The sequence below is a fragment of the Plantimonas leprariae genome (assembly GCF_008802405.1).
GTDB lineage: Bacteria > Pseudomonadota > Alphaproteobacteria > Rhizobiales > Rhizobiaceae > Plantimonas > Plantimonas leprariae.
Genome location: NZ_VZDO01000008.1, coordinates 55,549 through 110,571, shown reverse-complemented (window position 1 = coordinate 110,571; position 55,023 = coordinate 55,549). Strand labels below are relative to the sequence as shown.

Below are 55,023 nucleotides of genomic sequence, written 5' to 3'. Positions count from 1 at the left end.
ATCGACTCGAAGCTCGGTGGCGTGCTGGTGATGTTCGGCTCGATCATCGTCCTGTTCTTCCTGCCCTGGCTCGACACCAGCCGCGTGCGCTCGACCGCCTACCGGCCGCTCTACAAGATCTTCTTCTGGATCTTCGCGGCCGACGCGGTCGTCCTCGGCTGGCTGGGTTCGCGTCCGGCGGAGGGCATCTATCCGACGCTCGCGCTGATCGGCACGATCTACTACTTCGCGCACTTCCTGATCGTCCTGCCGGTGCTCGGGCTGATCGAGACACCGCGCAAGCTGCCGGCCTCGATTACCGAGGCGGTGCTCGGGCGGCATGCGGGACATGCCATGCCGAGCGCCGCGGCGGCTTCGCCGGAAACCAAGGGCTGATGGGGCGGCCGAGGGGAACCATGACCATGAAGACGCTTCTGGCCGCCGCCTGCGCGGCGGCCTTCCTGGCAGCGCCCGCCCTGGCGCAGGACGCGCCGAAGCCGGCGGTGCCGACCTCCGAGAAGGTTTCGCCCGCGACGACGCCGGGCGATACGCAGGCGCGCAATCCGGGCGCGGCGACATCCGGCGAGGGCACCGGCTTCGGCAACGGCCCGTCGCACGACACGCCGGAGGCCGAGGCGCATTCCGATACGCCGCACTACCCGCTGGAGCATCCGCCAACGCTGAACTGGTCCTTCGCGGGGCCGTTCGGCCACTGGGACGTCGCCCAGCTCCAGCGCGGCCTGAAGATCTACAAGGAGGTCTGCTCGGCCTGCCATTCGCTGGAGCTCGTGGCGTTCCGCGATCTCCGCGCGCTCGGCTACAACGAAGGCCAGGTGAAGGCCTTCGCCGCCGAATACGACATCCAGGACCCGACGCCGAACGCGGACGGCGAGATGGTAACGCGCAAGGGCATCCCGTCCGACTACTTCCCGTCGCCCTATCCGAATTCGGAAGCCGCGGCCGCCGCGAACAACGGCGCGGCGCCGCCGGACCTGTCGCTGATGGCGAAGGCGAGGGCGGTGGAGCGCGGCTTCCCGACCTTCCTTCTCGATATCTTCCCCTGGTCGCAGTACCAGGAAGGCGGACCGGACTACATCCACGGGCTGCTGACCGGCTACGGCCGCACCCCGCCGGAAGGTGTCGTGGTGCAGCCGGGTACCCACTACAACCCGCATTTCATCGCCGGACCGGCGCTGGCCATGCCGCAGCCGATCCAGGACGATCAGGTCACCTACGACGACGGCACGCCGCAGAAGCTCGATCAGTACGCCCGCGATGTCGCGGCCTTCCTGATGTGGACCGCCGAGCCGCATCTCGTCGAGCGCAAGGCGACCGGCATGGTCGTGATCGTGTTCCTCATCTCCTTCTCGGTGCTGCTGGCGCTGGTGAAGCGCCGCGTCTGGTCCGACACGCCGCACTGAACGGGTTGGCGCGCCGGAACGGGATGGGATGGAGGGGCCGAAAGGCCCCTTCGTCGTTTCCGGCCCCGTGCGCGCCGCTCCCGGATCGGTGTCACGATCGCTCTCGCGCTGCCGCCGGCCGCAGCCTCAGACGAAGAACTGCTTGATCTTTTCGGCCACGCCGGGGGTTGCGACCGCCATCAGTCGATACCCGGTCCAGCGGCTCAGCCACGGTGCGCCGTAGTATCTGGATCCCATGATGCGCAGCGCTTCCATGCGCCTACCGGCCATGGCGGCGTCGAGCGCCGCTCCCACCGCTATGCGCCGCAGGAGGTCGTCGCGGGCGTCGTCCTCGCGCTCGAGCTCCTGATCGGCCAGGACGGAGTCGAAGAAAAGGTCCTCGCGCGTGTTGATGGCTCTGGATCGCGCGATCGAGTTCCGGGTGAGCCGGTACTTCGAGACGTATTCCGGAACGAAGACGAAACTGCCGGCTTCCGCCTTCTTCGCGATGCCGATGATGAAATCCGCATCGACGGCGTGTCCGACGAGTTCCTCGCTGCGGAGGGGCGAGGCCTTCGCGGCCTGCGCGTCGAGAAGGTAGCCGTTGTTCGGCACCTGATGCCAGAGTGCCGCCCGCAGCGGCGACGCCTGAACGCCCGCCCAAGGCGGGACCCGCCGGTCGCGCTGGTTCCAGCTGCTAGTCGACTCGGCGACGATCGTCCCGTCCTCTTCCACGATGTACTGCAGGCCGTAGAGGCATGTCGCGTTCGGGTGGGCCTCGAGTTGGCTCGCCAGAATATCCACGCCGCCGTCGCACAGCAGGTCGTCGTCGTGCAGGAGCATCAGGTGCGACCCGGTTGCCTGCTCGATCAGGCTGTTGACGTTGCGCGATTGGCCGAGCGTTTCGGGGTTGCGGCGATAATGCAGCTCCACTCCGGGGGGCGGCTGCATGGAGACCGCGACACGTTCCACTTCGTCGGAAACGGAGTCGTCGCCCACGATGATCTCGATTGGCCGGAAGCGTTGCCGGAAGCAGCTCTCGATCGCCTCGCCGATGAGGTGCGGCCGCTCGAAGGCCGGCATGCAGATCGTCAGCTTGCGCATTCTGAGACGTTCGGCGAACCGAGCCTCAATGGCCCGCCACTCCCGGTACGGGCGAGGCGGACGCATCCGGCGTGAAGGAGACGATCGCACGCGCCGATACACCGGTACGGCCCAGATTCGGTCGAGATCAGACGCTTTTCCCCCCGTCCCTCGCGGTTTCGCGGGCTCAGCGCCGAAGCAATGCGCCTCTCAGGAAGGCGACATTCTCTCCCATCGGCCCCCGAGCCAGAGATGTCACAACGATAAGATGAACGCCGGCGAACACTGCTGTCTTACACCCGCCGTCCAGCCACATTCCGTCACGGAATGTAACGTATGTATCCACAGAGCGCAACGCGGCGAACGCTGCAACCCCGGCGAGCATCGGTCCGCCGACGGGCCGGGCCAGCGCCATCCAGGGCAGGCTAAGCGTTCGCAGCGTGGCGTGGATGGTGAACGGCGCTTCGGCGATGAGCCCGGCCGCGTAGACGACGGCCAGCGTATCCGGCTGCGCGGGCCGGATAAGGAGGATGGGCAGCAGGACGAGACCTGCCTTCAGTAGCATCAGGCGCAGCAGCAGATCGGGGCGCCCCGCGGCGTTCAGGTAGGAGCCGGCGCCGAACAGGATGCTGTGGACGCCGCCGACGAGCAGGAGCGGCGTCATGACGGCCTCGGCTCCGGTCCAGCGGGGCCCGAAGGCCAGTTCCCGCAGTTCCGGCGCGAGTCCGGCGAGCAGGAAGAACGGAGGGGCTCCCAGCATGGCCGAGATCGAGGTCGTGCGAACGAAAAGACGGCGTATGCGGTCGCGATCGTCGGACACTTCCGAGAGCACGGTAAGGCCGACGCTCGAGACGCTGTTCTGAAAGAGCTGCATCAGGAACTGGTAGAGCCGGTTCGACAGCGCGAAGACCCCGTAGGACGCGGTTCCGAGTTGCGTCACGATGAGGAAATCGACCGTCCGCTGCGCAGCGAAATCCACGAGGCGCGACGCGATGAGGTTGGACCCGAACGTGCCGATCGTGCGCAGGGCGACGAGGTTGATCCGCAAGTTCGGCCGCCAGACCGGACGCGCCCATAGCCAGACGAAGCCGAGGAGGATTTGCGCCACGAACTGACCGACGAGCGCCCATCCGCCGAAGCCGGCGAACGCCATGCCGATGCCGACGAAGCCGGCCGCGACGCCGCAGGCGAGGGTGCGCAGCGCGAGCCGCCGGAATTCCAGCGCGCGCTTCAGCATCGCTTCCTGAAAACCCGTCGCGACCGCGAACGGGACGGCGGCGCACGTGACCATCAGCAGCGGCGCGAGCTGCGGGTTTCCCATCAGCGCCGCGATGCGATCGGCCAGGAGCGCGGCGACCAGCGAGAGGAGGGCCGACAGTCCGAGGGCGAGGAAGAACGGCGCGTTCGCGTCTTCCGGCTCCAGCTTCTTGTTTTGGATCACGGCGTCGCCGAAGCCGAGTTCGGAGACGAGCGATACGACGCTGAAGACCAGGATCGCCGAGGCGGCAAGGCCGAACTCGCCCGGCGACAGCAGGCGGCCGAGAACCAGGAAGACCAGCATCGCAACGGCGCGGCCGCCCCAGTTCTGCACCAGCGACCAAAGGAAGGCACGAACGGCGGTGCGGCGCAGATCGCCGGCGCCGCCGCTCATGCGGGCGCGTCGCGCGCGTCTCCGGCGCTATCGAAGGGCAGTCCCGATGGCATCGCCATCGCTCCGCGCGAGGGGTCGAATCAGTTGTTGAACTTGAACATCATCACGTCGCCGTCGGAAACGACGTATTCCTTGCCTTCGTCGCGCGCCTTGCCGGCTTCCTTCGCCGCGACCTCGCCGCCGAGGCCGACGAAATCGGCATAGGCGATGGTCTGGGCCCGGATGAAGCCCTTCTCGAAGTCGGTGTGGATGACGCCCGCCGCCTGGGGCGCCTTCGAGCCGCGCCGCACCGTCCAGGCGCGCGTCTCCTTCGGGCCGACGGTGAAATAGGTGATGAGGCCGAGCAGGCCGTAGCCGGCGCGGATCAGCCGGTCGAGGCCGGGCTCGGCGAGGCCGAGCGCCTCCAGATAGTCCGGCACCTCCTCGTCCGGTAGCTGCGCGACCTCGGCCTCGATCGCGGCGGAGATGACGACGCTGGCCGCGCCCTGGCGCTCCGCCATCGCCTCGACCGCCTTCGAATAGTCGTTTCCGCTCGCGGCGTCGGTTTCCGCGACGTTGCAGACGTAGAGGACCGGCTTCGAGGTCAGGAGGTTCAGCCCCTTCAGGACAGCGGTCTCTTCCGCCGCCATGCCCTTCAGCAGCACCCGCGCCGGCTCGCCGTTCTGCAGCTTCGCCAGCACCGCCTCCATGACGGGCAGGAGCGTCAGCGCCTCCTTCTCCTTGCCCTGCGCGCGCTTCCGCACCTGCACGATGCGCCGCTCGGTGGATTCGAGGTCGCTCAGCATCAGTTCGGTTTCGACCGTCTCGGCGTCGGAAACCGGATCGATGCGGCCCTCGACATGCGTGATGTCGTCGTTCTCGAAACAGCGCAGCACGTGCGCCACCGCGTCTACCTCGCGGATGTTGGCGAGGAACTGGTTGCCGAGCCCTTCGCCCTTCGACGCGCCGCGGACAAGGCCCGCGATGTCGACGAAGGTGATGCGCGTCGGGATGACCTGCGCCGACTTGCCGATGGTGGCGAGCCTCGTCAGCCGCTCGTCCGGCACGGCGACGTCGCCGGTGTTCGGCTCGATCGTGCAGAACGGATAGTTCGCGGCCTGCGCGGCGGCCGTCTTGGTCAACGCGTTGAAGAGCGTCGACTTGCCGACGTTCGGCAGGCCGACGATGCCGCATCTGAAACCCATCGGGTTCTCGTCCTTCGGTATGTTCTCGCCCGTTCAGGGCTGTTTCGTACGCGATCGCCGCCGGGTCAACGGCACGGGGCGTGTCAATCCTTGCGGCCGAACATCCGTTTCAGCATGTCGGCCATCGGTCCGGTGACCGGAAGCGCGGGCTTGCCGCCGGACCGCGCCTGCCGGATATGGCTCTGTCCCTTGGCCTTTGCCGGCGCGGCCGAGCCCTTGGCCGACACCGGCTCGTCGCCGCCGCTCGTCGCCACGTGGACGCGGTTCATGAACTGCGCATCCTCGCCCCGGACAAGCGCTTCCGCGTTGCGCCCGACCGCTTCCAGCAGCGGCTCCAGCCAGTCGCGATCCGTCTTGTGGAAGTCCGACAGCACGTGGCCGTTCACCCGTTCCTTCGAGCCAGGATGCCCGATGCCGAGCCGGACCCGGCGGTAGTCCTTGCCGAGATGCGCGTCGATGGATTTCAGGCCGTTATGGCCGCCGTTGCCGCCGCCGGTCTTCACCCGCACCTTGCCGGGGGCGAGGTCGAGCTCGTCGTGGATCACGACGATCCGGTCGGGCTCCAGCTTGTAGAACCGCGCTGCATCGCCGACCGACTCGCCGGAAACGTTCATGAACGTCAGCGGCTTGAGGAGCAGCACCTTTTCGCCGCCGATCTGGCCCTCGGAAATCTCGCCCTTGAACTTGCGGCTCCAGGGCGAGAAGCCGGGATGGCGCTGGATCTCGTCCAGCGCCATGAAGCCAATGTTGTGGCGGTGTCCGGCATATTGCGGGCCCGGATTGCCGAGCCCAACCAAGAGGAGCATGCCGGACTCCCTGCCTGACGACTACTTGTCGTCGGTCTCGCCTTCGGAACCCTCGCCGGGGATCGGCTCCTGTTCCGAAACCTCGGTGACCGGCGCCTCGGCGTCGAGCTCGTCCACCTCTTCCGCCATCGGCGGCACGATGGTGGCGATCACCATTTCCGCGCCCTCGGTCAGCTTGACGTTCGCCGGCAGCGTGAGGTCGCTCGCATGGATCGCGTCGCCGATCTTCTTGCCGGTCAGGTCGATGGTGAAGCCGTCCGGAATCGACTGCGCCGGGCACTCCACCTCGACGGTGTGATGCGCGATGTTCAGCGTGCCGTTGTCGGCCTTGATGCCGGGCGCGTCGTCCTCGTTCTCGAAATGCACCGCGACGGCGACCGTCACGATCGTGCGGTCCGAAACGCGCAGGAAGTCGACGTGGATGAGGGTGTCCCTGACCGGATCGAGCTGGAAGTCCTTCGGCAGGACCTTGATGGTCTGTCCGCCGACCTCGATGTTCGCGACGGTCGTCTTGAAGCCGCCGGCATGAAGCTTCAGGAACGTCTCCTTGTAGGGGACCGCGATCGGAAGGGGTTCCTGTTTGTCGCCGTAGATGACGGCGGGCACTAGTCCTTTGAGACGAAGCGCTCGGGCGGCCCCCTTGCCGACCTTTTCGCGCGCTTCGGCCTTGACCGTGTAGGTCTCGCTCATGGCTGAAGTCCTTTTCGTTTTCGGAGCTGCCGCCGGTATCCGGCGAGGCCGGACCGAAACGACGAAAAGCGGCCTCGCGGCCGCTTCACGCCCGCGCTGCCTCCAAGGGTGTCCGCGCGGGCAAGCGGGCTATACCGGCAAGCGGAAATTCGCGCAAGGCGGCCGGCGGTCAGGCGCTGGATCCGGGCGGCGGCGCGGCCTGCGCCGCACGGGCGAGAAGCCGCCGGTCCTGCCAGCGCCCGGCCAGCATGCCGAGCGCGAGGCCGCCGATGACGAGAGCCGCCGCGGCGAGCTTCCAGGCCGGCAGCGGTTCGCCGAGCCAGAAGGTCGAGGCCGCCATGCCGAAGATCGGCACGAGCAGCGCCATCGGGGTGACGGACGCCGCCGGGTAGCGCGACAGGAGGAAGCCCCAGGCGGCGTAGCCGAAGAGCGTGTTGCCGACCGTCTGCCAGACGACCGTCGCCCAGGTGCCGACGTCGGCATTCGCGATGCCGGCGCGGATCGCGTCCCAGCCTTCGAACGCGAAGCTGAGCGCGAAGAGCGGCGGCGCGGAGAACAGGCTCGCCCAGATCACGAAGGGCAGCATCGAGCGCACCCCGCTTTGCTTGGCGACGATGTTGCCGCAGGCCCAGCTGAGGGCAGCCGTCAGCGCGAGAAACAGGCCGAAGGGCGTAGTCGAGCCGCCGGTGTGGAGCGCGATCGTCGCGATGCCGAGCGCCGCGAGCACTAGGCCGGCCACCTGGTAGGACCTGACCCGCTCCTTGGCGATGAGGAGCGCGAGGCCGATGGTGAAGAACACCTGCGTCTGCAGCACGAGCGAGGCGAGACCGGGCGAAATGTCAGCGCGCATCGCGTAGTAGAGCAGGCCGAACTGACCGGAACCGATCAGCAGCCCATAGGCGGCGAGGCTGCGCCAGCGGACCTCCGGCTTACGGACAAGAAAGATGCCCGGCAGGCAGGCGAGGGTGAAGCGCAGCGCGCCGAACAGGAACGGCGGCAGGTGATCCAGCGCGACGCGGATTACCACGAAGTTCGTGCCCCACACCGCGACGACCGCGACGGCAAGGAGGATGTGGCGAAGGGGGAGGGTGGAATTCATGCCGGCGCTTGTTTCAGATTGGGAGACACTCGAGAAGCGATCTCAGAGCCAGCCGGCCTTGCGGAACCGCCAGAACAGGATGCCGCCGATCCCGACGATCAGGCTCACCGCGAACGGGTAGCCGTATCGCCAATGCAGTTCCGGCATGACGTCGAAGTTCATGCCGTAGATGCCGGCGATCGCGGTCGGCACGGCGAGGATCGCGGCCCACGCCGCGAGCTGGCGGGTGATCTCGCCCTGCCGCTGCTGTTCGAGGAGGCTCGAGGCTTCCAGCACCGAGGAGATGACTTCGCGCGCGCCGTCGACGCGGCTCGCGGCCCGCTGCACCTGGTCGTAGACGTCGCGGTAGTAGGGCCGCGCCTCGGCGTCGAGGAAGTCGAGCTCGAGATGCCCGAGCTTCGACATCACGTCCTCCATCGGCCCCATGATGCGGCGGAAGCGGATCAATTCGCGGCGGATGGTGAAGATGCGGTTGATCTCGGCGCGCGACAGGAAGGCGTCGAGCGCGCGCCGCTCGGTGTCGAGAATCTCTTCCTCGAAGGACTCGACGATCGGCAGGTAGCAGTCGACCACGAAGTCGAGGATGCCCCAGAGCACGTAATCGACGCCGTATTTCAGGAGGTGCGGCGACTCCTCCAGATGCGCGCGCAGCTTGGTATGGTCGCGCAAGGAACCGGTGCGCACCGTGATGATGTGCCGGTCGCCGACGAAGATGGCGGTCTTGCCGTAGGCGATCTCGCCTTCCTCCAGCCGTGCCGTGCGGGCGACGATGAACAGCTCGTCGCCGTAGACGTCGAGCTTCGGCCGGAGGTGATCCTGCGCCGCGTCCTCCAGCGCCAGCGGGTGCAGGTCGAAGCAGGTCTTGAGCTGGTCCAGCTCGTCGTCGGTCGGATCGACGATGCCGATCCATACGAATTCCTTGTCGCCGATCCTGACGTCCTCGGGCCGCGCGATCGAGACCTCGCGGGCGCGCTTGCCGTTCGCGTAGGCGTAGGCGGCGACCACGGTCATCGCAGCGGTCTCAGTCGAACAGGCTGGAGACGGATTGTTCCGTCGTGGTGCGGGCGATCGCTTCGCCGAGGAGGTTGGCAGTGGTGACGACGCGGATGTTCGGCGCGTTCAGGATCGCGCTCGTCGGCTGGATCGAGTCGGAGATCACCAGTTCCTGCAGCTTCGAGGCGGCGATGCGGGATACGGCCCCGCCGGACAGGACGCCGTGGGTGATGTAGGCCTTGACGCTCTTCGCCCCGATGGCGAGCAGCGCGTCGGCGGCGTTGCACAATGTGCCGCCGGAATCGATGATGTCGTCGACGAGCAGACAATCGCGGCCGCGCACATCGCCGATGACGTTCATCACTTCGGACTCGCCCGGCCGCTCGCGCCGCTTGTCGACGATGGCGAGCTGCGCGTCGATGCGCTTGGCGAGCGCCCGGGCCCGCACCACGCCGCCGACATCCGGCGAGACGACCATGGTGTTCGACAGGTCCTGATGTTCCTTGATGTCGCGCGCCATCAGCGGCACGGAGAACAGGTTGTCGGTCGGGATGTCGAAGAAGCCCTGGATCTGACCGGCATGGAGATCGAGCGTCATCACGCGGTCGGCCCCAGCCTCGGTGATGAGGTTCGCCACGAGCTTGGCCGAGATCGGGGTGCGGCCGCCCGCCTTCCGGTCCTGCCGGGCGTAGCCGAAATAGGGCAGGACGGCGGTGATGCGCTTCGCGGAAGACCGGCGCAGCGCATCGATCATGATGAGGAGTTCCATCAGGTGATCGTTGGCAGGGTACGACGTCGACTGGATGACGAAGCAGTCCTCGCCGCGCACGTTTTCCTGGATCTCGACGAAAATCTCCTGATCGGCGAAGCGCCGGACGGTCGCGAGACCGAGCGGCTTCTCCAGGTATTTCGCGATCGCCTCGGCGAGCTGCCGGTTGGAATTGCCGACGAATAGTTTCATCGTTGCGCCCGCCGTCTCAAGCGTCCCGGCGCAGTTTGGAACCGCACCAGGTTTCGTTTCGGCGGGCTGATATCAACAAAGCCGGCGGAAGCAAATCACGTCCGCCCCGCGTAAGCCGCTCGCGCCGCGAATTATTTTGCGGTGCGGTAAAGCGGAGACTTCTCAATCCGCCACGGGCAGGTCGAGCGTCAGCCGCGACAGGGGGTCGGGCGCGCCGTCGGTGGTGAGATAGGTGCGCCCCAGCGTCATCGCGGTCCCGCTGTCGGAATCCATGATGATCATGTGCGCGAAAAGCGTCATCGCCGGCTGGATCGGGTCGGCATTGCCCGAATAGAACATCTGCGGCTCCATCCAGGACGGCGCGTAGCGGGCGCCGAGCGAATAGCCGCAGGCGCCGAGGCGATGTCGCACGAGGTCGTGCGCCTCCATCACGCCCGCATGGGCGTCGAACACCTCACCGAAGGTGCGGCCGGGGCGCATCGCCTCCTCCACCGCCGCGAGCGCTTCCCGTGCCGCCGCGTGAAGCTCCAGATGGCGCGGCGTCGGTTGGCCGACGACGACGGTGCGCATTACGGCGGCATGGTACTGCGCCTTGACGCCGGCCCATTCGACGGTGAGCTGGTCCTGCGCGTCGAGCTTTCTGCGACCGGATTTGTAGCGGCAGAGCAGCGCATCCTCGCCGGAGCCGAGGATGAAGGAGTTGCCGGGATAGTCGCCGCCCGCCCGGAGGATCGAGCCTTGCAGCGCGTAAAGCAGTTCGGCCTCGTCCGCCCCCGACTTCACCAGCGGCAGCATCTCGTCGAACGCGTCGTCGGCAAGCCGCGCCGCCTCGCGCACGTAGTCGATCTCCGCCGGGCTCTTGATCACGCGTAAGGCCGGCACGAGGTCGGAGGCCTCCTTCAGCGAGGCGAAGGAACCGAGCCGTGCTTCCAAGAGCCGCCCGTTCGCCGCGGTCAGGCCATGCGTCGCCCATTCGACGCCGATCCGCGCGCCGAGCAGGCCCATCTCGTCCAGCATGTCTCGGAGATCGATCGTCGGATCGGCCTGCCCGCGGTCACGCCAGACGGTCACGGTCTCCAGCACCGAGGTGTGCCGCGCCTGCCGGAGGTCCGCCGAGCGGGTGAGGAGGCGCATCTCGCCGTCCGCCTTCACCGCGAGGCACTGGAAGAAGCAGAAGCCGAACGTGTCGTAGCCGGTGAGCCAATACATCGACTCCTGCGCGAAGAGCAGCATCGCGTCGAGCTTGCGCTCCGCCATCTCGGCAAGGAGGCGATTCTTGCGGGAGTCGAACTCCTCGCGCGTGAAGTGCAGCATCGTCCCTCGAGCCTCCGCTATTCGAGCACGATCGCGGATAGCTGCCGGCCGTAGTCCGGCTCGCCCCGGTGCGTCGTGCGCCGGTAGGAGAAGAAGTCGGCCTCCGCGCCATAGGTGCAGCGCCCGACGAAGCCCGCGGATGCGACCCCCGCCCGCTCCAGACGGCGCACGATCAGGCCTGGCAGGTCGAACTGCCGCTTGTCGGCCGAGCGGCCGGCCGCGAAGAACCGCTCCGCCTCGAGGTCGCCCTCGACGATGCCTTCGGCCATCGCGGCGTCCACCTCGTAGTTCGCTTGCATGATCGTCGGGCCGAGCACGGCGACGATGCGCGGCCGCTTCGCGCCGCAGCGCTCCATCGCCTCGATCGTCGCCTCCAGCACCCCGCCGGTCGCGCCGCGCCAGCCGGCATGCGCCGCGCCGACGACGCCGTTTTCCGCGTCCGCGAAGAGCACGGGGCCGCAGTCCGCCGTGACGACGCCGACCGCGAGGCCGCGCCGCGCGGTCGCGATGCCGTCGACCCGCGGTCGCTCGCCGTCGAACGGTGCTTCGACCACGACGGCCTCGGCGGAATGCACCTGCCACGGCGTCGCGATGTCGGCATCGGCGATGCCGAGCCAAGCGGTCATCCGCCGCCGGTTCTCGGCCACGGCGTCCGAATCGTCCTTCGAGCCGATGCCGGCGTTCAGGCTCTCGTAGATGCCGCCGGACGCGCCGCCGCTGCGCGTGAAGAAGGCGTGCCGGATGCCGGAAAGGCGCGAAAGGGTTTCGTCCCGCACGACATCCGCATCGCGGATGCCGGAGGTTTCTATCATGCGATGGTCCGACATGCGCCGGAGGGTGGTTCAGGCGGCAGTTGAAGTCAATCGGAACTCTGCCGGCAGCGGCCGGCTCAGACCGGGAACGGCGGTAGCGGCAGGGGTTGCGAGGCCGCGACGAGGACCTTGAACAGTTCCCCCATCTCGCCGTCCCCGCTTCCGGCGAGGCGGCGGGCCGCCGCGACGATTGTCTCGCGCTCGGCCTTGCTCGCGGCCCGCCCCAGCGCCGCGGCGCGTTCGCGGAGCCCCAGCGCGAGGAGGAAATCGCCCTGCGTCGCGATCGGCGCGACCGACGCCCCGGCATGCCGGAAGCGCGCGGCAAGCGCGGCGAAATCGACATGGCTGGTGATGTCGGCCAAGCCCGGCTCGGCGAGCGGATCGGAATAGGCATGGGCGCGCACCGCCTGCAGCGTGTCGCCGAAGCCGGGCTCGGCATGGCCGTAGTCGATCATCAGCGCCGCGCCGCCGTGGCGCACGATCCGCTCCGCGATCGTGCCCGCGATCCGCACGCGAAGCGGCGAGGCTTCGAACACGCTGCCGTCCGGTGGCGATCCGAGCCGGGCGAGGAAGGGCAGCGCCTCCGGTTCCGGCGCGGCATCGACGAATGCGAGGCGTTCGTCGCGAACGGCCACGCGGCGCTCCCGCCACCCGTCCGCGCCGGCGACGAACTGGCGGATGGCGACAGCGTCGAAGAGCTCGTTGGCGACAAGGAGCAGCGGCAGGGCCTCGACGTCTTCGATCCGCTTCGTATGCCGGATCGGCAGGTCGAAGGGTGCCAGACGTTCGGATTGCAGCATCGCCAGTCGATCACTGGTTTCGACCAGCGCGATCCGCGCCGCGCCGAGGCAGCCGGTGTCCAGCCGGCGAAGGGTACGGAGGATATCGACCATCAGGGTAGCGCGCCCGGGCCCGATCTCGGCAAGGACGAAGGGGCGCGGGGTGCCGAGTGCCCGCCATGCCGCCAGCAGCCATGCCGCGACCAGCTCGCCGAACATCTGGCTGATCTCCGGTGCGGTGGTGAAGTCGCCGCCGCGTCCGAACGGGTCGCGCGTCGCGTAGTAGCCGTGGTCGGGGTCGAACAGCGCCATCTTCCAGTAGCGCTCGACCGTGATCGGTCCTTCGCGGCTTATGAGAGCCGCGATGCGCTCGCCGAGCGGCGTCATGGCCGCGCGGGTACCTCGCCGACATTCGCGACCGCAGGCGGTGCGTAGCTGCGCGGCTTCGCCGTCGCGATGCCCCACGCGGCCACGAGCAGCATCGGGATCGAGAGTTCCATGCCGCGCGTGAACCAGTCCGTGCCGTAGAGATAGCCGAGCTGCGCGTCCGGCATGCGGAAGAACTCGACGAAGATCCGCATGCAGCCGTAGAGGCCGATGAAGACGCTGCCGACGAGGCGCGGTCGCCCGAGCGCCCCGAGACGATGGGTCAGCACCCGCAGGACGAGCCAGAGCATGACGCCTTCCAGCGCCGCCTCGTAGAGCTGGCTCGGATGGCGCGGAACGTCGCCGCCGGTCGGGAACACCATCGCCCAGGGCACGTCGGTCGGCGCGCCCCAGAGTTCGCCGTTCACGAAGTTGGCGATGCGGCCGAAGAACAGGCCGAAGGGCACGGCGGCCGCGACCACGTCGATCAGCGAGAAGACCGGCACCCGGTTCTTCCAGGTGAAGCCGACGATCGCGAGGACGACGCCGATCAACCCGCCGTGGAAGGCCATGCCGCCGTCCCAGACGGCGAAGACGGCGAACGGGTTCGCGATGTAGCGGTCGAGATCGTAGAAGAAGACCGAGCCGAGCCTTCCGCCGAGGATGATGCCGAGCGTGATCCAGAGGATGAAGTCGTCGATCTGCTCCTTCGTGATCGGCGAGACGCCGCCCGGCCAAAGCCTCGGATTGCCGACGAGGTGGCGGCCGTAGAGCCAGCCGCAGACGATGCCGGCGACATAGGCGACGCCGTACCAGTGGAGGGCGATCGGACCGATATGGAGGATCACCGGATCGATACGCGGATAGGCGAGCAGGCCGGCTGCGGGAAGCGAAAGCATGCGCGCCTTTTGCTGCCAAAGCGCGGCATTGCCAAGGGCAACGGCCATGCCTAGTTCAAAAGCAGGCTTTTCATTCCCGAACCGGAGCTCCGTCCATGGTATCCCCCCGAGGCCCGAACCGCGTCCTGGACGATTTCGCCCGCATGATGACCGACGCCGCCGGCGCCGCGCAGGGCATGCGGCGCGAGATGGAGACCTTCTTCCGCGCGCAGGGCGAGCGCCTCGTCGGCCAGATGGACCTCGTACAGCGCGAGGAGTTCGAGGCGGTACGCGACATGGCGGCGAAGGCCCGCACCGAGAACGAGGCGCTGAAGCGTCGCCTCGCCGAGCTGGAAGCGCGATTCGGCGGTGTCCATCCGAACCCCGGGCCGACGATGTCGGCGTCCTCGATGCCGTCCGCCGGAACGGAGCCGATGTCGGGGCAGGAGCCGCCCGTCGCGCCCGGACCGTAAGGCGTTCGTTAGCGGCAAACCGGTTATCCACAGGTTGCCCACAGAAATGCGCGCCGTTTTCCACCGGCGCGCCGACCCGCGAAACCGGAGTCGCTTGAGTCGCTTAGGCGTTCGGCCGGAAGCGCTCCGCGAGGCCGCTTCGCGACGAATCTCTTAATATCTCGATTGCCCCCTTCGGTCGAAGAATCCGCATCTGTAGACTGATTCCTATGGATGATTCGCGACCGCGCTCCGCGTCGGCGGCGACCATCCGCCCATCTTGCGGAGAAGGCCTCGCCTTGCGGACGATCGAGGACACGGACATCGAGCAGCGGCGCGACAACCCCGTCGACATGGTGGAGTTCGTCGCGTCGTCGCGCGAATGGGCGTTCGAACGGGCGGGGGACGACGAACTCGCGCTCTCGGTCGCCGGACGCTGGACGCAGTATTCGGTGTCGTTCGCCTGGATCGAGGCGTGCGAGGCACTGCATCTCGGCTGCGCTTTCGACCTCGCCGTTCCGACCCACCGCGAGACGGAAGTCCTGAAGCTGCTGTCGCGGATCAACGAGCAGCTCATCTTCGGCCACTTCGACCTCTGGGCGAAGGAAGGGGCGATCATGTTCCGCCACGCCCTGCTGCTGGCCGGCGGGGCGGACGCGACCTCGCAGCAGGCCGAGCGGCTGCTGGCCTCGGCGGTCGAGAATTGCGAGCGCTTCCATCAGGCGTTCCAGTTCGTCGCCTGGAGCGGCAAGTCGGCCGCCGACGCGCTGGCCTGCTCGCTGTTCGAGACCGTCGGCAACGCATGAGCGACAAGCCTCGAACTGCCGGCCGCGTCCTCCTGCTCGGCGGCGGCAACATGGGCGGCGCCATGGCGCGCGGCTGGGCGGAGCAGGGCAGCGCCGGCGCCATCCACGTGGTCGATCCGCAGCCGGGCGAAGCGCTTCGCGCATCGATCGAGGCCGGCCGCCTGACCCATTCGACCGCCGTGCCGGACGAGCGCTTCGACGTAGTCGTCCTCGCGGTGAAGCCGCAGACGATGGCCACGGCGCTGCCGCCGGTTCGCGCCGCCGTCGGCCCGCAGACGATCGTCATCTCCGTCGCGGCCGGAACCACCACGAAGACCATCGCCGACCATCTCGGCGACGGGGTCGCCATCGTGCGCGCCATGCCGAACACGCCCGCCCTGATAGGCCGCGGCATCACCGGATGCTTCGCGGGCGAGAACGTGTCGCAGCAGGTGCGCGACCTCGCGGAATCGTTGCTGTCCGCCTGCGGACCGGTCGTCTGGGTCGCGAAGGAAGCCGACATCGACGTGGTGACGGCCGTCTCCGGCAGCGGTCCCGCCTACGTGTTCCTCCTCGCCGAGACGCTGGCGGCCGCCGGCGAGGCGGCGGGCCTCACACCGGAACTCGCGATGACGCTGGCGCGCCATACGGTGGCCGGCGCTGGCGAGTTGATGGTCCGATCCGAAGACGCGCCGGCCGTGCTTCGGCGCAATGTCACGTCGCCGAACGGCACGACGCAGGCGGCCCTCGATGTGCTGATGGGCGAGGGCGGTCTCGCGCCGCTGATGCGAAGGGCCGTGGAAGCTGCGAAGCGTCGCGCCGCCGAACTCTCCGAAGGCTGATCGATGACCGCGGGAACCGCGCCCGAACCGCAGATCGCGTTCGACGACTTCATGCGCGTCGACATCCGCGTCGGCACCATCGTCTCCGCCGAGCCCTTCCCGGAAGCGCGCAAGCCGGCGATCAGGCTGATGATCGATTTCGGCGAGGCGATCGGCGTGAAGAAGTCCTCCGCGCAGATTACCGTCCACTACGAGCCGGACGAACTGGTCGGGCGGCAGGTGATCGCGGTCGTCAACTTCCCGCCGCGGCAGATCGGGCCGATGCGCTCCGAAGTTCTGACGCTGGGCGTGCCCGACGAGGCGGGCGAGGTCGTTCTGCTCGGCCCCGGCCACGCCGTGCCGAACGGCGGCCGGCTGTTCTAGGCCGGAATCCGCACCAACGCCCTCAATCCCCCCATCGACGAGTCCGACAGGAGGATGTCTCCGCCGTGGCTGCGGGCGATGTCGCGCGCGATCGACAGGCCGAGACCGGTGCCGCCCGCGTCGATATTGCGCGCCGTGTCGAGCCGCACGAACGGCTTGAACACTTCGTCGCGCTTCTCGGCCGGGATGCCTGGGCCGTCGTCCTCGACGGCGACGGTGAGCCAGCGCCCTTCGTGCCGGGCCCGCACGCTGATCCGGTTCGCGTGCCGCACCGCGTTCGCGACGAGGTTCGTGACGAGGCGCGTGAAGCTGTCCGGCCGCACCGTGATCAGCGGGTCGCCGTCGACATCCGTCTCGACGGACTTGCCCTTGCGGTCAGCGTCGGACTGCAGGCGCTGCATCATCTGCTCGAGGTCGAGCTCGCCGACATCCTCGCCCTGCTCGTCCTTGGCGAAGGCGAGATAGCCTTCCAGCATCCGCTGCATCTCCTCGACGTCCCGCTGCAGCTCGCGCTTGTCCTCGGACTCGTCCATGAACTCGAGTTGCAGCCGGAACCGCGTCAGGATCGTCCGGAGATCGTGGCTGACGCCGTTCAGCATCTGCGTGCGCTGCTCGATCTGCCGCTCGATGCGGTCGCGCATCTGGATGAAGGCGAGCGAGGCGCGTCGCACCTCCGAGGCGCCGGCCGGCCGGAAGTCGGCGGGCGTCTGCTGGCCGCGCCCGAAGTTGTCGGCGGCTTCCGCGAGCGCCTGGATCGGCCGGATCTGGTTGCGCAGGAACAGGATCGCGATCACGATCAAGACGAGCGACGTGCCGACCATCCAGATCCAGAAGATGTAGGTCTTCGAGGCGTAGACCGACTTGCGCTTGGCGACGATCTTCAGGACGTGGTCGGGGATTTGGACGCGGATCTCGACCGAGTTCGGATTGCTGGTGGTGTCGAGCCAAAACGGCCGTTTCACCTCGTCGGCCATCTCGCTGCCGAGGATGCCGTTCAGGATGTCGAAGATCGGGCTGCGCACCGGCGCCGGCAGGGCAGAAGGCGGCAGTACCGTCAGGTCAAGGTCCATGTCCTGGTCGGCGATGCGGATCACCTGCGACATCCGCGCATCCTGCGGAAAGGTCTCGATCATGTCGATGATCGACGCGACGTCGCGCACGACGGCCGCCGACAGGCGCTGCGTCACCATCTGCCAGTGCCGTTCCATGAACACGAAGGCCAGCACCGACTGGAGCAGCACCATCGGCGCGATGATAATGATCAGCGAGCGGGGGAAGATGCCCTTCGGCATGCTGCGCGCGAAGAACCGCGGGATCGGGCGGAGCGGTCCGCGCCGCCACGGCATGACGAGGGCGCCGTAGATCAGGCTGCCGATCCGGCTCCAGCCGCCGGCCTCGGGCTTGCCCTGGGTGTCGATCACCGTCATCGCGCCGTCAATCCACGTTGAGCCGGTAGCCGATGCCGCGCACGGTCTGCAGCCAGAGCGGGTTGGCGGGATCGCTCTCGATCTTGCGCCGCAGCCGGTTGATCTGGACGTCGACCGTGCGCTCGCCGACCTCGGTTTCGTCGCCGAGCAGTTCCTGGCGCTGGATCGTCTCGCCCGCCTTGCCGGCGAACTGCGTCATGATCTCCTGCTCGCGTTCCGTCAGGCGGATCACGTCCGCGCCGCGCTTCAACTCGCGCCGCGCCAGCGAGAAGGTGAAGGGGCCGAAGCGGACGTTGTCGACCTTCAGCACCGGCGTCGGCGTGCCGCGCTTCAGGATGTTGTTGATGCGCAGCACGAGTTCCCGCGGGTCGAAGGGCTTCGCCAGGTAGTCGTCGGCGCCGGCCTCCAGCCCCTCGATGCGGTTCTCCGTTTCGGAGCGGGCCGTCAGCATCAGGATCGGCGTGTCGCGCTCGGCCGAGAAACTGCGCACCAGATCGAGGCCGCTCTCGCCGGGCATCATCACGTCCACCACCAGAAGGTCGAAGTCGAGGCCGGACAGGATCGTGCGCGCCTCCGCCGCGTCGGCGGCGCTCGACACGCGAAAACCCCGCTCGGACAGGAAGCGCGAAAGGAGGCCACGGATGCGCCGGTCGTCGTCCACCACCATGATATGGGGAGCGTCGTCCTGCGGCGTCGCCTTCCGGGCGCTTTCCGCGCTTTCAGCCGTGGTGCTCATCGCTTCAGCTCGCAATCCTCGCCGATGCCCTGCCGGTCGAACCACGCCATCGTCGCCTCCCGTTCGCCGGCCATGCCGAGGAGGAAGCGCGTGATCGACCGCGGGTCGCCCGTATCCGCCGCTCCGAGCGCGGCCTCGATGCGCATCGCCTGCGCGCGGGACAGTTCGAGCGTCAGCTCCCGCCCGCGCTTCGTCGGGTAGAGCCGGCGCTGGCGGCGATCCTCCTCGCCGGGCACCTGCTCCAGGAAGCCGCCGTCGAGCAGTTGCCGCAACACGCGCGACAGCGACTGCTTGGTTATCTGCAGCAGCTCGAGGATGTCGGCAACCGTCATGCCCGGCGCGCGGTTGACGAAATGCAGGACGCGGTGATGCGCCCGGCCGAAACCGTACTGCTCCAGCACCACGTCGGCATCCGCCGTGAACTGCCGATAGGCGAAGAAGAACAGTTCGATGATGCGGAAATCGACCTCGCCGCGCGTCGCGAGCCCGTCCGTCACGACGTTGCGCGCGGCGGACTTTCCCTTCGCTGGCTGCAAAACGGCGGTGTCCATCAAATTAGGTCAGCACTATTGACGTATCTGCATCGCATTGTTACATATCCATCGTCCTCGGAGAACCGCCGTCGCCCGTTCGATAGGCGGTTCGAAGCGGAGGTTCTCGGCAGGCGGTCGTGGCGGCGATAGTCGTATGCCCGGCCCCCGGCCCATTTCGGCAACCAGCTTCGAGGAGATGCCGTCCGGCATTCGACCGATCATGAGCGCAATTCCTTTCGACCAGCGTGATGGCGAAATCTGGTTCAACGGCGAGTTCGTCGCCTGGCAGGACGCGAAGGTGCATGTGCTGACGCACGGCCTGCACTACGCGAGCGCGGTATTCGAGGGCGAGCGTGCCTATGGCGGCGAGATCTTCAAGCTGCGCGAGCACACCGAACGGCTCATCGAATCCGGGCGCATCCTCGGCTTCGCGGTTCCTTATTCGGCCGACGAGATCGACGATGCCTGCACGGCGCTGCTGCACCGGCAAGGCCTCGGCGACGCCTATGTGCGACCGATCGCGTGGCGCGGCAGCGAGATGCTGGGCGTCGCGGCCCAGAACACCCGCATCAACGTCGCGGTCGCGATCTGGCAGTGGCCGAGCTATTTCGATCCGGCCCAGCGCATGCGGGGCATCCGGCTCGACATGGCGGAATACCGCCGGCCCGATCCGCGCACCGCGCCCTCGCGCGCCAAGGCGAGCGGCCTTTACATGATCTGCACCATCTCGAAGCACATCGCCGAGGCCAAGGGTTACGCGGACGCGCTGATGCTGGACTGGCGCGGGCAGGTGGCGGAGGCGACGGGCGCGAACGTGTTCTTCGCCAGGGACGGCGCGCTGCACACGCCGCTCGCCGACTGCTTCCTCGACGGGATCACGCGCCGCACGATCATCGATCTGGCGCGCCGGCGCGGTATCGCGGTGCACGAGCGTGCGATCATGCCGGAGGAGATGGCAACCTTCTCCGAATGTTTCCTGTGCGGCACGGCCGCGGAAGTGGCGCCGGTGACCGAGATCGGCCCGTATCGCTTCACGCCCGGCGAGCTCTGCCGCCGCCTCGTCGAGGACTACGCCGCCGAGGTGACGCCGAAGCGGCTCGCGGCGGAATGAGTTCGTCCCGCCCGTCGGAAGCGATCCGGCCGCGTGTCGAGATCGTGCCGGTCACGCCGTTCGCCCAGAACTGCGCCATCCTCTACGACGGCGATTCGATGGAGGGCGCGGTCGTCGACCCCGGCGGCGACGTCGAGCGCATCGTCGCCGCCGTCGCTCGGCTCGGCGTGACCGTCGCCGCCATCTGGCTGACGCATGGACATATCGATCATGCCGGCGGCGCGATGGAGCTGAAGGACAAGCTTCGCGTGCCGCTGGTCGGACCGCACGAAGCCGACAGGCCGTTGCTGGAAGCCATCCAGAATCAGGCGCGCATGTTCGGCGTGCCAGGGGCCTTCCGCGACGTCGTGCCGGACCGCTTTCTCGTCGAGGGCGAGGTGCTGAGCCTCGGGCGGCACCGGTTCGAAGTGCTGCATTGTCCCGGTCACGCGCCGGGCCATGTCGTTTTTTTCGAGCGGAAGGCCCGCTTCCTCCACGCGGGCGACGTGCTCTTCCGCGGTTCGGTCGGGCGGACCGATCTCTGGGGCGGCGACCATGCCGCCCTGATCCGGTCGATCAAGACCAAGCTTCTTCCGCTCGGTGACGACGTGGACTTCATCTGCGGGCACGGCCCAGGCGGCACGCTCGGGCAGGAACGGCTGACGAACCCGTTCCTGAACTGACAGCCAGGCTGCCCACGTCTTTGAATCGGTCCGGCCGGACGCCCGAAGACGCCCGGCCGGCCCTTTCTCCGGCCACTCGATACGCAAGGCCGGAAGAGGTCGCGCCGACGGCTCAGTCGCCGGTGCAGAAGCGGGTCGAGCCGTCCTCGGCCGTGTAGGTTCCCCGCTCGGGATCGAAGTTCAGGAAGGCGCGGCTGCAATAGCGCTGCCAGGAGTCCGACCACGGGGCGAGGGCGGGTTTTGCCGCCGGCCGCTCCGGCTCGCCGAAGCCGGAGCCGATCCGCATGATCTTGGTGTTGCCGACATAGGTGATGCTGACGCTGCCCTTCGGCGCGCGGTAGCGGTCGAGCCGTTCCGAAGCGACATCGATGATCTTCGCGCCGGTCGGATATGCCCGCTCCGTGTCGGCATCGCGGTCGGCGTCCTCGTCGCCGAAGTCGATGAAGCTGTTCGATCCGTAGCCCGGGTAGACGCCGGCCCTCGATCCGCCTTCGGAATCGTCGGGATATTCGCCATCGATGTCGTAGGGGCTATCGTCGAACTCGATCACCGATCCGTGCGAGCGGTAACGATCCCGCCCGTGGCCGCGGTGTCGATCCGCCGACGAGCGCAGGTTGGATGCGCCGTAATATTCGCGCTCGGATCCATAACCCGGACGCTCCGCGCCGTAGCCACGCGAGCCGCTGCCGACGACGCCGCCGACCGCCGGGTGCCGGTCCAGCGCCGCCGCCTCGCCGACATGTCCCAAGATGCATCCGGACACGGCGACAAGGGCCGCCAGACCGAATGTCCTGAAGCTGAAAATTCGCATCGCATGCTTCCCGTACCGGCCGGATGGCCTCTTGGGAAACTTCGAGCATGCGGCGTGCCAGCCGATTCCGTTTCAGAATGGCACGATCAGCGTCGGGAGCAGTGAGGCCGGAGCAGGCGAGGGCGAAAACGGGTCCAGCCCGTCCCGTTGCGGGACAGGCAGGTCACTTCCTTTCAAGGCGACGGCTGGAAGCGGCGTCGCGATCGATCGGTGCTGCGGCTCAGCCCGACGTCATCAGGTTGACGGCCTTCGGACCCTTGCCGCGCTTGTCCGGCTCGGTGTCGTAGGAGACCTTCTGATTCTCGGTCAGGCCCGGCAGGCCGGAGGCCTGGACGGCGGAGATGTGGACGAAGATGTCCGGTCCGCCGTTATCCGGCTTGATGAAGCCGAACCCCTTCTCGGTGTTGAAGAACTTTACGGTACCAGTCTGCGCCATCTCGATTTCCTGTTCCTGGCTGTTCGGTTCGCCTTGTCGGCATTCGCAGGCAAGTCTCGAACTTCAAGAATAGGAAGCGATACATCGCAGAGCCTGTGTCCCCCCAGGTCCCGCTCGGAGTAAGCGTCTCCGATACGCATTCCGCCCAGTCCCATTGTGTTCACGAAATTGCCCGAACATCGGAATTAATGCAGTCGACGGGTAGGATTTGCAAGCAGCTTTTCGCCGACGTTTCTTTCGAACGCCTCCAGCTCAGTGTAATTGCAGGAAAACTAAGTGGAAATCGTGAGGAATGACCGTCCTTTGAAGTTGCTGCTCGCAGGCTTTTCCGCCTTTCCCGGCGCGCCGGAGAACCCGTCGGAACGCCTCGTCAGAGAATTCGACGCCGTCGCCTTTGCGGAAGGCGCATGTATCGAACGCCTCGTCCTGCCCGTCGAGTGGAAGCGGAGCTGGCGCGTGCTCGAGGCGGCGATCCGGCGGACGGCGCCGGTGGCCGTGCTCCTCGTCGGCCTGCATGCCAGGGCGAAACGCTTTCGCATCGAGACGCTGGCCTTCAACGAGCGTGCCCTTGATCGGCCGGATGCGGCAGGGCGTCTCGCCCCGGCGCCGGACATCGGCGCGGGACCCGCAAGCATCGAGGTCAGGTTACCGTTCGACGCACTGGAACGCGACCTCGCGGCGGTGGGCATCGACTTCGAACGTTCGAGCGATCCCGGTCGATACCTGTGCAACGAGACGCTGTTCCATCTCTGCCTCAACGGCGACGAACTGGGCGTGCGCTACTACGGCTTCATCCATACGCCGCTGACCGACGAATGCGTCACCGATGCCGAGCGGAGCGGTCGGCCGAAGGAAGTACGGCGAACGGTCCGATCCTCCGAGTTGCGCTCGATGACCGAGACGGTGCTGAACTGTCTGGCGTGGGCGCTGGCACAAGAAGCCGAACGATCGCCGATGCCGACGGCGTAGCGAATAGGCATCTGTCCGCGTTTCTTTTCGACGACGGGCAGGAACGTAGGGACGCCGCAAGCGTTAACATGGCAGAAATGAGACTGGAATCGGGCGACCGATTCGTCTTCGAAGGGATTTCCGTCATGATCCGCGTTCTTCTCGCCGCCGCCCTGTCCTGCGCCGTGGTCCTGCCGGCTGCGGCGCAGAGCGGTCATCGCCGTGTCGTTGCCGAATCGGAGCGGGTCGCGTCGAACTATGGACCGATCGGCGATCAGATCTACGCGCCGGGTCTGCCGGGCGTCGCGCTCGACGCCACGCAGACTACCGAGCGGCCGAGCGGCCCTGGCGGCCTTTCGAACGGCGTCGGCGGCTACGGCACGATGATGCCGAACTCGTCGAGCTCGAACGGCCAGATCCTCAACGATCAGGGCAACGGCATCGGCTTCCCGCTGTCGTCGCCCCGCCGCGACATCGACTGACGGCGACGAAACCGCAGCTTTCCGGCCCGGTTCGGCATCCGCCGGGCCGGGCTTTTCGTTTGGGCTGACGGCGGAAAACGAAAGACCTCGCGTCCCTGATGGGAGCGAGGTCATCGCGGCTCGACCCGGCTGTCTCTCGGGCGAAGGCACGGAAGCATCGAACCGCCAGTCCATCCGTGGTCGGCTCGACGGCTCCCGTACGAGCCATCCTTAACGCCACTCTGTGACAGCACGCTGACGCGAAGCTTGCGCTTTGTGGCGAGAGCGGTCGGCTTCAAATGATGGCGGGCGGCAGCTATGAGGTTACAGATGCCAACTTCGACCGGATCAGCCCTCGCATGAAACGCACCGCCCTCGTTCTCCTCGTCGCGACGCTTGCGCTGACCGCCTGCTTGTCGAAGGTGCCGCCGGAGCAGCGCGCCAACGACGCGCACTGGCGGCAGACCAGCGAACAGCTCAGCCGGCCGACGACGCTGAACTGAGATCATGGCGCAGCGTCCGCGCATCGTCGCCCTCGACATCATCGATACGGTCTTCCGCATCGACGCGCTGGGTCCGGCGGTCGCCGCGCACGGACTGGCGGCGAGCGACGCCGAGACGCTTTACGCCGGCATGCTGCGCGACGCGATGGCCTTGAGCCTCGCCGGTTCCTATGCGCCGCTGCCGGAGGTGATGGCCGGCGCGCTGGGTCAGCTTCGAGCGAAACGCGGCCTGCCGCCGAGCGATCCGGCCCGCGAGGCGGTGGCCGAGGCGATGAAGCAGCTGCCGCCGCACGACGATGCCGGTGCCTGTTTCCGGACGCTGAAGGATGCGGGCTTTCGGGTGCATGCGCTGTCGAACGGCGCGGCGAGCGCGACGGAGGGGTTGATCGAGCGGGCTGGCTTCGCGGGCTTCTTCGACGGCGTGCATTCGGTGGAACTGGCACGGCGCTATAAGCCGCAGCGTTCGGCCTACATGTCCGCCGTCGAGCAGATGCGGACGGAGCCCGGCGACGTGATGCTCGTCGCGACGCATGCCTGGGACTGCCACGGCGCGAAGCAGATCGGCATGCCGACCGGCTTCGTCCGGCGCGGGCAGCCTTGGCCGGCGCATTTCGACGCGCCGGACGTCGCTGGCGAGACGCTGCGCGATGTCGCCGAGGCAATCGCCGCGCTCTGACTACTCCGCCGCGTCCATGAAGCCGCCGGTCTGCCGCGCCCAGAGGCGGGCGTAAAGGCCGCGCTTGTTGACGAGCTCGGCATGCGTGCCGGTCTCGACGAGGCGGCCGCGGTCCATCACCACCAGCCGGTCGAGGCGGGCGATGGTGGAGAGGCGGTGCGCGATGGCGATCACCGTCTTGCCGGCCATCAGTTCGGTCAGGCTCTCCTGGATGGCGGCTTCGGCTTCGGAGTCCAGCGCCGAGGTCGCCTCGTCGAGGATCAGGATCGGCGCGTCCTTCAGGAGCACGCGGGCGATGGCGATGCGCTGGCGCTGGCCGCCGGAGAGCTTCACGCCCCGCTCGCCGGCATGCGCGTCGTAACCGCGCCGGCCGCGATAGTCGACCAGCGTGTCCACGAACCCTTCCGCGCGGGCGCGGCGCACGGCGTCGTACATCTCCTCGTCGGTGGCGCCGGGGCGGCCGTATTTGAGGTTGTCGCGGATCGAGCGGTGCAACAACGAGGTGTCCTGCGTGACGACGCCGACTGCGGCGCGGAGCGAGTCCTGCGTGACGCCGGCGATGTCCTGGCCGTCGATGGTGATGCGGCCGCCTTCGAGGTCGTAGAGGCGCAGGAACGTGTTGACCAGCGTCGACTTGCCCGCGCCGGACGGGCCGACGAGGCCGATCTTCTCGCCCGGGCGGATCGTCAGGTTCAGGTGGTCGAGCGCGCCGCCGCGCTTGCCGTAGTGGAACGACACGTCCTCGAAGCGGATCTCGCCGCCGGAGACGGCGAGGGCGGGGGCGGCCTCGCGGTCCTTGATCGTGTGGCCGACGGAGATGGTGGTGATGCCGTCCTGCACGGTGCCGACGTTGTCGAAGATGGCGGTCAGCTCCTGCATGATCCAGCCGCTCATGTTGATGATGCGCACGACGAGGCCGCTGGTCAGCGCGATCGCGCCGACGGTGACGGAGCCGAGCGTCCACAGCCAGACGGCGAGCGCGCCGGTGGCGAGGATCAGCGCGCTGTTGGCGGAGCTGACCATCAGCGTCATGCCGGTGATGAAGCGCTGCTGCGTGTAGAACTTGGCGGTATGGTCGGTGAGGGCGTGGTGGGCGTAGTCGTCCTCGCGCTCGGCGTGGGCGAAGAGCTTCACCGTCTGCATGTTGGTGTAGCTGTCGGTGACGCGGCCGGTCAGCGTCGAGCGCGCCTCGCTCATGATCTGCGCGGCCCGGGCGATGCGTGGCACGTAGTGGCGCATCACCAGCGTATAGACGACGAGCCAGACGAGGAGCGGCAGGGTCAGCCGCCAGTCGGACTCGACGAAGAGCAGCAGCGCGCTCACCACGTAGACGGCGACGAACCAGAGCGCATCCACCACCTTCACGGCGGAATCGCGCAAGGCCGGGCCGGTCTGGATGACCTTGGCGGCGACGCGGCCGGCGAAGTCGTTGTTGAAGAACGAGATCGACTGGCGCAGCACGTGCCGGTGGTTCTGCCAGCGGATCATGTTGGTGACACCCGGCGCGATGGTCTGGTTCTTGACGAGGTCGTGGGCGGCGTTGACCAGCGGCCGGGCGATGCCGATGACGAAGGCCATCCAGAGGAAGGTGCCACCGTGCTCGGCCCAGAGCCGGGCGGGCGTCGTCGTGTTCAGGATGTCGACGACCTCGCCGATGTAGCGGAAGATCGAAACTTCCACGATGGCGACCAGGAAGGCGAAGACGACCAGCGCGCCGAAGCTCGGCCAGACCTGGCGGAGGTGGTGCCAGAAGAAGCGCCCGAGCCCGCGCGGCGGCTCGATGGCATCGTAATGCCGGAACGGATCGACGAAGGATTCGAACAAACGGAACACGGGTCTGCTCCGGGCAGCAAGATGCAGGCGACCCGAAGGAACCGAATCGCGGGCGAGGGGATAGCGGCGGAGCTAGGCCCGCTTTGGGGCGGGAACAGGGCCGGGCGCGAAGTTTTCCGCCGGATGGAAAGCGGCCAGACGCCGCGTGCCGGACGCGCTTGCGCGATCCCGCGCCGCGAAGCGGCCGGGGTGTGCCGGTGGTCCGTTCGTGGCCGTCCCGGTCAGGAGAGCGGCGGGCGCCGAGGGCAGAGCCCTCCGACGTATGCTACTCGTCAATGCGGCCTGCCTTCGGCGCCCGCGCGAGCTTCTTCCGACGCTTCTCCCGCCGGTGCGTCACCCGGCGGTCCCCCATGCCTTCGGCCGGATAGCGTCTCCGGCCTCAAGGGCGTGATCCGAACATTGTCCTCGGCTACACAGCCGTTCGGGTTCCTCGGCTTGCTCCCGGCCGCTGTCGCCAACGGCCGGCACGGGTTGCGCGTCGACCGGGCTTCCGACCCTTCCGGAAAGGATCAGCAACCCGGACCCGCCCGCCACCCCACCGAACGATCCCGGTGATCATTCGCGCTCCCTCGATAAGAGCGGCGGTGACGAACAGGGTAAGGGAAGATTGAGAAGAGGGGATAAGTTTTTCCATAACGAGAGTACGAGCATTCGATTCTATCAACGTCAGTAACGAGCGCGGACTCCGTCACGGTGTTACGATGAACTAGGTGCGAGACTCTCGCACTTTTGTATATTCCTTCAAGCCAGGATGAACTTTAAAGCGGGTTGCCACGCTATCCCATCCCGCTGCGGGATCAGTATAGGCGAACGCCCATGACGAACCGCCATAGCCACTTCTTCGTTCGTATCCTAGAACTGAAAATCTATATAACTGAGCTAAAGCTTCTTGGGATGACAACAGATTAGACTTTGAACGGCGCGCATTAAATTCACGTTCGAATTCGGCTTTTTCAAAATTCTGCGAACCTATAGCTGTAATTGCCTGCAAAGCTTCTTCCCATTCCGGCCAATGAGGTCGCACCTCATCATCAAGTTCACTTTTCAAATAGGATGAATAAGTGTCTCTTGCAGCGATAATATCCGGATTTTCGAATGCTACAGTATCGTCATCCCTTTGTCTTGCTTCCACGAGTAACTGGTTCAAAAACTTGATAACATCGCGCGGTCGCAAAAAGGTTCGCGAAACTATATGGTTCCATTTTGTCTGCGAACCCCTCATTAAGTCCGTTGTTGCTATTTCATCCCAATTAGTAGTTTTACCCAGTTTAACTCGCAGGCGCGTCTCCACCAATTGCTTGAGTTCCTCTCCGTCCCAGTTCAACCGAATTGCAAGGGTCTCTGAGATCTTGTTTTTATCTGAAAATTGTATTTCATCCCATATGTCTGTCCGCAGATAAACGATAGGGTCAATCGCTAACACATCAGTAGTGTATTGGCGCTTCAAATCACGCGCGGCAATTACGAGGCCTATAAGCATATGCTTTCGTTTATCATCTAAGCGAGAGAGGCCTTGGTCTAACTCGTCAAAGTGTAGACCAAGACTGTCAACGCCTATTGCATGTGCCACTTCGCACACCGCATCCATGAGCGCGGAACTCAATGCATTCAACTCTAAGCCAAAATCGTAATCGCCACTTTTACGCTCGAATTCGAAGCCGCCGAGTTGATTGCCCATGACGGAGGGCGTAATTGAAACTTTGCTGAAACGTATTTTTTGCGGCCGGAGGACTTTCGCAAGCTCCGGCTGCGGGTCCCCATAGTTGTCCACGAGAAAATTATGCAGATTTTCAGATTTATATGAACGAGAACTATTCGGATGAGCTAATATTAGACTGCAAAGTTGTACTGCGATAAGATATCTCCAAGATGAAACGTAGGCTTCAATCTCTGATGCTCCTCGATCTATGCGAGTGGAATGTACGTTCCACGGATAGCCGCGTAGATTTAGCGAACGCGCCGTGCTGTTATCCTCAGATTCAGTAAAATATCTAACAATTGCAGTCTTGCCTGTGCCCTTGCGGCCAAGGACAAGCATTGCGCTATGGTCACTAATTTTCCCGACAACGTTAGTCGATAGAAAATAGTCCAATACAGCATCATCTTCTGCCGCCACATCGCCAAACGATCCAATTTCCCGTAAGTGAACAGTCATCTATATATCCTCGTCCAAACTCTTTTTATGCGGGGGGCGCTCGTCCCAAAGCTTGTATTGTTCGATTTAGGAATATTACAAAATACTTATCCTATGTCGTAAGTGAAGGCAGCGCGCAGGTAGCCTACCCGTTTCCATTTTCTGCGCGAGCGGTTTCTTCCCAAAACTCTTATATGCTTTTGCTTGCGCAATTCCGGGCGAATGGGTGTGTTGCACCTTCGAGATTGATCCACTCAGATGCCGACTGAGTTATGGAGGTGTAGAATGCGGTTCGTGATATCGCATAGTATTGCTACTCAAAACCAAGACGCACGACCCGCTCGGAACCGGACGAGGGCGGCGTCAGCAATTTCGTCCAGCTTGCCTGCGGCGAGGCCCGCTCTGACTTGCCGCTCCCACCGCCGCGCGTCATAGGCTTCAATCCAATCGCGGAGACCAGCGATCTCTACGTCCGATAGCCCCGCGATAGCGCGTTTGATGGGTTTGAGGTTTGTCATTCGTGTTGGCCTCCGAGGACAGGATCCTTGGCGTGGGGTCGAGGATGACAGAGGGTAGCAGGATAAGGGGCGGCGGGGATTACCGGCCGGGGCGACCGGTTTTGGAGGGGCGGCGTTTGCGGCGCTTTTCGTCGCCGGCGTCCTCGTAGGAGCCGAGGCCGGCGCGCTCGCGGCGGATCGGCTTTGGGTCGTCCGAAGCGGACGGCTTCTCCGTGCGGCGCACCGTCATCTCGTCCAGCGTGTTCTTGCGGAACAGGGACGGGCGGTTCGGTTGCGGCAGGTCGGTGCCGGGGCCCATGTCGTCCAGCGAGAGTTTGCTGAACAGCGATTTCCCCCCGTCCGGCTGGAGGCGGGCGGCGAGGGGTTCGCCGTTGGGGCCGAAGCGGGGGTTCTGGCGGTTGGGGCCGCCGGAGGAGCGGGCGCGGGGGGCCTTGCCGCCGCTGGTGCGGACCGGACGGCCGGCGGTGCCGGTCTGGTCGTCGACGAACATCGCGACGTCGCGCTCGCGCGCCATCGGGTCGGCGCCGATGGCAAGCTCCGTCGCCTGCAGGCGCTTGATCTCGTCGCGCAGCCGCGCGGCGCGCTCGAAATCGAGATCGGCGGCGGCGTTGCGCATCTCCTTCTCCAGATGTTCGAGGTGGGAGCGCATGTTGTTGCCGACGAGTGCGCCTTCGTCGGCGAAGCCCTTGGTGTCGACCCGGACGTGGTCCTTCTCGTAGTAGCTGTCGAGGATGTCGGCGATCTTCGCCTTGACGCTCTGCGGCGTGATGCCGTGCTGGAGGTTGTAGGCCTCCTGCTTGTCGCGGCGGCGGTCGGTCTCCGCCATCGCGCGCTCCATCGAGCCGGTGCGGTTGTCGGCGTAGAGGATCACCTTGCCGTCGACGTTGCGCGCGGCGCGGCCGATGGTCTGGATCAGCGAGGTCTCGGAGCGGAGGAACCCTTCCTTGTCGGCGTCGAGAATGGCGACGAGCCCGCATTCCGGGATGTCGAGGCCCTCACGCAGGAGGTTGATGCCGACCAGCACGTCGAAGGCGCCGAGGCGGAGATCGCGGATGATCTCGATCCGCTCCAGCGTGTCGATGTCGCTATGCATGTAGCGGACGCGGATGCCCTGCTCGTGCAGGTATTCGGTGAGGTCCTCGGCCATGCGCTTCGTCAAGACCGTGCAGAGGACGCGGTAGCCCTTGGCCGTGGTCTCGCGGATCTCGCCGAGGAGGTCGTCGACCTGCGAGCGGGCGGGGCGCACCTCGACCGGCGGATCGGTGAGGCCGGTCGGGCGGATCACCTGCTCGGCGAAGACGCCGCCGCTCTGCCCGAGCTCCCACGGGCCGGGGGTGGCGGAAACGGCCACCGTCTGCGGGCGCATGGCGTTCCACTCCTCGAAGCGAAGCGGGCGGTTGTCCATGCAGGAGGGGAGGCGGAAGCCGTATTCCGCCAGCGTCGCCTTACGGCGGAAGTCGCCGCGATACATCGCGCCGATCTGCGGGATGGTGACGTGACTCTCGTCGATGAAGACGAGGGCGTTGTCGGGCAGGTACTCGAACAGCGTCGGCGGCGGGTGGCCGGGCTGGCGGCCGGTGAGGTAGCGCGAATAGTTCTCGATGCCGTTGCAGGAGCCCGTCGCCTCGATCATCTCGACATCGAAGGTGACGCGCTGTTCGAGCCGCTGCGCTTCGAGGAGGCGGCCGGCCTTTTCCAGCTCGGCGAGGCGGAGGCGGAGCTCCTCCTTGATCGACTTCACCGCCTGCTGCAGCGTCGGGCGGGGCGTGACGTAGTGCGAGTTGGCGTAGATCTTCACCGACTTCAGGTCGTCGGTCTTCTTGCCGGTGAGCGGGTCGAACTCGTGGATGGTCTCGATCTCGTCGCCGAACATCGAGATGCGCCAGGCGCGGTCCTCCAGGTGGGCGGGGAAGATCTCGATCGTGTCGCCGCGCACGCGGAAGCTGCCGCGCTGGAAGTCGGCGTCGCGACGCTTGTACTGCTGGGCGACGAGATCGGCGAGGAGCTGGCGCTGGTTCAGCCGGTCGCCGACGGTCATGGCGAAGGTCATCGCCGTGTAGGTCTCGACCGAGCCGATGCCGTAGATGCAGGACACGGAGGCGACGATGATCACGTCGTCGCGTTCGAGCAGGGCGCGGGTGGCGGCGTGGCGCATCCGGTCGATCTGCTCGTTGATCGAGGACTCCTTCTCGATATAGGTGTCCGAGCGCGGGACGTAGGCTTCCGGCTGGTAGTAGTCGTAGTAGGAGACGAAGTACTCGACCGCGTTGTTCGGGAAGAAGTTCTTGTATTCGCCGTAGAGCTGGGCGGCGAGCGTCTTGTTCGGCGCGAGGATCAGGGCGGGGCGCTGCGTCTTCTCGATCACCTGCGCGACGGTGAAGGTCTTGCCGGAGCCGGTGACGCCGAGCAGCACCTGCGTCTGGTCGTGGTCGGCGATGCCGCTGACGAGGTCGCCGATGGCGGTCGGCTGGTCGCCGGCGGGGGCGAAGTCGGACTCGATGCGGAAGGCGATGCCGCCCTCGGACTTCTCCGGCCGGGCGGGGCGATGCGGCAGCCACATCTCGCCGTTCTTGAACAGCGGATTGCCCGATTCGATCAGCGCGGACAGGGCTTCGACGGTGGCGGTGACGCCGGACGGGGGCAGGGCGGACGCCTCCTCCAGCGAGACGTTCATGCCGGCGACGGGGTTGAGGCCGGCCTTGGCACGCTGCTTGGGATCGGTCGCCGCGCCCATCGAGGTGCCGCGGGCGGACTTCAGGTTCTTCTCGTTCGGCTTCTTCGGCAGCTTCGGTCGGGCTGCGGTCTTTTCGGCTTGGACTTCGAGGTCCTGCGCGATCTGGTCGGCCCAGCCGCTGACCGGGCCGTCGAGCGGCGCGCCTTCGAAATCGGCCTGCGGCGCTTCGCCGAAGCCCTCCGGCGCGAGGCGTTCGGAGGCGTCGGAATAGTCGAGGATCGGCGAGCGCCGGGGCGCCTTGTTCGCGGACTTGGGCATGCACCCAATATGGAGAACGGAACGCGAATGAGGAAGCCCCGGCCGCCTCCTATCGCCCCGGCCGGAGCGCCCGGCTACGACGCCAGCAGCTTCGGCGCGAAGAACGGGCCGGTCCGCCCGGCCGCCTGCGCCTCCTCTTCCCGCGCCAAGCGCGCATGGGTGGCGCCGATCGCCAGCGGACGATCGAACATGTAGCCCTGGCCGAGCTGGCAGCCCATCGCTTCCACGAGAAGCCGCTGCGCTTCGGTCTCGATGCCTTCCGCGACGATTTCGAGACCGAGCCGGGTTCCCAGCGCGCAAATCATGGAGACGATCGCCGCACTGTCCTTGTCGTTCTGCGCGCGGATGAAGGACTGGTCGATCTTCAGCTTGTCGAACGGAAACCGCGTGAGATAGCTCAGCGAGGCATAGCCGGTGCCGAAGTCGTCGAGCGCGATCCGGCAGCCGAGCGCCTTCAGCTCGTGCAGGACGGACAGCGCCGTCGAGTCGTTGTCGATCAGCATGCTTTCCGTGATCTCGATCGCGAGCCGGCGCCCTTCGAGACCGTTGGCGACGAGGCGGGCGCGGACATGTTCGAGAAGCGAGGCGTCCGCGAACTGGCGCGCCGAGACGTTCACGGCGACGAAGAGGTGGCCCGGCCAGGTCGCGGCCTGCCGGCAGGCCGTCTCGATCACCCACGCGCCGATGGCGGCGATCTGGCCGCTCGTCTCGGCCAGGGGGATGAATTCCCCCGGCGAGATCAGCCCGAGCTCCGGATGGCGCCAGCGCAGCAAGGCCTCGAAGCCCTTCGTGCGAGCCGTGCGGATGTCGACGATCGGCTGGTAGAGCAGGAACAGCTCGTCGTTCCCGATCGAGCGCCTGAGATCGTCGATCAGGCGCTGGCGACGCAGGAAGTCGCGTTTCATCGTCGGCTGGAAGGCGATGTAGCGCCCCCGGCCCGCGAGCTTGGCCGCGTAAAGGGCGATGTCGGCGTCGTTGAAGAGCGAGCCCGTCGCCCGGCCGCTCTTGTCGAAGCTGGCGCCGATCGTGACGCTGGCCTTCACTTCCCGCCCGTCGATCGCGAAGGGCTGCAGCATGTCGGCGACGATCCGTCCGGCGGCGTCGAGACTCCGGCGTTCGGCGTCGACGCTCGCGTAGAGGATCGCGAACTCGTCGCCGCCGATGCGAGCGATCGCCGCCGCGTCGCCGGCCGTCGTCTGCAGCCGGCGGGAGAGCTGCACGAGGAAGCGGTCGCCGGCGTCGTGACCGAGCGTGTCGTTCAACGCCTTGAAGTGGTCGACGTCGACGAGCAGGACGGCGGTTCGCGGACCGTCCACCTTGTCGAGGATGGCGTTGAACGCCAGCCGGTTGGCGAGCCCGGTCAGCGCATCGATGCGCACCACCCGGTCGAGGTTGCGGTTCTGGTTGAGGATGAACGCGACGAGCGCCGCGCCGAAGAGGACGAGGGTCAGCGTCACGGCGCAGATGCCGGCGAAGATGAGCTTCAGGTCGCGCTGGTTGTGCAGGATGCGATCGCCCGCTTCCGAATGCGCGCGGGACGCCAGTTGCAAGGTCGGCGTGATGAACGGCCGCAACTCGGCGATCGCCGTCTGCACCACGGGGGCCTCGGGCAGCCTCGGGAGCAGAGGACCGATCTCCCGGACCGCCGTCCGCAGGTTCTGCAGAAGACTGTCGCGGCTCCGATCGTCGAGGAGATCGTTGCTTTCGATGACGTTGAGGCGGTTCTGCAGGATGCCGAAGCGCATCTCCACAGCCGAACGGTCGCCGCCGGTCAGACAGTCCTGCAACGCGACCTGCAACCGCAGCAACTCGGCCGCCGTCTGGGAGAAGTCGAAGGCGCCGTTGTAGCGCGACGCCTCGATGATGCGTTCCTGGTAGCGGACGGCGAGCAGCGAGCACGCCACCGCCGAAACGGCGAGCAGCGCCGTGACGGTCACGAGAACGACGCGGAGGCGCCGGAACCTGGAGGGGAGTTCGCCGCTCGTCCGAACGATCATGCGACGATATCGATCTCGGTAAGCTGCCAGACGGCGCGGCTGTAATACGTCTGGTGCTGCAACTCGCTGCGGCTGTCGAACGGGAAGACGAGGAACACCGGGCCCTTGTCGCTGACCGGCATGGGCTCGCCGTCCTGGCGCGTCGCGAGCAGGGCGTCGCCGGCCAGGAGTTCGGCGACGTCCGCGTCGACGACGTAGTCGTTCAACGCGACGAGGCGGATTTTCGTCGGGGCGGCGCCGAATGCCCCGAGGTAGTCCTGCAGCGAGACGCCGGAAAACCGCACCGCCCCCTTGTGCCAAGGCGTCGTGGTCTCGAACGCCGTCTGCGGCAGCGCGTCCAGCGAGGCGAGATCGCAGGCGGCAAAGCCGCCCGGACCGGCCTTCGCGAAGCTGCCGCGAAGCGTGAGGATGGGAGCGGCGGCGGACGTCATCGAAACGCCAGCCAGCCAGGCCAGCGGCATCGCGCCGAAGGCCTTCAAAACGGATCTGCGATAGAGCACGGCCGATACCCTGTTGTGGTCGGGCATCTGCCTACGATCCTACTGCTTAACGGTGCCGCACCGGATGGTCGCGACAAGCCGGAAACGAACACCTCATCCGCCGGGACGCTTAAAAGTCAGTGAACTTATAACACCAGTCACGTACACCACGCGACAGGAGGCCCGGTCTTTCGGTTCGGGACGTGCCCTTACGCGTCTCGGCCGCCTGCCGGACCGCCGGTATCGACGGCATCTGCCAGCGCCCGGGAGTCGGACGATTCCTCGGTCCGCTGTCGAGGAGCTCTGGAACGGATTCTTACCGGTTCCCGAACGGGGCGTTCATCCTTCGCTTACCATCTTGCCAGTATCTTCGAATTGTCCGCTCGAGTGTCGCGGAGACGAAGGGCCTCCACATGGTTTTGCGTTTCGGTGGATGGCCGGTGACTGCGTCCGTCGCCGCCTGTATCGCGGTGGCGGGCGCGCTGGTCGCCGCGGCGCAGGACATCGATCCGATCACGACCGGCTCGACGAAATACGTCTGGGGCGGTCCGGTGCCGCAGCTTGGCAAGCCGGGCGAGAAGGTCGTCTACGTTCCCTCGGTCGGCCTCGACGGCGCGGCTCCTGTGCCGCAGGTGCAGGACATCGTGCAGGCGCCTTACGTCGCCGGCATCGAGCCGCCGAAGCCGCACGCGGCGAAGCTGGTGGAGCCCGGCGAGGACGTGGAAGAAGGCGAAGGGCGCGAGTCGGCCGGCGAGGACGGTGCGGCGGAGCCGGACGCGAAGCCCGACACGGAACTCGCCAAGGCCGCTCCCGCGATCCCGGCGCCGCTCGCCGCGCCACGCGCGGTCGACGAGCCGGACCCCGCCGTCGCCTATGCACCGGCCGAAACGGACCCGTGGGAAGGCTTGAAGACCGTGACGCCGGGCGCGCGGGAAAAGCGCAAGGCCGCCGCGCGCGACCTGCCGAGTTATGCCTCGCTGGAGCCGGCGCCGTCCGCCCGCAGCCGCACGGATGCGAGCGACCTGCCGGGGCGGGGCGCGCTGGAAGCGGAAACGCCGACCGGCTACCAGCTCATGCCGAAGAACGAGATGATGTGTCGCCGGGCCCTCGCGAAGCTCGGTGTCCGTTTCGTCGACGTCTCCACGATCTCGCGCGGGCGAAGCTGCGGCGTCGACTATCCGGTGAAGGTCACGGAGATTTCGCCCGGCGTCGCGATGAAGCCGGCCGGCGTCCTGAACTGCATGACGGCGCTTCGCGTCTCGCAATGGGTGTCGAACGAGGTGAAGCCGGCGGCGAAGAAGAACCTCTGGACGCAGCCGACGACGCTGTTCAACGCCTCGTCCTACCGTTGCTCGCGCATCGCCGGCTCGCGCACGATCAGCGAGCACGCTTCGGGCAACGCGCTCGACGTGGCGGGCTTCCAACTGGCGGACGGCTCGAACTTCGACGTGCGCAAGAAGGGCATGTTCGCGTTCGGCGAGAAGAACTTCCAGCAGACGGTGCGACGCTCGGCCTGCCGCTACTTCGGCACCGTGCTCGGCCCCGGCTACAACCGCGACCATGCCGACCACCTGCATCTCGACCTGAAGCAGCGCCGGCGCGCCGTGTGCAAGTAGAGCCGCCGTCGCGACTATCTCAGCAGTCGGTGCAGGCGACCGCGGTTCCCGTCCGCGTCTGGCCGTAGATCTGCTTTTCGAGCTTCACCGTGCCGATCACCCGCGACGCGCCGGGCGGCGTGTAGTCGTAGCTCGCGCTGGTTCTCACAAGGCTGACGTTCTTCAGGCCCGCCAGATCGGACGGGAGCGTGACGAGAGTTCCGACCGTATCCTTCGTGGTGTTTCGGGCGTAGGACCAGGTCACCTTCGCCTTGCCCGTGCCATCGACGCCGATTGCCGTGATCTTGGCGGTGCCGAGTGCCGCGGCGCGCGGCGTCATCGTCGCGTCGCCGATCTTGAAGATGTCGTCGAGGTCGCTCTTCGTCAGGGTGTTGATGCGCGTGACCAGATCGCTCATCGCGCTGACCGAATGCGACACCTTTCGCTTGATGGTCCAGCCCGTCGTCAGATCGACCGAGCCGAGATAGAGGAAAACCAGGGCCGGCATGATCAGGGCGAACTCGATGGCGGCGACGCCGCCGATGTCCCGCCGCCATCGCCGGGTGGTGTCTAGGGCGCGCAGACGCTCAGTTCGCATCGTACGGCTCCGTCTTGAATGCCACCATCGAGCCGACGAGGTACGAGCCGTTGCTCATCGGCGAGAAATAGGCCTGCAGCGGCGAAATCAGGATCGGCCACTCGTAATAGACCCGCACGGCCATGATGCTGTTCGCCGCGCCGACCTGATAGCCGAAACCGGACGTATCCAGCGTCTTGCTGTTTCCGGAACCTGCCAGCGGCGCGCCCTTCGGCAAGTCGGCGTACTTCGCGTAGCTCTTCACATCGATCTGCAGTTTCGAGCAGGTGAAGAGGCCGTAGGTTTCGGCGCAGAGCGCCTTGCGGAAATCGGCCGCGCTCATCGAGGTGTTCGACGCCTGGCCAGTGCTGAGCTGGCGCGACAGCTTGGCGACGGCATTGTCCATCGCAAGCTCGCCGATATAGGCGCTCGCAGTGCCGAAGACGGCGAAGAGCAGCAGGAAGAACGGGAAGCAGAGGATCGAGAACTCGATCGCCGTCATGCCCAGACGGTCGCGAGCGAAGCTGCGTGCCGTCGCCAAGGCCTTTCTGCCTGCCGGTCGGAATGTGCGCATGGAACCCTTGCAGCCCTCGCAGGCGAATGCGGCAGAGTGGTTCGACGGCAGTGAAGCAAGTATTAAGAGAGAATATCGTCGCCGAATATGGTTTCCGCGACTTTCATCATGTTGCGCCTTTCATGCATTTCGGTCGCGTCAATTAGAATTCGAGCCTTTCGCTTCGGCTGGAATTCAGTTTCCTCCCCCATCTTCGGTGCATTCGTAAAGGAGATTCCGATGCTGCGCCGTTTCCTCAACGACAAACGCGGCAACTTCGCCGTGGTGACGGGGTTGGCGGCCATCCCGCTTTTCGGCGCGGCGGGTCTCGGGCTGGACTACGCCCGCGGCACCTCCGCCCGCATCACGCTGCAGGACCGGGCCGACGAAGCGGTGATCGCCCTGGCGCGGCAGGGACCCGCCGGCACCGACCGAACCGTGTTCGACCACATCAAGGCCGGGCTGGCGAGCGAGACGGGACTGACCGGCATCGCGGTCGACGGCCGCTGGACGGGCCTGAACGAGGCCACGGTCGAGATGTCCGGCAAGCTGCCGCTGACCCTGTCCAACGTGCTGCCGCTGTCGACCCGCTCGTTCAGCATCTCCGCCCGCTCGGTCGCGCGCTACAAGCAGGCGAAGCTGATCTACACGCCGCCCGAGAAGACCTTCCTCGATCCGGAGGCCGGCGACTACAACCGCGTCTACGCCTACTGCTTCAACAAGGACAAGAAGATCAGCGATCAGGTCAAGAAGAACGCCAAGAGCGACAACGACAAGTACGGCCGCAGCCAGAGCGTCGCCATCGCCGACAACGCCGCCACGACCTATACGAACCCGATGCCGACCTGCGCGGCCGGCGAGACGCTGAGCTTCCAGCTCTTCAACTCGCGCGGGGCGCGAGGGAACCCGTCGAACTGGGACAAGGCGAGCAACGAGAACTACAGCTACTATACCGATACCGAGTTCTCTGCGGATGCGAACGGCGTGATGTCGGAGAAGTACAATCTCGGCGGCTGGTCGATCCTCGAAACGGTGCTCTGTCCGTCGCTCGAGTCCTGCAAGCCGAAAAGCCAGGGCGGCATCATCCCGGAAGGCAAGAACCGGACGCCGGAGCACGCGACGGGCACCTGCTCGCCGGGCAAGTACATGTACTACGGCTGGGAGGACCGGCCGCCGGGCAACGGCTGGACCGACCAGGACTACGACGACATCCGCATCATCATCGCCTGCCCGAAGCTGGAAACGGTGGGGCAGGACGTGGTCCGGCTGATCAAGTAGCCGGACCGGGCGGGCCTGCCGCCGGTCAGCCTTCCGGCACCGGCGTCGGACGCCCGTCGCCGTCGAGCGCCACCATGACGAAGACGGCCTCCGTTACCTTCACGGCCGCGCGCGAGCGATAGCGCTCGGCCCAGGCCTCGACGTTGAGCGTGACCGAGGTGCGGCCGACCTTCTCGATCCGCGTATAGACCGAGAGGACGTCGCCGATCTTCACCGGCTTCTTGAAGACGAGCGACTGCACGGCGACGGTCGCGACGCGGCCGCCGGCCCGCTCCGCGCCCCGGATGCCGGCGGAGAGGTCCATCTGCGCCATCACCCAACCGCCGAACACGTCGCCCGCGGGGTTGGCGTCGGCCGGCATGGCCGGCACCCGGACGGTCAGGTCGCCCTTCGGGCGCTCGCCATTCTCGTCGATCATCGTCCCGCCGCTCCTTCGCTGCTCGCGGCTTGGTTATGCACGCCGCGCCGGGGCGAGGGCCAGCGGGCCGGCACGAGTTCGACCACGAGCATGGCGGCGAAGATCAGCACGCAGCCGAGATAGCCGACCGGCGGGATGCGCTCGCCGAGGAAGATCGCGCCGAACAGCGCCGCGAACACCGCTTCCGACGACAGGAAGATGGCGGCCTGCGACGCGGTCGTCCAGCGCTGGCCGATCGTCTGGAGCGTGAAGGCGAGGCCGGCCGAGACGCAGCCGCCGTAGAGGATGTTCGGCCAGACCCGGAGGATCGCGGTCCAGTCGACGATCTCGAATGCGAGCATGCCGGCGAGGCCCGCCACGGCGCAGACGGCGAACTGCGCGAAGGACAGGGCGAACGGCCGGTGGCTGCGCGCGGCGAACAGGCCGACGAGAACGATCTGCACCGCGAAGGTGGCGGCCGCGACGACCGTCAGCCAGTCGCCGCGGCCGATGGCCTCCAGCCGCCCGCCGCCGGCGAGGAGCAGGCCGACGAGCGCGACGGGCGCGGCCAGCCAGACCACCCAGTGCGGGTGCTGCCGGAACAGAACGAAGGCGACGGCCGGCGTCATCACCACGTAGAGGCCGGTGAGGAAGCCGGAATTGGTGACGCTCGTCGTCAGCATGCCGAACTGCTGCAGGATCGAGCCGGCGAACAGCGCCGCACCGCACAGCGCGAAGCCGCCGAGCTCGGCGCCCGCTGGCGCGCCGCCCCGCCGTCGGTTCTCCCAGACGGCGAAGGGGAGGAGGGTCAGCGCCGCCAGGACGAAGCGCATTGCGGTGAAGGTCCACGGGCCGACCGACGCCATCGCCGTCGATTGCGCGACGAAGCCCATGCCCCAGACGGCGCCGGTGAGGAGAAGGACGAGGTTTGCCTGGATGCGGGTCATGACGGGGCTCCGACTACCGGGAGTGCCGGGTCCGAAGCAAGGCGTCCGGGAACGCCGGACCCGTCGCGCCGTTCGGGAAGGAGGATCGGCGACGGGCTCGTGTGCCCGCAGACTGGGAAGGGAATTTCATGCGACGACTTCTGGCCACGGCCTGCCTCACCGCCGCCATCGCCGCTGCATCCGCCGCCCGTTCGCAGGAGGCGAGCCCGCCCGTGCCGGCGGACAAGCCCGCCGCTGCGCCGTCGGCGCCGGCCGCCGGGATGGGCGAGGCCGTGACGGTGGAGATGAAGGCGCAGGACGGCTCCAGCCGCGGCACCGTGAAGATCACCCCGACGCCGAACGGGCTCCTGCTCGAAGCCAACCTCAGCGGTTTCGGCAAGGGCACGGGCGACCGCATCCACGGCTTCCATTTCCACCAGACGGGGAAGTGCGAGGGGAACTTCGAATCGGCCGGCGGCCACTACAACCCGACGAACAAGGAGCACGGCTACCTGTCCGCCAACGGCCCGCATGCGGGCGACATGCCGAACTTCGTCCTGGCCGATGACGGCACGGCGCGCTTCGCCGTGTTCAACCCGATGGTGCGGATGACCGGCGGCGAGGCGCCTTTGAACGACACGGACGGGACGGTGATCATGATCCACGGCATGGCCGACGACTACAAGTCGGCCCCGGCCGGCATGGCCGGCGAGCGGGTAGCCTGCGGCGTCGTGTTCAAGGCGTCCTAGGCAGCCAGCTCATCGGCTGGAAGCCGGGAAGGGCGGTGACGCGGCGCAGCCAGTTCGAGACCGCGGGAAACTTCTCCAGTTCGAAGCCGCCCTCGTCCGCGACGTGAGTGTAGGCGAAGAGCGCGATGTCGGCGAGGCTCGCCGCATCGCCGGCTAAGAAGGGCGTGTCCTTCAACTGCCGGTCCATGATGGCGAGCGCGGCCTCGCCGCCTTTCAGCGTCGCCTCCAGTCGCTCCGGTGTCGCTTGGCTCGCGCGACCCGGATAGACAGTGAGCGCGCGGCGCACGGCGATGAAGGGCTCGTGGCTGTATTGCTCGAAGAACAGCCATTCGAACATCTTGGCGCGGTCGAACGGATCGCCCGGCATGTAGATCGAATCCTCGCCGAGATGGACGAGCATCGCGTTCGATTCGGCGAGGCAGCGGCCGTCGGCGAGTTCGAGGAGCGGCACCTTGCCGTTCGGGTTCTTCGCGAGGAACTCCGGCGTCCGCGACTCGCCGGCTTCCGAATCGACCTCGACATGCCGGAACGGGCGGCCCAGCAGCGCGAGGAGGAGGCGCGGCTTGTAGCAGTTGCCGGAATCGTGGCGTCCGTAGATCGTGAGCATCGGGCATCCTCCGGCGGCGTGGCCCGACCATGGCGCAAGGCGGTCGCGAACGCCAATTCCGATGCGCGATCCCTCGTATCAGCCGAATTCATGCGCGACGGGCGGCTTTGCGCCTTGCGTCTGCGCGCACTCGCGGCCTAGACGCTAGCGGCAATCCCGCCCGCCCCAGCCGGAGTCCGTCCATGGCGTTCCTTGCCGAAGCCCTCGACCGCGTGAAGCCCTCGGCCACGATCGCCGTCACGCAGAAGGCCCGCGAGCTGAAGGCCAAGGGCCGCGACGTCATCGGCCTCGGCGCGGGCGAGCCGGACTTCGACACGCCGGACAACATCAAGCAGGCGGCGATCGAGGCGATCGAGCGCGGCGAGACGAAGTACACGCCGATCAGCGGCATTCCCCAGCTTCGCGAGGCGATCTCCGCCAAGTTCAAGCGCGAGAACAACCTCGACTACAAGCCCGAGCAGACGATCGTCGGAACGGGGGGCAAGCAGGTGCTGTTCAACGCCTTCATGGCGACGCTGAACCCCGGCGACGAGGTGATCATCCCGGCACCCTACTGGGTGAGCTATCCGGAGATGGTGGCGATCTGCAACGGCAAGTCGGTCTTCGTGGAAGCGGGGATCGAGACGAACTTCAAGCTGACCGCGGAGGCGCTGAAGCGGGCGATCACGCCGCGCACGAAATGGTTCCTGTTCAACTCGCCGTCGAACCCGACCGGCGCGGCCTATACGCGCGACGAGGTGAAGGCGCTGACCGACGTGCTGGTGCGCCACCCGCAGGTCTGGGTCATGACCGACGACATGTACGAGCATCTCGTCTACGGCGACTTCACCTTCGTGACGCCGGCCGAGGTGGAGCCCTCGCTCTACGACCGCACCATCACGATCAACGGCGTGTCGAAAGCCTATGCGATGACCGGCTGGCGCATCGGCTATGCCGGCGGCCCGTTGAACCTGATCAAGGCGATGGACATGATCCAGGGCCAGCAGACCTCCGGCGCCTGCTCGATCGCGCAGTGGGCGGCGGTCGAGGCGCTGAGCGGCACGCAGGACTTCATCCCGCGGAACCGCGAGATTTTTCAGGGACGCCGCGACCTCGTGGTCTCGATGCTGAACCAGGCGAACGGCATCAAGTGCCCGACGCCGGAAGGCGCGTTCTACGTCTATCCGTCCTGCGAGGGGCTGATCGGCCGCAAGACCGAAGCCGGCAAGGTGATCGAGAGCGACGTCGACTTCGTCACGGAACTCCTGGAGGCGGAAGGCGTCGCGGTGGTGCAGGGCTCGGCCTTCGGCCTCGGGCCCAACTTCCGCATCTCCTACGCGACCTCGGACGCGTTGCTGGAAGAAGCCTGCGCCCGCATCCAGCGCTTCTGCGCCTCCCTGAAGAACTGAGGCGGCGATGGCGGACGGGACGCTGTTCATCGGGACGAAGCGTTATTCGTCCTGGTCGCTACGCGGCTGGCTGGCGGTGCATTTCGCCGGCCTCGATGTGGAAGAGGTGGTGATCCCGCTGGCGGGCGGCGCGACGCCGGAAGTGAAGGCGAAGACCCCCGCCGGCTTCGTGCCGTATCTCGAGCACGACGGCGCACACATCTGGGATTCGCTGGCGATCTGCGAATACTGTGCCGAGTTCGCGCCGGGGCTCTGGCCGGAGGACCGCGCGCACCGCGCACTCCTGCGCAGCGCCTCGGCCGAGATGCACAGCGGCTTCGCAGGCCTGCGGAAGGCATTCCCCCACATCGCTGGCCCGGTGGCGAGCGCCGCGGCCCGCGACCGGCAGATGACGGACGAGGCGCGCGCCGACATCGCCCGCATCGTCGCGCTGTGGGACGAATTGCTGAAGGCCAGCGGCGGACCGTTCCTGCACGGGCCGTTCATGGGCATCGCGGACGCGATGTTCGCACCTGTGGCCGTGCGCTTTCGCACCTGGGCGCTCGACGTGCCGGCGCAGGCGGCGGCCTACGTCGGCCAAGTCCACGACCATCCGCTGGTGCGCCGCTGGTTCGCGGAAGCCGAACAGGAACCAGCCGAATGGCGGCTGGAGGGTTACGAGACAAAGGTGGCCGGCTAGGAAGAAACTAGGGCCTGTCATTGCTTGAGCCAATCGAGGGCTGCGGCGAGGCAGAGGACCGCCGAGAAAGCTGATGGCATTTTTCTCTTAGCGAATGGCGATAGCTCGCCATCCCTTCAGTCGCGCCCAGAGGCGCTCGAACCGGTTGCGATTGTTGTAGATCGAGTCCGGGCAGGCGACCGGTGCCTCATGGCGCAGCGATGGGATGGCGGGCCGGGCGCCCATGTTCCAAACATGATGGCGGAAGCTGTGGCTGGTGTAGCCGCGGTCCGTAACGACCCATTTCGGTATGCCCGGCAGGCGGTCTAGAACCGGACACCGTTGTCTGGACGAGGTTCAGCAACTTCTCTCAGACGCCGAACCGCGCCCAGCGGATGAACCTGCGCGGCACGCGGCCACGGTCCGAGTTCGGCTGGGATCGCTCGCCACGTTGCGCCGTTCTAGTGCCGCCAAAGAATCGCACTCGATGTTCGCCGCACATCCTGCGGCGGAGCCTTGCCGGTAGGCCGACAGGGCTCAATCAAAGGCGCCAGCACCATCCATTGCTCACCGGTCTGCATGCCGTTCCTTCGAAAACAGAGAGAACGCCAAGTTCACCAACACGTTAAAACGATGATATCCCTATATGCTGAAGGTATTTTCGCAAAACTCCGTTCATGTCTGCCAAATACTTTCATGCCCATGAGATACGTCAAAAGATCGGCGGCAATCGCGGGTGCAATCACGCTACTCTACTTCTTCTCCTCACCGTTCGGAGACGATCTCCTGCACTACGCGGTAGACAGTTACTGGCCACACGGCGAAGCTCTGGTTAGCAGAATCGTTCAGAAATGCGAAATAAGCTATGAACGATACAAGCGACCTCCGCTTGTTGTCGGCGTCTATCCTTGCGATCAGGCGGAATCAGTCAAATCACAGCATCCCGATCGGACATGGCACGTTTACGAATATACTTATCTTAAACTACGATTGCCGTCTTGGCCAGAAGGAAGATTTGTGGATTATAAATCGTACTACTTTCCAAACAAGCAGATTGTCGGAAGTTTTGCTCCCGTCATTCTCAGCAAAAATCGTATGGATATTATTCAAAGGCCATTCAATGAACGTGATGGCTCTGGTTTGCGCATTGGTCTCATGAGCGGTTTGATTACCTTCCTGATTACATGGGGGTTTGTCGTTGCAGGTCTAAACGAGACAAAAACCCTACGCCGTGCCTAAGAACGCCTACGTCACCAGCACATTCAAGCAACGACAGCCTCCAAATCCGCAAACGACCCAACCCGGACGCTCGGGATTGGCGCGAATCGTATTGCGAGGAAAGCTACGGCAAAAAAAAAGCCGGGCGCGGGGCCCGGCTGAGTAGGACGTCAGGGACGTCCTTGGGAGGAAACGGTCGGGACGGACGAATGGGAGGAGGTATTCGCCCGCGATCCGACTGCACTTTAACTTAACATCCCGGACGGCTCGAACCATGTGCGATGCAGCATGACAGGCATGCGTGAGGCGCATGGCTTCTAGAACGACCAGGTGCGCGCCTTCGAGATCAGGAAGTCGCGGAAGACCTTGAGCTTGGCGGCGTTGCGGAGCTGCTCGGAGTAGCAGAGGTAGGTGTCGAAGGTGGGCAAGTCGATCTCGGGCAGCACCTGCACGAGCTTCGAGGCCTTGTCGATCATGTAGTCGGGGAGGAGGCCGACGCCGATGCCGCGCTCGATCGCCGAGCGGATCGACATGAGGTTGTTAATCTGCAGAATCGAGTTGCGGGCGTGCCCGTCGGCCCGCCCGATCGTCTCCAGGGCGTTGAGTCCGCGCAGATAGGGCGGTGCCGGCTCGCCGAAGGTGATCAGCCTGTGGCGGTCGAGTTCCCCGATCGTTTCCGGCGTGCCGAAGCGCTGAATGTAGCCCGGCGAGGCGTAGACGTGCAGGTGCACGGTGAACAGCCGGCGCTGGATCAGCTCGGGCTGCTGCGGCTGGCGCAGGCGGATCGCGGCGTCGGCGCGTCCCATGGTGAGGTCGATCTCGCCGTGATCGTCGAAGACGAGCTGCAGTTCGAGCTCGGGGTAGAGTTCGAGGAACTCCTTGGCGCGCTCGGTGAGCCAGCCGGAGCCGAGGCCGACCGTGGTCGTGACGCGCAGCTTGCCGGTCGGCTTCTCGCGCGTCTCGGTGAGCTGGGCGCGCACCATCTCCAGCCGCTTCATCACGTCGGTCGCGGTCTGGTAGAGGATCTCGCCCTGTTCCGAGAGGACGAGGCCGCGCGCGTGGCGATGGAAGAGCGGTGCGCCGATCTCCTGCTCCAGCGCCGAGACCTGCCGGCTGATCGCCGACTGGCTGAGATTCAGGGCGTTGGCGGCATGCGTGAACGAGCCCGCTTCGGCGGCTGCGTGGAATATGCGCAGCTTGTCCCAGTCGAGCGCCATGTCCCCCCTCCGCCCTCCCGACGGTTCGGGAGCGTCGCCTCGTTATTCGGCCGCTTCGCGCAGCTCTTGCATCTCGGTGGCCGCCAGCCAGCGCTCCGCCTCCAGCGCCGCCATGCAGCCGAGGCCGGCGGCGGTGACCGCCTGCCGGTAGACGTCGTCCGCGACGTCGCCGGCCGCGAAGACGCCCGGAACCGAGGTCTGCACGGTGCCCGGCTCGACCCAGAGATAGCCGGACGGCTTCTGCCGGAGCTGGCCGGTGAACAGCTCCACCGCCGGCGCATGGCCGATCGCGACGAAGACGCCGTCGACCGCCCGCTCGCTCGTCTCGCCGGTGAGGCGGTTCGTCAGCCGCACGCCGGTGACCGACTTCATCGGCTTGGTGTTGCCGAGAATCTCGTCGATCTCGGTGTTCCACACCACCTCGACGTTCGGCTGCGCTTCGAGGCGGTTGCGCAGGATGCGTTCGGCCCGGAACTCGTCGCGGCGGTGGACGACGGTGACGCTCTTCGCGATGTGCGACAGGTACAGCGCCTCCTCGACGGCGGTGTTGCCGCCGCCGACCACGACCACGTCCTTGTTGCGATAGAAGAAGCCGTCGCAGGTGGCGCAGGCCGAGACGCCGAAGCCCTGGAAGGTTTGTTCGGAGGGGATGCCGAGCCATTTCGCCTGCGCGCCCGTCGCGACGATCACGGCGTCGGCGACGACGGTCGTGCCGCCGTCGAGGGTCAAGCGGAACGGCCGGGCCGAAAGCTCGGCCTTCACCACGAGGTCGTTGACGATCTCCGCGCCGACATGAAGGGCCTGCGCCTTCATCTGCTCCATCAGCCATGGACCCTGGATCGGATCGGCGAAGCCCGGATAGTTCTCGACATCGGTGGTGATGGTGAGCTGACCGCCTTCCTGCAGACCGGCGATCATCAGGGGCTTCAGCATGGCGCGGGCGGCGTAGATCGCCGCGGTATAGCCTGCCGGCCCGGAGCCGATGATCGCTAGGGGAACGTGGCGTTCGGTCATGGCCGCCTCGGTGGAATCTCGATGCTCCGCAGTTGGCAGCGGACGAACCACGATTCAATAGTCGAGGGCCGGGCAGGCGACAAGCGGGCGTTGCCGACAAGTCACAGCTCTGTCCTGCGATGCTTTACGGGTTGCGTCGGGTCACGTCGTCGGGCATTTTGCGGCTGCCTTCGACACGATGCGAACGGAAGGAGGGCGTGGATGACCGACATCGCGAACTCCCCGAAGCGTGGCTCCGACCACGCGCCGCTCGTCGCCCGACGCTAGTCGGCCCGCGAGCGTTCCGTCCCGGTTCGCCGGGTTGATCGAGGCAATCCCCGGCATCCGCGCACGATAGAGACGGTCCGGTCGCGGGGATCGAAGGCGAGACGCCGTTCGGCGTCGCATCTCCATGACGACACTTGACGAGATCGGGCGCGAGTCGGCGCTCCGGAACGCGTTCCGCTTCACGTTCGAGAACTGGCGCGGCGAACGGCGATACGCGGCGGCGGCCTGCCTGTCGATGTGCGCTGCGACGCTGGCCGACGTGTTCGTGCCGCTGTTCGCCGGGCAACTGATCGACGCGGTCGCGACCTACGGCGATCGGCGGGAGGAGGGGCTGGCCGCCGCGCTGGCGCCGCTCGGCGCGATGGCGGGGCTCGGCCTGTCGGCGGTGGCGCTGCGCTGGCTCGGCATCGCCGCCGTCTGCGTCCTGACGCTGCGCATCATGTCGGGGGTGACGCAGCGCGCCTTCGCGCGCGTGCAGCACCTGTCGACGGACTGGCACGCCAACGCCTTCTCGGGATCGGTCGTCCGGCAGATCACCCGCGGCGCCTGGGCGCTCGACCTGATGCACGACACGCTGCTGATGGCACTGCTGCCGTCCGCCTTCGTGCTGGCGGGAACGATCGCGCTCCTCGGCCTGCAATGGCCGGCGCTCGACCTGATGCTCGGCATCGGCGCGTTCGTCTATGTGGTTGTCACCGTTCTGCTTTCGACGCGCTGGGTCGCGCCGGCGGCGCGGGTCTCGAATGCGGAGGACAGCCGCGTCAGCGGCACGCTCGCCGACGCGCTCGGCTGCAACGCCGTGGTGAAGGCATTTGGTGCCGAAGACCGGGAGGAAGGGCGGCTGGCGCAGACCATGGCGAGGTGGCAGGCGCGCACAGCCGTGACGTGGCGGCGCGCGACGCTGAACCAGACGGCGCAGACGGCGATCCTCTGGGCGGTGCGGATCGCCATTGCGGGCGGGGCGCTGTTCTTCTGGTCGCGCGGGCAGGCGACGCCGGGCGACGTCGCCTACGTGCTGACGACCTATTTCGTCATCCACGGCTACCTGCGCGATATCGGCATGCATGTCAGGGACTTGCAGAAGTCGGTGAACGAGATGGAGGAGATGATCGCGCTGCTCGGCGAGGTGCCGGCGGTGCGCGACGACCCGCAAGCGCGGCCGATCGCGATCCGGCGCGGCGAGGTGCGCTTCGAACACGTCGACTTCCGCTACGGCCACCACGCGACGCCGCTCTACGACGACCTCGACGTGACGATCGAGGCGGGGCAGCGGGTGGGGCTGGTCGGCCGCTCGGGCTCGGGCAAGACCACCTTCGTCAAGCTGGTGCAGCGGCTCTACGACGTGTCGGGCGGCCGCGTCACGATCGACGGCGAGGACATCCGCCTCGCGACGCAGTGCTCGCTGCGCCGGCAGATCGCCATCGTGCCGCAGGAGCCGATCCTGTTTCACCGCTCGCTCGCCGACAACATCGCCTACGGGCGGCCCGGCGCGACGCGGGAGGACATCGAACGCGCGGCGGCGCTGGCGAGCGCCGACGGCTTCATCGCGCGGCTGCCGCAGGGGTTGGAGACGATGGTGGGCGAGCGCGGCGTGAAGCTTTCCGGCGGCGAGCGGCAGCGCATCGCGCTGGCGCGGGCCTTCCTGGCGGATGCGCCGATCCTGATCCTCGACGAGGCGACGTCGAGCCTCGATTCGGAGTCGGAAGCAGCGATCCAGGCGGCGAGCGAACGGCTGATGCAGGGTCGGACGGCGTTGGTGATCGCGCATCGTCTCTCCACCGTGCGCTCGCTCGACCGCATCCTCGTCTTCGACCGCGGGCGGATCGTCGAGGACGGCAGTCATGCCGAACTGCTGCACCGTCCGGGCGGGCACTACCGCCAACTCTCCGAACTCCAGTCGGTGGAGTTCGTCGCGGCCGAATGATCCCGCCGGCCCGGTGCGTTGCCGGGCCGGCGAGTGGCCGCTATGGATCGGAAAAGCGAGGGAGCGGCATGCCCGGCACGATGCCGCGAGCGATCTTCATCAATCTCGACCGGGCGGCGGAACGGCGTCGCTTCATGGAGGAGCAGGGCGCGCGGCTCGGCATCGCGATGACGCGGTTCGCCGCGGTGCGGGCCGAGGATATTCCCGTCGAGCAGGCGAGGGCGCTGAACCATCGCTGGGAGCGGCCGCTGACCGGGGCCGAACTCGGCTGCTACCTGTCGCATCTGGCGATCTGGCGCGAAGCGGCGGCGGGCGACGGGCCGGTGCTGGTGCTGGAAGACGACGTGATGCTCTCGAAGCGTCTGCCGTCCGTGCTGCCGAGGCTGGTGGCGTTGCCGGAGGTCGAGTTCCTCAATTTCGAAAGCTACGAGCGCAAGCGCTTCGTGGCGCATCCGCCGAGGCCGATTTCGGATGGGCTGGCGGTGGTACGCGTCTATCGCGACAAGTCCGGCTCGGGCGCGTATCTCCTCTGGCCGGCCGGCGCGCGCAGGCTGATCGAGCGGGCGGACGCGCGGGGCGCGGCGCCTGTCGACGCCTTCCTGCACGGCGCACGGGCGCTCGTCTCGTGGCAGACGGAGCCGGCGCAGGCGATGCAGCTTCACCTGCTCGAAGCGCGGGGGGTGATGGTGCCGATTCCTGCCACGTCCTCGATCCAGGAGCCGCGCTCGCGCCTGCCGCTGCGAGCGGGAAACTTCCGGTTCCATGCGCGCCGGCTCGCGACGCAGCTTCGCCTCGGCGGCGAGCACCTGATGCGGCTGTTCGGCCGGCGCTACCGGATCGTCGACATCGTGGAAGGCGATTTCGACCACAGCCGTTCGTAGACGGCGCGAATCTCGTCGGCTTCGCGTTGGAGCGGAAACAGTTCGCGGACACGGGCGAGGGCGGCCTTTCCCGCCGCCGCGCGGAGCGTCGCGTCAGCCATGTAGGGTTCGATGGCGGCTGCCAGCGCCGCCGCATCTCCGACCGGCACGATGCGGCCGGTGATGCCGTCCGCGACGATCTCGCGGAACGCGCCGGCATCGCTGGCGACGACCGGCGTGCCGGAGGCCATCGCCTCCAGCGGCGTCAGGCCGAAGCCTTCGGCGCGCGGCGGCGCGACGTAGAGATCGAAGCGCCGGAACCACGGAACGACGTCCTCGACCTCGCCGGTGAACAGGATGCGGTCGGCGAGCCCGGCAGCGGCGATGCGCCCCTCCAGCGCCGCCAGAAAGCCGGAGTGCTCGGCGGTCGCGCGGCCGGTGATCACCGCGCTCCAGTCCGGAAAGCGCGGCAGCAGGTCGAGCATCGCCGTGACGAAAACGTCCGTGCCTTTCGAATGGCGGATGCGGCCGGAACAGCCGACGACGAGGCGGCCGGGCAGGGCGTCGGCCACCGGACCCGCCGGCCCGAAGCGGTCGAGGTCGACGCCATGGAGGATCACCGTGGACGGGACTTCGAGGAAGGCGGCGCTCTTCACGCTGGTCGCGATCACTGCGTCCATCCGCCCGAGGAGAAAGCGCGTCCAGCGCTTGTGCCGCCGCTGGGCGGCGGAGGTGAAGATGAGCCGAAGCGGCATGCGCAGGACATCGCGCAACACGACGCCCGCGAGCATCTCGACGTTGCGGCGCGCGTGCCAGATGCGGAACGGACGGCTCGCCGGTTTGCGCCAGAGTTTCGGCAGGTCACGGAGTCGAAGCTTCGGTAGATGCTCGGGCAGGCCGGGACCGAGCGTCGCGATGCCCAGGCTGCGGGCCTGCAGCGGCACGAGTTGTACGATGGTGGACGTCACCCCGGACAGCCGCCGCTTGAAGTTCGGCGCGACGACTTCGAGGTTGCCAACGATTACGGACAGTCGGAAATGACCTCGATGATCAGGAAAGCTTTTCGGCGATCCAGAGTTTGATCAAGTCCTGCGGCTTGACGCCCAGCGTCTCCGCTTGCCGGTCTAGACCATCGACCATCCAGGAGGGAAAATCGATCTCCATACGGCGCGGCTCGAGATTCGGCCGCCTTCCGCTGGCCCAGTCGATATGCGCTTCGATGTCCTCGCCGTCATCGAACGCCTTGTCGAAGTCACTGGCTTTCATAGCGTTCGATCTCCAAACGGCGTGCATGACGAACCGATATCAGCCTTACTCGATCGCGGCGCGGTGTATAGACAGCGGACCAGCATCGATCGCCGAGTTGCCCCACGGCGAGATATCGCGTTTCCTCTTCGGTTCGAGCGACGAAGATGAAAAGTCGCGGATCGTCCCAAAGCCGCTGTGGCTCGACGAAATCGATGCCGTGCTTCGCTAGGTTGGCGGCACTCTTGCCGGGATCGAACTCAAATCGCATCCAACGCGGCTCTGGCCCGGCTCACCCCCAGCGCAGTTCCAGGATCTCGTAGCTCTTCGCGCCGCCGGGCGCGGCGACCTCGACCGTGTCGCCTTCGCCCTTGCCGATGAGCGCGCGGGCGATCGGCGAGGAGATCGAGATGCGGCCCTTCTTCACGTCGGCTTCCTGATCGCCGACGATCTGGTAGGTCCGCTCCTCGTCTGTGTCCTCGTCGACGAGCTTCACCGTCGCGCCGAACTTGATCCGGTCGCCGGACATCTTCGAGACGTCGATGACCTCGGCGCGGGTCGTCAGGTCCTCCAGCTCGGCGATGCGGCCCTCGTTGAGGCTCTGCGATTCCTTCGCCGCGTGATACTCGGCGTTTTCCGACAGGTCGCCGTGCGCGCGGGCCTCGGAGATCGCCGCGATGATGCGCGGGCGCTCCTCCTGCTGGCGACGGCGAAGCTCCTCCTTCAGCTCCTCGAAGCCGTGGCTCGTCATCGGAATCTTGTCCATGCCTCACCTCGAGTGCCGGCGTTCCGCCGACAATCCTTCCTGTTGGTCCTCGCATCCGGACGATGCCGGACGACAATAAGAAAACGGCTCCGGTCGGAATTCCGGCCGGAACCAGCTTTAGTCGGGAAGACCGCATAGACGGCCGTTGCGACGATGATGCGGCGGCGGCGAGCCGCTGTCAAATCGGGCGGGTCGCCCGAAAAATGCGCAAAGGCCGCCGGTCGCTCCCCTTATGCGGCGGCGAAATAGGACTGCAGCGAGCGCACCTCAAGCCCGCCGCCCTTCAGCGCCTCGATCGCCTCCACGGCCGCGACCATGCCGGCCAGCGTCGTGTAGTAGGGCACCTTGTGGATCAGCGCGGCGCGTCGCAGCGAGCGCGAATCCGACAGCGCCTTCTGGCCTTCCGTCGTGTTGAGCACGAGCTGGACCTGCCGGTTGCGGATCGCGTCCTCGATGTGCGGACGGCCCTCCAGCACCTTGTTGATCCGCTCGGCGGCGATGCCGTTGTCGGCCAGATGGCGCTGCGTGCCGCCCGTCGCGATGACGCGGAAGCCGAGTTCCGTCAGGCGGCGCACCGGCGCGAGCACGCGGTCCTTGTCGCCGTCCTTCACCGACACGAACACCGTGCCGGCCATCGGCAGCTCGACGGAGGCGCCGAGCTGCGACTTGGCGAAGGCGATCGCATAGCCGCGGTCGAGCCCCATCACCTCGCCGGTGGAGCGCATCTCGGGGCCGAGCAGCGTGTCGACGCCGGGGAAGCGCGCGAAGGGGAACACGGCTTCCTTCACGGCGGTATGCTTCAGCGCACGCCAGTCGGCCGGCCCGCCATAGGCCGCGAAGGCCACGTCCAGCGTCTCGCCCGCCATAACGCGCGCCGCGACCTTGGCGATCGGCGAGCCGATGGTCTTCGCCACGAAGGGCACGGTGCGGGACGCGCGGGGGTTCACTTCGAGGACGTAGATCTCGTCGTTCTTCACCGCGAACTGGACGTTCATCAGCCCGACGACCTTGAGGGCGAGCGCAAGTTCGCGCGTCTGCCGCTCGATCTCGGACACGACGTGGTCCGAAAGCGAGTGGACGGGGAGGGAGCAGGCGGAGTCGCCGGAATGGATGCCGGCCTCCTCGATATGCTCCATGATGCCGGCGACGAAGGTGTTCGCGCCGTCCGACAGGCAGTCGACATCGACCTCGATCGCATCGGTGAGGTAGCTGTCGATCAGCACCGGCGACTTCCCGGACACCACCACCGCCTCGCGGATGTAGCGCTGGAACTGCGCGTCGCCGCGCACGATCTCCATCGCCCGGCCGCCGAGCACGTAGGACGGGCGGATGACGACCGGGTAGCCGATGCGGTCGACGATGGCGCGGGCCTCCTCCACCGAGCGGGCGATGCCGTTGTTCGGCTGCTTGAGGTTCAGGTCGTTCAGCAGCTTCTGGAAGCGGTCGCGGTCCTCGGCGAGGTCGATCGCGTCCGGCGAGGTGCCGAGGATCGGAATGCCGGCCGTTTCCAGCGCATGCGCGAGCTTCAGAGGCGTCTGCCCACCGAACTGCACGATGACGCCGTGCAGCGTGCCCTTCGACTGCTCGACGCGCAGGATTTCCAGCACGTCCTCGGCGGTCAGCGGCTCGAAGTACAGGCGGTCGGAGGTGTCGTAGTCGGTGGAAACGGTTTCCGGGTTGCAGTTGACCATGATTGCCTCGAACCCGGCATCCTTCAGGGCGAAGGCCGCGTGGCAGCAGCAGTAGTCGAACTCGATGCCCTGGCCGATGCGGTTCGGCCCGCCGCCGAGGATCACGACCTTCTTCGCATCGGAAACGCCGTCCTCGGAGCGCACCGCGCCGGCGAAGGGACGCTCATAGGTCGAGTACATGTAGGGGGTGGGCGAGGCGAACTCGGCGGCGCAGGTGTCGATGCGCTTGTAGACCGGGTGAACGCCTGCGTTCTCGCGCCGAGCGCGGACCATGCGCTCGTCCTCGCCGGAAAGCTTGGCGAGGCGGGCGTCGGAGAAGCCGGCGGCCTTCAGCAGCCGCAGGTTCTCGGCGTCGTTCGGGAGGCCGTGCTCGCGGATGCGGGCTTCGAGATCGACGATCTGCTTGAGCTTCGCGACGAACCAGGGATCGATGCGGCAGGACTCGAAGACCTGCTGTTCCGAGAAGCCCATGCGCAGCGCCTGCGCGACCATGCGAAGGCGATCCGGCGTCGGCGTGCCGAGTGCGGCTCGGATGGCGTTCTTGTCGTCGCCCTCGCCGATGCCGGGAATGGCGATCTCGTCCAGCCCGTCGAGGCCGGTCTCCAGACCGCGCAACGCCTTCTGCAGCGACTCCTCGAAGGTGCGGCCGATCGCCATGACCTCGCCGACGGACTTCATGGCCGTCGTCAGCACCGGCGAGGCGCCGGCGAACTTCTCGAAGGCGAAGCGCGGAATCTTGGTGACGACGTAGTCGATCGTCGGCTCGAACGAGGCCGGCGTCGCGCCGCCGGTGATGTCGTTGTCGAGCTCGTCCAGCGTGTAGCCGACGGCGAGCTTCGCCGCGACCTTGGCGATCGGAAAGCCGGTCGCCTTCGAGGCCAGCGCCGAGGAGCGCGACACGCGCGGGTTCATCTCGATGACGACGAGGCGGCCGTCCGCCGGGTTCACCGCGAACTGGACGTTGGAGCCGCCGGTCTCGACGCCGATCTCGCGCAGCACCGCGATCGAGGCGTTGCGCATGATCTGGTATTCCTTGTCGGTCAGCGTTAGCGCCGGCGCGACCGTGATCGAATCGCCGGTATGGACGCCCATCGGATCGACGTTCTCGATGGAGCATACGATGATGCAGTTGTCCGCCCGGTCGCGGACCACCTCCATCTCGTACTCCTTCCAGCCGAGCACCGACTCCTCGATCAGCACTTCGGTGGTCGGCGAGGCGTCGAGGCCGCCTTCCACTATCTCGAAGAACTCCGAGCGGTTGTAGGCGATGCCGCCGCCGGTGCCGCCCATGGTGAAGCTCGGGCGGATGATCGCCGGCAGGCCGACATGCTCCAGCCCTTCCACGGCGGCGGCCTGCGCGCGCGCCATGTAGCGCTGCTTGCGGTCGCTCTCGCCGGAC

Annotated in this window: 54 protein-coding genes and 1 pseudogene (2 of these 55 cut by a window edge); 20 read left to right on the top strand and 35 right to left on the bottom strand. The window is 66.7% G+C overall.

Annotated features, from left to right (window positions below; translation table 11 throughout):
* Nucleotides 1–375 carry the 3' portion of a cytochrome b gene (locus F6X38_RS11345; protein ID WP_150969937.1) on the top strand. Its footprint begins 921 nt before the window's first position, so only the last 375 of its 1,296 coding nucleotides appear in the window; its start codon lies off the left edge, out of view; the stop codon is at nt 373–375.
* A 26-nt stretch (nt 376–401) separates the two neighbouring features.
* Nucleotides 402–1,400 carry a cytochrome c1 gene (locus F6X38_RS11340; RefSeq protein WP_150970026.1) on the top strand — a complete coding sequence of 333 codons (999 nt, stop codon included), beginning with the start codon at nt 402–404 and terminating at the stop codon, nt 1,398–1,400.
* A 126-nt stretch (nt 1,401–1,526) separates the two neighbouring features.
* Here the strand turns inward: F6X38_RS11340 and F6X38_RS11335 are convergent, their stop codons facing one another.
* The 12 genes from F6X38_RS11335 to lgt all read right to left on the bottom strand — a co-directional run bounded on the left by F6X38_RS11335 (nt 1,527) and on the right by lgt (nt 14,016).
* Nucleotides 1,527–2,483, bottom strand: a complete 957-nt coding sequence (locus F6X38_RS11335; RefSeq protein WP_161992724.1) for a glycosyltransferase — start codon at nt 2,481–2,483, stop codon at nt 1,527–1,529.
* A gap of 166 nt (nt 2,484–2,649) precedes the next feature.
* The gene (locus tag F6X38_RS11330) at nt 2,650–4,113 is read right to left on the bottom strand and encodes an oligosaccharide flippase family protein (RefSeq protein WP_150969935.1); all 1,464 of its coding nucleotides are present in this window, start codon (nt 4,111–4,113) and stop codon (nt 2,650–2,652) included.
* Nucleotides 4,114–4,193: 80 nt separating this feature from the next.
* On the bottom strand, nt 4,194–5,297 hold the full coding sequence (gene ychF / locus F6X38_RS11325) for a redox-regulated ATPase YchF (protein WP_150969934.1): 1,104 nt from the start codon (nt 5,295–5,297) through the stop codon (nt 4,194–4,196).
* Between the two features lie 83 nt (nt 5,298–5,380).
* Nucleotides 5,381–6,103 (bottom strand): aminoacyl-tRNA hydrolase, encoded by a 723-nt coding sequence (pth, locus tag F6X38_RS11320; protein WP_150969933.1) that lies wholly within the window; start codon nt 6,101–6,103, stop codon nt 5,381–5,383.
* Between the two features lie 21 nt (nt 6,104–6,124).
* Nucleotides 6,125–6,793: a 50S ribosomal protein L25/general stress protein Ctc gene (locus F6X38_RS11315; protein WP_150969932.1), complete on the bottom strand. Its 669-nt coding sequence runs from the start codon at nt 6,791–6,793 to the stop codon at nt 6,125–6,127.
* A gap of 169 nt (nt 6,794–6,962) precedes the next feature.
* A complete protein-coding gene (locus F6X38_RS11310) occupies nt 6,963–7,892 on the bottom strand; it encodes an EamA family transporter (protein WP_150969931.1) in 930 nt (309 codons plus the stop codon).
* A 42-nt stretch (nt 7,893–7,934) separates the two neighbouring features.
* Nucleotides 7,935–8,903 (bottom strand): magnesium/cobalt transporter CorA, encoded by a 969-nt coding sequence (corA, locus tag F6X38_RS11305; RefSeq protein ID WP_150969930.1) that lies wholly within the window; start codon nt 8,901–8,903, stop codon nt 7,935–7,937.
* Nucleotides 8,904–8,913: 10 nt separating this feature from the next.
* Nucleotides 8,914–9,846 carry a ribose-phosphate pyrophosphokinase gene (locus tag F6X38_RS11300; RefSeq protein WP_150969929.1) on the bottom strand — a complete coding sequence of 311 codons (933 nt, stop codon included), beginning with the start codon at nt 9,844–9,846 and terminating at the stop codon, nt 8,914–8,916.
* Between the two features lie 162 nt (nt 9,847–10,008).
* Nucleotides 10,009–11,160, bottom strand: a complete 1,152-nt coding sequence (locus tag F6X38_RS11295) for a M24 family metallopeptidase (protein ID WP_150969928.1) — start codon at nt 11,158–11,160, stop codon at nt 10,009–10,011.
* A 17-nt stretch (nt 11,161–11,177) separates the two neighbouring features.
* On the bottom strand, nt 11,178–11,987 hold the full coding sequence (pgeF, locus tag F6X38_RS11290) for a peptidoglycan editing factor PgeF (RefSeq protein ID WP_150969927.1): 810 nt from the start codon (nt 11,985–11,987) through the stop codon (nt 11,178–11,180).
* A 62-nt stretch (nt 11,988–12,049) separates the two neighbouring features.
* The gene (locus tag F6X38_RS11285) at nt 12,050–13,138 is read right to left on the bottom strand and encodes a class I SAM-dependent methyltransferase (RefSeq protein WP_150969926.1); all 1,089 of its coding nucleotides are present in this window, start codon (nt 13,136–13,138) and stop codon (nt 12,050–12,052) included.
* The gene (gene lgt / locus F6X38_RS11280) at nt 13,135–14,016 is read right to left on the bottom strand and encodes a prolipoprotein diacylglyceryl transferase (protein ID WP_150969925.1); all 882 of its coding nucleotides are present in this window, start codon (nt 14,014–14,016) and stop codon (nt 13,135–13,137) included. Before lgt ends, F6X38_RS11285 begins: the two co-directional genes overlap by 4 nt.
* A gap of 95 nt (nt 14,017–14,111) precedes the next feature.
* Between lgt and F6X38_RS11275 the strand changes: the two genes are divergently transcribed.
* From F6X38_RS11275 to F6X38_RS11260, 4 genes are all read left to right on the top strand, one after another.
* On the top strand, nt 14,112–14,468 hold the full coding sequence (locus F6X38_RS11275; RefSeq protein ID WP_150969924.1) for an accessory factor UbiK family protein: 357 nt from the start codon (nt 14,112–14,114) through the stop codon (nt 14,466–14,468).
* Between the two features lie 332 nt (nt 14,469–14,800).
* Complete coding sequence (locus F6X38_RS11270; RefSeq protein WP_425482849.1) at nt 14,801–15,253, top strand: type III secretion system chaperone family protein; 453 nt, start codon at nt 14,801–14,803, stop codon at nt 15,251–15,253.
* Nucleotides 15,250–16,074 carry a pyrroline-5-carboxylate reductase gene (proC, locus tag F6X38_RS11265; protein WP_150969923.1) on the top strand — a complete coding sequence of 275 codons (825 nt, stop codon included), beginning with the start codon at nt 15,250–15,252 and terminating at the stop codon, nt 16,072–16,074. The genes F6X38_RS11270 and proC overlap by 4 nt, the downstream gene beginning before the upstream one ends.
* Before the next feature lie 3 nt (nt 16,075–16,077).
* Complete coding sequence (locus tag F6X38_RS11260) at nt 16,078–16,437, top strand: tRNA-binding protein (RefSeq protein ID WP_150969922.1); 360 nt, start codon at nt 16,078–16,080, stop codon at nt 16,435–16,437.
* Here F6X38_RS11260 and F6X38_RS11255 read toward each other — a convergent pair.
* The 3 genes from F6X38_RS11255 to F6X38_RS11245 form a co-directional block, all read right to left on the bottom strand.
* Nucleotides 16,434–17,783 (bottom strand): ATP-binding protein, encoded by a 1,350-nt coding sequence (locus F6X38_RS11255; RefSeq protein ID WP_150970024.1) that lies wholly within the window; start codon nt 17,781–17,783, stop codon nt 16,434–16,436. The two genes, F6X38_RS11260 and F6X38_RS11255, sit on opposite strands and share 4 nt — an antisense overlap.
* 88 nt (nt 17,784–17,871) lie before the next feature.
* The gene (locus F6X38_RS11250) at nt 17,872–18,600 is read right to left on the bottom strand and encodes a response regulator (protein ID WP_150969921.1); all 729 of its coding nucleotides are present in this window, start codon (nt 18,598–18,600) and stop codon (nt 17,872–17,874) included.
* Nucleotides 18,597–19,151, bottom strand: a complete 555-nt coding sequence (locus F6X38_RS11245; RefSeq protein WP_150969920.1) for a MarR family winged helix-turn-helix transcriptional regulator — start codon at nt 19,149–19,151, stop codon at nt 18,597–18,599. The genes F6X38_RS11250 and F6X38_RS11245 overlap by 4 nt, the downstream gene beginning before the upstream one ends.
* 202 nt (nt 19,152–19,353) lie before the next feature.
* Between F6X38_RS11245 and F6X38_RS11240 the strand changes: the two genes are divergently transcribed.
* Both F6X38_RS11240 and F6X38_RS11235 read left to right on the top strand, forming a co-directional pair.
* On the top strand, nt 19,354–20,244 hold the full coding sequence (locus F6X38_RS11240; RefSeq protein ID WP_150969919.1) for a branched-chain amino acid aminotransferase: 891 nt from the start codon (nt 19,354–19,356) through the stop codon (nt 20,242–20,244).
* The gene (locus F6X38_RS11235; RefSeq protein WP_150969918.1) at nt 20,241–20,906 is read left to right on the top strand and encodes an MBL fold metallo-hydrolase; all 666 of its coding nucleotides are present in this window, start codon (nt 20,241–20,243) and stop codon (nt 20,904–20,906) included. Before F6X38_RS11240 ends, F6X38_RS11235 begins: the two co-directional genes overlap by 4 nt.
* A gap of 112 nt (nt 20,907–21,018) precedes the next feature.
* Here F6X38_RS11235 and F6X38_RS11230 read toward each other — a convergent pair whose 3' ends face one another.
* Together F6X38_RS11230 and F6X38_RS11225 are read right to left on the bottom strand one after the other, a co-directional pair.
* Nucleotides 21,019–21,717: a BA14K family protein gene (locus F6X38_RS11230; RefSeq protein WP_150969917.1), complete on the bottom strand. Its 699-nt coding sequence runs from the start codon at nt 21,715–21,717 to the stop codon at nt 21,019–21,021.
* Nucleotides 21,718–21,937: 220 nt separating this feature from the next.
* Nucleotides 21,938–22,153 (bottom strand): cold-shock protein, encoded by a 216-nt coding sequence (locus F6X38_RS11225; RefSeq protein ID WP_150969916.1) that lies wholly within the window; start codon nt 22,151–22,153, stop codon nt 21,938–21,940.
* 303 nt (nt 22,154–22,456) lie between these two features.
* Here F6X38_RS11225 and F6X38_RS11220 point away from each other — a divergent pair, with 303 nt between their 5' ends.
* The 4 genes from F6X38_RS11220 to F6X38_RS11210 all read left to right on the top strand — a co-directional run bounded on the left by F6X38_RS11220 (nt 22,457) and on the right by F6X38_RS11210 (nt 24,741).
* Nucleotides 22,457–23,122 carry a pyroglutamyl-peptidase I gene (locus tag F6X38_RS11220; protein ID WP_161992723.1) on the top strand — a complete coding sequence of 222 codons (666 nt, stop codon included), beginning with the start codon at nt 22,457–22,459 and terminating at the stop codon, nt 23,120–23,122.
* Between the two features lie 125 nt (nt 23,123–23,247).
* Nucleotides 23,248–23,583, top strand: a complete 336-nt coding sequence (locus F6X38_RS11215) for a hypothetical protein (RefSeq protein ID WP_150969914.1) — start codon at nt 23,248–23,250, stop codon at nt 23,581–23,583.
* 338 nt (nt 23,584–23,921) lie between these two features.
* Nucleotides 23,922–24,065 (top strand): hypothetical protein, encoded by a 144-nt coding sequence (locus F6X38_RS23375; protein WP_161992722.1) that lies wholly within the window; start codon nt 23,922–23,924, stop codon nt 24,063–24,065.
* Nucleotides 24,066–24,069: 4 nt separating this feature from the next.
* Entirely contained in the window at nt 24,070–24,741 is a 672-nt protein-coding gene (locus F6X38_RS11210; RefSeq protein WP_150969913.1) for a haloacid dehalogenase type II, read from the top strand.
* On the opposite strand, the gene F6X38_RS11205 is transcribed toward F6X38_RS11210, so the two are convergent.
* The 5 genes from F6X38_RS11205 to F6X38_RS11185 form a co-directional block, all read right to left on the bottom strand.
* On the bottom strand, nt 24,742–26,574 hold the full coding sequence (locus F6X38_RS11205) for an ABC transporter ATP-binding protein (RefSeq protein WP_150969912.1): 1,833 nt from the start codon (nt 26,572–26,574) through the stop codon (nt 24,742–24,744).
* A 706-nt stretch (nt 26,575–27,280) separates the two neighbouring features.
* Nucleotides 27,281–28,729, bottom strand: a complete 1,449-nt coding sequence (locus F6X38_RS11200) for a P-loop ATPase, Sll1717 family (protein ID WP_150969911.1) — start codon at nt 28,727–28,729, stop codon at nt 27,281–27,283.
* A 576-nt stretch (nt 28,730–29,305) separates the two neighbouring features.
* Nucleotides 29,306–32,218: an excinuclease ABC subunit UvrB gene (gene uvrB, locus F6X38_RS11195; protein WP_150969910.1), complete on the bottom strand. Its 2,913-nt coding sequence runs from the start codon at nt 32,216–32,218 to the stop codon at nt 29,306–29,308.
* A 74-nt stretch (nt 32,219–32,292) separates the two neighbouring features.
* Nucleotides 32,293–34,215 carry a putative bifunctional diguanylate cyclase/phosphodiesterase gene (locus F6X38_RS11190; protein ID WP_150969909.1) on the bottom strand — a complete coding sequence of 641 codons (1,923 nt, stop codon included), beginning with the start codon at nt 34,213–34,215 and terminating at the stop codon, nt 32,293–32,295.
* A complete protein-coding gene (locus F6X38_RS11185; RefSeq protein WP_150969908.1) occupies nt 34,212–34,742 on the bottom strand; it encodes a putative pterin-binding protein in 531 nt (176 codons plus the stop codon). Before F6X38_RS11185 ends, F6X38_RS11190 begins: the two co-directional genes overlap by 4 nt.
* A 392-nt stretch (nt 34,743–35,134) precedes the next feature.
* On the opposite strand from F6X38_RS11185, the gene F6X38_RS11180 reads away from it, so the two are divergent.
* Entirely contained in the window at nt 35,135–36,310 is a 1,176-nt protein-coding gene (locus F6X38_RS11180) for an extensin-like domain-containing protein (RefSeq protein WP_246191300.1), read from the top strand.
* Nucleotides 36,311–36,329: 19 nt separating this feature from the next.
* On the opposite strand, the gene F6X38_RS11175 is transcribed toward F6X38_RS11180, so the two are convergent.
* Both F6X38_RS11175 and F6X38_RS11170 read right to left on the bottom strand, forming a co-directional pair.
* Nucleotides 36,330–36,887, bottom strand: coding sequence for a TadE/TadG family type IV pilus assembly protein (locus tag F6X38_RS11175; RefSeq protein ID WP_150969906.1), 558 nt, complete (start codon nt 36,885–36,887; stop codon nt 36,330–36,332).
* On the bottom strand, nt 36,877–37,368 hold the full coding sequence (locus F6X38_RS11170) for a TadE/TadG family type IV pilus assembly protein (protein ID WP_210248887.1): 492 nt from the start codon (nt 37,366–37,368) through the stop codon (nt 36,877–36,879). The genes F6X38_RS11175 and F6X38_RS11170 overlap by 11 nt, the downstream gene beginning before the upstream one ends.
* A 291-nt stretch (nt 37,369–37,659) precedes the next feature.
* Between F6X38_RS11170 and F6X38_RS11165 the strand changes: the two genes are divergently transcribed.
* Nucleotides 37,660–38,697 carry a TadE/TadG family type IV pilus assembly protein gene (locus tag F6X38_RS11165; protein WP_161992720.1) on the top strand — a complete coding sequence of 346 codons (1,038 nt, stop codon included), beginning with the start codon at nt 37,660–37,662 and terminating at the stop codon, nt 38,695–38,697.
* A 25-nt stretch (nt 38,698–38,722) separates the two neighbouring features.
* On the opposite strand, the gene F6X38_RS11160 is transcribed toward F6X38_RS11165, so the two are convergent.
* Nucleotides 38,723–39,115, bottom strand: coding sequence for an acyl-CoA thioesterase (locus F6X38_RS11160; protein ID WP_150969903.1), 393 nt, complete (start codon nt 39,113–39,115; stop codon nt 38,723–38,725).
* On the bottom strand, nt 39,112–40,041 hold the full coding sequence (locus F6X38_RS11155; protein WP_150969902.1) for a DMT family transporter: 930 nt from the start codon (nt 40,039–40,041) through the stop codon (nt 39,112–39,114). Before F6X38_RS11155 ends, F6X38_RS11160 begins: the two co-directional genes overlap by 4 nt.
* A gap of 128 nt (nt 40,042–40,169) precedes the next feature.
* Between F6X38_RS11155 and F6X38_RS11150 the strand changes: the two genes are divergently transcribed.
* A complete protein-coding gene (locus F6X38_RS11150; protein WP_150969901.1) occupies nt 40,170–40,769 on the top strand; it encodes a superoxide dismutase family protein in 600 nt (199 codons plus the stop codon).
* Here the strand turns inward: F6X38_RS11150 and F6X38_RS11145 are convergent.
* Nucleotides 40,756–41,376, bottom strand: coding sequence for a glutathione S-transferase family protein (locus tag F6X38_RS11145; RefSeq protein ID WP_150969900.1), 621 nt, complete (start codon nt 41,374–41,376; stop codon nt 40,756–40,758). The two genes, F6X38_RS11150 and F6X38_RS11145, sit on opposite strands and share 14 nt — an antisense overlap.
* A 182-nt stretch (nt 41,377–41,558) precedes the next feature.
* Between F6X38_RS11145 and F6X38_RS11140 the strand changes: the two genes are divergently transcribed.
* Nucleotides 41,559–42,764 carry a pyridoxal phosphate-dependent aminotransferase gene (locus tag F6X38_RS11140; RefSeq protein WP_150969899.1) on the top strand — a complete coding sequence of 402 codons (1,206 nt, stop codon included), beginning with the start codon at nt 41,559–41,561 and terminating at the stop codon, nt 42,762–42,764.
* A gap of 7 nt (nt 42,765–42,771) precedes the next feature.
* Nucleotides 42,772–43,443, top strand: coding sequence for a glutathione S-transferase family protein (locus tag F6X38_RS11135; protein ID WP_150969898.1), 672 nt, complete (start codon nt 42,772–42,774; stop codon nt 43,441–43,443).
* Between the two features lie 17 nt (nt 43,444–43,460).
* On the opposite strand, the pseudogene F6X38_RS11130 reads toward F6X38_RS11135, so the two are convergent.
* Nucleotides 43,461–44,003 (bottom strand): annotated as a pseudogene (locus tag F6X38_RS11130) (transposase).
* A 121-nt stretch (nt 44,004–44,124) separates the two neighbouring features.
* Here F6X38_RS11130 and F6X38_RS11125 point away from each other — a divergent pair.
* Nucleotides 44,125–44,661 carry a hypothetical protein gene (locus F6X38_RS11125; RefSeq protein WP_150969897.1) on the top strand — a complete coding sequence of 179 codons (537 nt, stop codon included), beginning with the start codon at nt 44,125–44,127 and terminating at the stop codon, nt 44,659–44,661.
* Between the two features lie 296 nt (nt 44,662–44,957).
* Here the strand turns inward: F6X38_RS11125 and F6X38_RS11120 are convergent, their stop codons facing one another.
* A complete protein-coding gene (locus tag F6X38_RS11120; RefSeq protein WP_150969896.1) occupies nt 44,958–45,857 on the bottom strand; it encodes a LysR family transcriptional regulator in 900 nt (299 codons plus the stop codon).
* A 42-nt stretch (nt 45,858–45,899) separates the two neighbouring features.
* Nucleotides 45,900–46,871 carry a thioredoxin-disulfide reductase gene (gene trxB, locus F6X38_RS11115; RefSeq protein WP_150969895.1) on the bottom strand — a complete coding sequence of 324 codons (972 nt, stop codon included), beginning with the start codon at nt 46,869–46,871 and terminating at the stop codon, nt 45,900–45,902.
* Between the two features lie 391 nt (nt 46,872–47,262).
* On the opposite strand from trxB, the gene F6X38_RS11110 reads away from it, so the two are divergent.
* Together F6X38_RS11110 and F6X38_RS11105 are read left to right on the top strand one after the other, a co-directional pair.
* Entirely contained in the window at nt 47,263–49,062 is a 1,800-nt protein-coding gene (locus F6X38_RS11110; protein ID WP_150969894.1) for an ABC transporter ATP-binding protein, read from the top strand.
* 68 nt (nt 49,063–49,130) lie between these two features.
* A complete protein-coding gene (locus tag F6X38_RS11105) occupies nt 49,131–49,943 on the top strand; it encodes a glycosyltransferase family 25 protein (RefSeq protein WP_161992719.1) in 813 nt (270 codons plus the stop codon).
* Here the strand turns inward: F6X38_RS11105 and F6X38_RS11100 are convergent.
* The 5 genes from F6X38_RS11100 to carB form a co-directional block, all read right to left on the bottom strand.
* Nucleotides 49,892–50,953 (bottom strand): glycosyltransferase family 4 protein, encoded by a 1,062-nt coding sequence (locus F6X38_RS11100; RefSeq protein WP_150969892.1) that lies wholly within the window; start codon nt 50,951–50,953, stop codon nt 49,892–49,894. The genes F6X38_RS11105 and F6X38_RS11100 overlap by 52 nt on opposite strands.
* A 19-nt stretch (nt 50,954–50,972) precedes the next feature.
* Nucleotides 50,973–51,188, bottom strand: a complete 216-nt coding sequence (gene brnA / locus F6X38_RS11095; RefSeq protein ID WP_150969891.1) for a type II toxin-antitoxin system BrnA family antitoxin — start codon at nt 51,186–51,188, stop codon at nt 50,973–50,975.
* Nucleotides 51,175–51,438: a BrnT family toxin gene (locus F6X38_RS11090; protein ID WP_150969890.1), complete on the bottom strand. Its 264-nt coding sequence runs from the start codon at nt 51,436–51,438 to the stop codon at nt 51,175–51,177. Before F6X38_RS11090 ends, brnA begins: the two co-directional genes overlap by 14 nt.
* A gap of 21 nt (nt 51,439–51,459) precedes the next feature.
* On the bottom strand, nt 51,460–51,933 hold the full coding sequence (greA, locus tag F6X38_RS11085; protein ID WP_150969889.1) for a transcription elongation factor GreA: 474 nt from the start codon (nt 51,931–51,933) through the stop codon (nt 51,460–51,462).
* Between the two features lie 230 nt (nt 51,934–52,163).
* Nucleotides 52,164–55,023: the 3' portion of a carbamoyl-phosphate synthase large subunit gene (carB, locus tag F6X38_RS11080; protein WP_150969888.1), read on the bottom strand. 572 nt of this gene lie beyond the right edge of the window; 2,860 of the gene's 3,432 nt are visible here — the last part of the coding sequence; the start codon falls outside the window, past its right edge — the gene reads right to left on this strand; it ends in the stop codon at nt 52,164–52,166.

Bases quoted from the DNA above. Each gene is read 5' to 3' on its own strand.
- F6X38_RS11340 (WP_150970026.1), top strand. From the start codon at position 402: ATGAAGACGCTTCTGGCCGCCGCCTGCGCGGCGGCCTTCCTGGCAGCG.
- F6X38_RS11335 (WP_161992724.1), bottom strand. From the start codon at position 2,483: ATGCGCAAGCTGACGATCTGCATGCCGGCCTTCGAGCGGCCGCACCTC.
- F6X38_RS11330 (WP_150969935.1), bottom strand. From the start codon at position 4,113: ATGAGCGGCGGCGCCGGCGATCTGCGCCGCACCGCCGTTCGTGCCTTC.
- ychF (WP_150969934.1), bottom strand. From the start codon at position 5,297: ATGGGTTTCAGATGCGGCATCGTCGGCCTGCCGAACGTCGGCAAGTCG.
- pth (WP_150969933.1), bottom strand. From the start codon at position 6,103: ATGCTCCTCTTGGTTGGGCTCGGCAATCCGGGCCCGCAATATGCCGGA.
- F6X38_RS11315 (WP_150969932.1), bottom strand. From the start codon at position 6,793: ATGAGCGAGACCTACACGGTCAAGGCCGAAGCGCGCGAAAAGGTCGGC.
- F6X38_RS11310 (WP_150969931.1), bottom strand. From the start codon at position 7,892: ATGAATTCCACCCTCCCCCTTCGCCACATCCTCCTTGCCGTCGCGGTC.
- corA (WP_150969930.1), bottom strand. From the start codon at position 8,903: ATGACCGTGGTCGCCGCCTACGCCTACGCGAACGGCAAGCGCGCCCGC.
- F6X38_RS11300 (WP_150969929.1), bottom strand. From the start codon at position 9,846: ATGAAACTATTCGTCGGCAATTCCAACCGGCAGCTCGCCGAGGCGATC.
- F6X38_RS11295 (WP_150969928.1), bottom strand. From the start codon at position 11,160: ATGCTGCACTTCACGCGCGAGGAGTTCGACTCCCGCAAGAATCGCCTC.
- pgeF (WP_150969927.1), bottom strand. From the start codon at position 11,987: ATGTCGGACCATCGCATGATAGAAACCTCCGGCATCCGCGATGCGGAT.
- F6X38_RS11285 (WP_150969926.1), bottom strand. From the start codon at position 13,138: ATGACGCCGCTCGGCGAGCGCATCGCGGCTCTCATAAGCCGCGAAGGA.
- lgt (WP_150969925.1), bottom strand. From the start codon at position 14,016: ATGCTTTCGCTTCCCGCAGCCGGCCTGCTCGCCTATCCGCGTATCGAT.
- F6X38_RS11275 (WP_150969924.1), top strand. From the start codon at position 14,112: ATGGTATCCCCCCGAGGCCCGAACCGCGTCCTGGACGATTTCGCCCGC.
- F6X38_RS11270 (WP_425482849.1), top strand. From the start codon at position 14,801: ATGGTGGAGTTCGTCGCGTCGTCGCGCGAATGGGCGTTCGAACGGGCG.
- proC (WP_150969923.1), top strand. From the start codon at position 15,250: ATGAGCGACAAGCCTCGAACTGCCGGCCGCGTCCTCCTGCTCGGCGGC.
- F6X38_RS11260 (WP_150969922.1), top strand. From the start codon at position 16,078: ATGACCGCGGGAACCGCGCCCGAACCGCAGATCGCGTTCGACGACTTC.
- F6X38_RS11255 (WP_150970024.1), bottom strand. From the start codon at position 17,783: ATGCCGTGGCGGCGCGGACCGCTCCGCCCGATCCCGCGGTTCTTCGCG.
- F6X38_RS11250 (WP_150969921.1), bottom strand. From the start codon at position 18,600: ATGAGCACCACGGCTGAAAGCGCGGAAAGCGCCCGGAAGGCGACGCCG.
- F6X38_RS11245 (WP_150969920.1), bottom strand. From the start codon at position 19,151: ATGGACACCGCCGTTTTGCAGCCAGCGAAGGGAAAGTCCGCCGCGCGC.
- F6X38_RS11240 (WP_150969919.1), top strand. From the start codon at position 19,354: ATGAGCGCAATTCCTTTCGACCAGCGTGATGGCGAAATCTGGTTCAAC.
- F6X38_RS11235 (WP_150969918.1), top strand. From the start codon at position 20,241: ATGAGTTCGTCCCGCCCGTCGGAAGCGATCCGGCCGCGTGTCGAGATC.
- F6X38_RS11230 (WP_150969917.1), bottom strand. From the start codon at position 21,717: ATGCGAATTTTCAGCTTCAGGACATTCGGTCTGGCGGCCCTTGTCGCC.
- F6X38_RS11225 (WP_150969916.1), bottom strand. From the start codon at position 22,153: ATGGCGCAGACTGGTACCGTAAAGTTCTTCAACACCGAGAAGGGGTTC.
- F6X38_RS11215 (WP_150969914.1), top strand. From the start codon at position 23,248: ATGATCCGCGTTCTTCTCGCCGCCGCCCTGTCCTGCGCCGTGGTCCTG.
- F6X38_RS23375 (WP_161992722.1), top strand. From the start codon at position 23,922: ATGAAACGCACCGCCCTCGTTCTCCTCGTCGCGACGCTTGCGCTGACC.
- F6X38_RS11210 (WP_150969913.1), top strand. From the start codon at position 24,070: ATGGCGCAGCGTCCGCGCATCGTCGCCCTCGACATCATCGATACGGTC.
- F6X38_RS11200 (WP_150969911.1), bottom strand. From the start codon at position 28,729: ATGACTGTTCACTTACGGGAAATTGGATCGTTTGGCGATGTGGCGGCA.
- uvrB (WP_150969910.1), bottom strand. From the start codon at position 32,218: ATGCCCAAGTCCGCGAACAAGGCGCCCCGGCGCTCGCCGATCCTCGAC.
- F6X38_RS11190 (WP_150969909.1), bottom strand. From the start codon at position 34,215: ATGATCGTTCGGACGAGCGGCGAACTCCCCTCCAGGTTCCGGCGCCTC.
- F6X38_RS11185 (WP_150969908.1), bottom strand. From the start codon at position 34,742: ATGCCCGACCACAACAGGGTATCGGCCGTGCTCTATCGCAGATCCGTT.
- F6X38_RS11175 (WP_150969906.1), bottom strand. From the start codon at position 36,887: ATGCGAACTGAGCGTCTGCGCGCCCTAGACACCACCCGGCGATGGCGG.
- F6X38_RS11170 (WP_210248887.1), bottom strand. From the start codon at position 37,368: ATGACGGCGATCGAGTTCTCGATCCTCTGCTTCCCGTTCTTCCTGCTG.
- F6X38_RS11165 (WP_161992720.1), top strand. From the start codon at position 37,660: ATGCTGCGCCGTTTCCTCAACGACAAACGCGGCAACTTCGCCGTGGTG.
- F6X38_RS11160 (WP_150969903.1), bottom strand. From the start codon at position 39,115: ATGATCGACGAGAATGGCGAGCGCCCGAAGGGCGACCTGACCGTCCGG.
- F6X38_RS11155 (WP_150969902.1), bottom strand. From the start codon at position 40,041: ATGACCCGCATCCAGGCAAACCTCGTCCTTCTCCTCACCGGCGCCGTC.
- F6X38_RS11150 (WP_150969901.1), top strand. From the start codon at position 40,170: ATGCGACGACTTCTGGCCACGGCCTGCCTCACCGCCGCCATCGCCGCT.
- F6X38_RS11145 (WP_150969900.1), bottom strand. From the start codon at position 41,376: ATGCTCACGATCTACGGACGCCACGATTCCGGCAACTGCTACAAGCCG.
- F6X38_RS11140 (WP_150969899.1), top strand. From the start codon at position 41,559: ATGGCGTTCCTTGCCGAAGCCCTCGACCGCGTGAAGCCCTCGGCCACG.
- F6X38_RS11135 (WP_150969898.1), top strand. From the start codon at position 42,772: ATGGCGGACGGGACGCTGTTCATCGGGACGAAGCGTTATTCGTCCTGG.
- F6X38_RS11125 (WP_150969897.1), top strand. From the start codon at position 44,125: ATGAGATACGTCAAAAGATCGGCGGCAATCGCGGGTGCAATCACGCTA.
- F6X38_RS11120 (WP_150969896.1), bottom strand. From the start codon at position 45,857: ATGGCGCTCGACTGGGACAAGCTGCGCATATTCCACGCAGCCGCCGAA.
- trxB (WP_150969895.1), bottom strand. From the start codon at position 46,871: ATGACCGAACGCCACGTTCCCCTAGCGATCATCGGCTCCGGGCCGGCA.
- F6X38_RS11110 (WP_150969894.1), top strand. From the start codon at position 47,263: ATGACGACACTTGACGAGATCGGGCGCGAGTCGGCGCTCCGGAACGCG.
- F6X38_RS11105 (WP_161992719.1), top strand. From the start codon at position 49,131: ATGCCCGGCACGATGCCGCGAGCGATCTTCATCAATCTCGACCGGGCG.
- brnA (WP_150969891.1), bottom strand. From the start codon at position 51,188: ATGAAAGCCAGTGACTTCGACAAGGCGTTCGATGACGGCGAGGACATC.
- F6X38_RS11090 (WP_150969890.1), bottom strand. From the start codon at position 51,438: ATGCGATTTGAGTTCGATCCCGGCAAGAGTGCCGCCAACCTAGCGAAG.
- greA (WP_150969889.1), bottom strand. From the start codon at position 51,933: ATGGACAAGATTCCGATGACGAGCCACGGCTTCGAGGAGCTGAAGGAG.